The organism is Reticulibacter mediterranei, from assembly GCF_016587455.1.
On sequence record NZ_BNJK01000001.1, the window covers coordinates 3,283,291 to 3,340,961 of the forward strand.

General features: G+C 52.9%; 56 protein-coding genes. 18 read left to right on the top strand and 38 right to left on the bottom strand.

Annotated features, from left to right (window positions below):
* The first annotated feature begins 266 nt into the window (after positions 1-266).
* Together K3T83_RS13930 and K3T83_RS13935 are read left to right on the top strand one after the other, a co-directional pair.
* Positions 267-560, top strand: coding sequence for a hypothetical protein (locus tag K3T83_RS13930; protein WP_220203573.1), 294 nt, complete (start codon positions 267-269; stop codon positions 558-560).
* A gap of 119 nt (positions 561-679) precedes the next feature.
* Positions 680-1,012, top strand: a complete 333-nt coding sequence (locus K3T83_RS13935) for a cupin domain-containing protein (protein WP_220203574.1) — start codon at positions 680-682, stop codon at positions 1,010-1,012.
* 27 nt (positions 1,013-1,039) lie between these two features.
* Here the strand turns inward: K3T83_RS13935 and K3T83_RS13940 are convergent, their stop codons facing one another.
* Positions 1,040-1,501: an NUDIX domain-containing protein gene (locus tag K3T83_RS13940; protein ID WP_220203575.1), complete on the bottom strand. Its 462-nt coding sequence runs from the start codon at positions 1,499-1,501 to the stop codon at positions 1,040-1,042.
* Between the two features lie 259 nt (positions 1,502-1,760).
* Between K3T83_RS13940 and K3T83_RS13945 the strand changes: the two genes are divergently transcribed.
* The 5 genes from K3T83_RS13945 to K3T83_RS13965 all read left to right on the top strand — a co-directional run bounded on the left by K3T83_RS13945 (position 1,761) and on the right by K3T83_RS13965 (position 7,498).
* Entirely contained in the window at positions 1,761-2,855 is a 1,095-nt protein-coding gene (locus tag K3T83_RS13945) for a polyprenyl synthetase family protein (RefSeq protein ID WP_220203576.1), read from the top strand.
* Positions 2,856-2,864: 9 nt separating this feature from the next.
* Positions 2,865-3,062 (top strand): hypothetical protein, encoded by a 198-nt coding sequence (locus K3T83_RS13950; RefSeq protein WP_220203577.1) that lies wholly within the window; start codon positions 2,865-2,867, stop codon positions 3,060-3,062.
* Positions 3,063-3,176: 114 nt separating this feature from the next.
* Positions 3,177-4,481 (top strand): mannosyltransferase family protein, encoded by a 1,305-nt coding sequence (locus K3T83_RS13955; RefSeq protein ID WP_220203578.1) that lies wholly within the window; start codon positions 3,177-3,179, stop codon positions 4,479-4,481.
* Between the two features lie 392 nt (positions 4,482-4,873).
* Complete coding sequence (rny, locus tag K3T83_RS13960) at positions 4,874-6,430, top strand: ribonuclease Y (protein ID WP_220203579.1); 1,557 nt, start codon at positions 4,874-4,876, stop codon at positions 6,428-6,430.
* Positions 6,431-6,613: 183 nt separating this feature from the next.
* Positions 6,614-7,498 carry a PHP domain-containing protein gene (locus K3T83_RS13965; protein WP_220203580.1) on the top strand — a complete coding sequence of 295 codons (885 nt, stop codon included), beginning with the start codon at positions 6,614-6,616 and terminating at the stop codon, positions 7,496-7,498.
* A 117-nt stretch (positions 7,499-7,615) separates the two neighbouring features.
* On the opposite strand, the gene K3T83_RS13970 is transcribed toward K3T83_RS13965, so the two are convergent.
* The 4 genes from K3T83_RS13970 to K3T83_RS13985 form a co-directional block, all read right to left on the bottom strand.
* The gene (locus K3T83_RS13970; protein ID WP_220203581.1) at positions 7,616-8,182 is read right to left on the bottom strand and encodes a protein-tyrosine phosphatase family protein; all 567 of its coding nucleotides are present in this window, start codon (positions 8,180-8,182) and stop codon (positions 7,616-7,618) included.
* A gap of 19 nt (positions 8,183-8,201) precedes the next feature.
* Positions 8,202-9,281, bottom strand: a complete 1,080-nt coding sequence (locus tag K3T83_RS13975; protein ID WP_220203582.1) for a lipid II:glycine glycyltransferase FemX — start codon at positions 9,279-9,281, stop codon at positions 8,202-8,204.
* Between the two features lie 43 nt (positions 9,282-9,324).
* Positions 9,325-10,434, bottom strand: a complete 1,110-nt coding sequence (locus K3T83_RS13980; protein ID WP_220203583.1) for a lipid II:glycine glycyltransferase FemX — start codon at positions 10,432-10,434, stop codon at positions 9,325-9,327.
* Positions 10,435-10,521: 87 nt separating this feature from the next.
* The gene (locus K3T83_RS13985) at positions 10,522-11,097 is read right to left on the bottom strand and encodes a GNAT family N-acetyltransferase (RefSeq protein ID WP_220203584.1); all 576 of its coding nucleotides are present in this window, start codon (positions 11,095-11,097) and stop codon (positions 10,522-10,524) included.
* 232 nt (positions 11,098-11,329) lie between these two features.
* Between K3T83_RS13985 and K3T83_RS13990 the strand changes: the two genes are divergently transcribed.
* The 3 genes from K3T83_RS13990 (at position 11,330) to K3T83_RS14000 (ending at position 14,281) form a co-directional block, all read left to right on the top strand.
* A complete protein-coding gene (locus K3T83_RS13990; RefSeq protein WP_220203585.1) occupies positions 11,330-12,352 on the top strand; it encodes a TIR domain-containing protein in 1,023 nt (340 codons plus the stop codon).
* Positions 12,353-12,394: 42 nt separating this feature from the next.
* Positions 12,395-13,033 (top strand): DUF4291 domain-containing protein, encoded by a 639-nt coding sequence (locus K3T83_RS13995; RefSeq protein WP_220203586.1) that lies wholly within the window; start codon positions 12,395-12,397, stop codon positions 13,031-13,033.
* A 132-nt stretch (positions 13,034-13,165) separates the two neighbouring features.
* Positions 13,166-14,281 carry a ferritin-like domain-containing protein gene (locus tag K3T83_RS14000; protein ID WP_220203587.1) on the top strand — a complete coding sequence of 372 codons (1,116 nt, stop codon included), beginning with the start codon at positions 13,166-13,168 and terminating at the stop codon, positions 14,279-14,281.
* Between the two features lie 111 nt (positions 14,282-14,392).
* On the opposite strand, the gene K3T83_RS14005 is transcribed toward K3T83_RS14000, so the two are convergent.
* From K3T83_RS14005 to K3T83_RS14055, 11 genes are all read right to left on the bottom strand, one after another.
* Entirely contained in the window at positions 14,393-15,142 is a 750-nt protein-coding gene (locus tag K3T83_RS14005; protein WP_220203588.1) for a lysophospholipid acyltransferase family protein, read from the bottom strand.
* Positions 15,114-15,827 (bottom strand): (d)CMP kinase, encoded by a 714-nt coding sequence (cmk, locus tag K3T83_RS14010; protein WP_220203589.1) that lies wholly within the window; start codon positions 15,825-15,827, stop codon positions 15,114-15,116. The genes K3T83_RS14005 and cmk overlap by 29 nt, the downstream gene beginning before the upstream one ends.
* Positions 15,828-15,958: 131 nt before the next feature.
* Positions 15,959-19,207 (bottom strand): type 2 lanthipeptide synthetase LanM family protein, encoded by a 3,249-nt coding sequence (locus K3T83_RS14015; protein WP_220203590.1) that lies wholly within the window; start codon positions 19,205-19,207, stop codon positions 15,959-15,961.
* A gap of 140 nt (positions 19,208-19,347) precedes the next feature.
* Positions 19,348-19,578: a mersacidin/lichenicidin family type 2 lantibiotic gene (locus K3T83_RS14020; RefSeq protein ID WP_220203591.1), complete on the bottom strand. Its 231-nt coding sequence runs from the start codon at positions 19,576-19,578 to the stop codon at positions 19,348-19,350.
* Positions 19,579-19,930: 352 nt separating this feature from the next.
* On the bottom strand, positions 19,931-20,167 hold the full coding sequence (locus K3T83_RS14025; protein ID WP_220203592.1) for a mersacidin/lichenicidin family type 2 lantibiotic: 237 nt from the start codon (positions 20,165-20,167) through the stop codon (positions 19,931-19,933).
* Positions 20,168-20,466: 299 nt separating this feature from the next.
* Positions 20,467-20,700: a mersacidin/lichenicidin family type 2 lantibiotic gene (locus K3T83_RS14030; protein ID WP_220203593.1), complete on the bottom strand. Its 234-nt coding sequence runs from the start codon at positions 20,698-20,700 to the stop codon at positions 20,467-20,469.
* A gap of 269 nt (positions 20,701-20,969) precedes the next feature.
* Positions 20,970-23,252 (bottom strand): peptidase domain-containing ABC transporter, encoded by a 2,283-nt coding sequence (locus K3T83_RS14035; RefSeq protein WP_220203594.1) that lies wholly within the window; start codon positions 23,250-23,252, stop codon positions 20,970-20,972.
* Positions 23,249-23,833: an HlyD family secretion protein gene (locus K3T83_RS14040; protein ID WP_220203595.1), complete on the bottom strand. Its 585-nt coding sequence runs from the start codon at positions 23,831-23,833 to the stop codon at positions 23,249-23,251. The genes K3T83_RS14035 and K3T83_RS14040 overlap by 4 nt, the downstream gene beginning before the upstream one ends.
* A gap of 281 nt (positions 23,834-24,114) precedes the next feature.
* Positions 24,115-24,864: a pseudouridine synthase gene (locus K3T83_RS14045; RefSeq protein ID WP_220203596.1), complete on the bottom strand. Its 750-nt coding sequence runs from the start codon at positions 24,862-24,864 to the stop codon at positions 24,115-24,117.
* The gene (locus tag K3T83_RS14050) at positions 24,861-26,060 is read right to left on the bottom strand and encodes a DUF2851 family protein (RefSeq protein ID WP_220203597.1); all 1,200 of its coding nucleotides are present in this window, start codon (positions 26,058-26,060) and stop codon (positions 24,861-24,863) included. Before K3T83_RS14050 ends, K3T83_RS14045 begins: the two co-directional genes overlap by 4 nt.
* Entirely contained in the window at positions 26,057-27,331 is a 1,275-nt protein-coding gene (locus K3T83_RS14055; RefSeq protein WP_220203598.1) for a coiled-coil domain-containing protein, read from the bottom strand. Before K3T83_RS14055 ends, K3T83_RS14050 begins: the two co-directional genes overlap by 4 nt.
* Before the next feature lie 294 nt (positions 27,332-27,625).
* Between K3T83_RS14055 and K3T83_RS14060 the strand changes: the two genes are divergently transcribed.
* Positions 27,626-30,835: an ATP-binding protein gene (locus K3T83_RS14060; RefSeq protein WP_220203599.1), complete on the top strand. Its 3,210-nt coding sequence runs from the start codon at positions 27,626-27,628 to the stop codon at positions 30,833-30,835.
* Between the two features lie 4 nt (positions 30,836-30,839).
* On the opposite strand, the gene K3T83_RS14065 is transcribed toward K3T83_RS14060, so the two are convergent.
* From K3T83_RS14065 to K3T83_RS14135, 15 genes are all read right to left on the bottom strand, one after another.
* Positions 30,840-31,853, bottom strand: a complete 1,014-nt coding sequence (locus K3T83_RS14065; RefSeq protein WP_220203600.1) for a DUF4097 family beta strand repeat-containing protein — start codon at positions 31,851-31,853, stop codon at positions 30,840-30,842.
* A gap of 126 nt (positions 31,854-31,979) precedes the next feature.
* Entirely contained in the window at positions 31,980-32,522 is a 543-nt protein-coding gene (locus K3T83_RS14070; RefSeq protein WP_220203601.1) for an FUSC family protein, read from the bottom strand.
* A gap of 210 nt (positions 32,523-32,732) precedes the next feature.
* Entirely contained in the window at positions 32,733-33,203 is a 471-nt protein-coding gene (locus K3T83_RS14075) for a DUF3054 domain-containing protein (RefSeq protein WP_220203602.1), read from the bottom strand.
* A 14-nt stretch (positions 33,204-33,217) separates the two neighbouring features.
* Entirely contained in the window at positions 33,218-33,373 is a 156-nt protein-coding gene (locus K3T83_RS14080; protein WP_220203603.1) for a hypothetical protein, read from the bottom strand.
* An 18-nt stretch (positions 33,374-33,391) separates the two neighbouring features.
* Complete coding sequence (locus K3T83_RS14085) at positions 33,392-34,141, bottom strand: cytochrome c biogenesis protein (RefSeq protein WP_220203604.1); 750 nt, start codon at positions 34,139-34,141, stop codon at positions 33,392-33,394.
* Positions 34,142-34,187: 46 nt separating this feature from the next.
* Positions 34,188-34,859, bottom strand: coding sequence for a heme exporter protein CcmB (locus tag K3T83_RS14090; RefSeq protein WP_220203605.1), 672 nt, complete (start codon positions 34,857-34,859; stop codon positions 34,188-34,190).
* Positions 34,860-34,861: 2 nt separating this feature from the next.
* Positions 34,862-35,641, bottom strand: a complete 780-nt coding sequence (gene ccmA / locus K3T83_RS14095) for a heme ABC exporter ATP-binding protein CcmA (RefSeq protein ID WP_236064894.1) — start codon at positions 35,639-35,641, stop codon at positions 34,862-34,864.
* Positions 35,638-36,873 (bottom strand): carboxypeptidase-like regulatory domain-containing protein, encoded by a 1,236-nt coding sequence (locus K3T83_RS14100; RefSeq protein WP_220203606.1) that lies wholly within the window; start codon positions 36,871-36,873, stop codon positions 35,638-35,640. Before K3T83_RS14100 ends, ccmA begins: the two co-directional genes overlap by 4 nt.
* The gene (locus tag K3T83_RS14105; protein ID WP_220203607.1) at positions 36,860-37,240 is read right to left on the bottom strand and encodes a hypothetical protein; all 381 of its coding nucleotides are present in this window, start codon (positions 37,238-37,240) and stop codon (positions 36,860-36,862) included. Before K3T83_RS14105 ends, K3T83_RS14100 begins: the two co-directional genes overlap by 14 nt.
* Positions 37,240-37,815 (bottom strand): cytochrome c-type biogenesis protein, encoded by a 576-nt coding sequence (locus K3T83_RS14110; RefSeq protein WP_220203608.1) that lies wholly within the window; start codon positions 37,813-37,815, stop codon positions 37,240-37,242. Before K3T83_RS14110 ends, K3T83_RS14105 begins: the two co-directional genes overlap by 1 nt.
* The gene (locus K3T83_RS14115; protein ID WP_220203609.1) at positions 37,815-39,845 is read right to left on the bottom strand and encodes a heme lyase CcmF/NrfE family subunit; all 2,031 of its coding nucleotides are present in this window, start codon (positions 39,843-39,845) and stop codon (positions 37,815-37,817) included. The genes K3T83_RS14110 and K3T83_RS14115 overlap by 1 nt, the downstream gene beginning before the upstream one ends.
* A gap of 11 nt (positions 39,846-39,856) precedes the next feature.
* Entirely contained in the window at positions 39,857-40,312 is a 456-nt protein-coding gene (locus K3T83_RS14120) for a cytochrome c maturation protein CcmE (protein ID WP_220203610.1), read from the bottom strand.
* A 25-nt stretch (positions 40,313-40,337) separates the two neighbouring features.
* On the bottom strand, positions 40,338-40,802 hold the full coding sequence (locus K3T83_RS14125; RefSeq protein WP_220203611.1) for a CopD family protein: 465 nt from the start codon (positions 40,800-40,802) through the stop codon (positions 40,338-40,340).
* Between the two features lie 18 nt (positions 40,803-40,820).
* On the bottom strand, positions 40,821-41,480 hold the full coding sequence (locus tag K3T83_RS14130; RefSeq protein WP_220203612.1) for a TlpA family protein disulfide reductase: 660 nt from the start codon (positions 41,478-41,480) through the stop codon (positions 40,821-40,823).
* 199 nt (positions 41,481-41,679) lie between these two features.
* Positions 41,680-41,982: a hypothetical protein gene (locus K3T83_RS14135; RefSeq protein WP_220203613.1), complete on the bottom strand. Its 303-nt coding sequence runs from the start codon at positions 41,980-41,982 to the stop codon at positions 41,680-41,682.
* Between the two features lie 373 nt (positions 41,983-42,355).
* Between K3T83_RS14135 and K3T83_RS14140 the strand changes: the two genes are divergently transcribed.
* Positions 42,356-42,712, top strand: coding sequence for a zinc-ribbon domain containing protein (locus K3T83_RS14140; RefSeq protein ID WP_220203614.1), 357 nt, complete (start codon positions 42,356-42,358; stop codon positions 42,710-42,712).
* Positions 42,713-42,717: 5 nt separating this feature from the next.
* The gene (gene rpsU / locus K3T83_RS14145) at positions 42,718-42,903 is read left to right on the top strand and encodes a 30S ribosomal protein S21 (protein ID WP_220203615.1); all 186 of its coding nucleotides are present in this window, start codon (positions 42,718-42,720) and stop codon (positions 42,901-42,903) included.
* Between the two features lie 68 nt (positions 42,904-42,971).
* Here the strand turns inward: rpsU and K3T83_RS14150 are convergent, their stop codons facing one another.
* Positions 42,972-43,559 carry a type 1 glutamine amidotransferase domain-containing protein gene (locus K3T83_RS14150; RefSeq protein WP_236064895.1) on the bottom strand — a complete coding sequence of 196 codons (588 nt, stop codon included), beginning with the start codon at positions 43,557-43,559 and terminating at the stop codon, positions 42,972-42,974.
* A 131-nt stretch (positions 43,560-43,690) separates the two neighbouring features.
* Positions 43,691-44,128 carry a DoxX family protein gene (locus K3T83_RS14155; RefSeq protein ID WP_220203616.1) on the bottom strand — a complete coding sequence of 146 codons (438 nt, stop codon included), beginning with the start codon at positions 44,126-44,128 and terminating at the stop codon, positions 43,691-43,693.
* A gap of 371 nt (positions 44,129-44,499) precedes the next feature.
* Here K3T83_RS14155 and K3T83_RS14160 point away from each other — a divergent pair, with 371 nt between their 5' ends.
* The 4 genes from K3T83_RS14160 to ribA all read left to right on the top strand — a co-directional run bounded on the left by K3T83_RS14160 (position 44,500) and on the right by ribA (position 50,645).
* Entirely contained in the window at positions 44,500-45,336 is an 837-nt protein-coding gene (locus K3T83_RS14160; RefSeq protein ID WP_220203617.1) for an alpha/beta hydrolase family protein, read from the top strand.
* A 489-nt stretch (positions 45,337-45,825) separates the two neighbouring features.
* Complete coding sequence (gene cofH, locus K3T83_RS14165; RefSeq protein WP_220208226.1) at positions 45,826-48,246, top strand: 5-amino-6-(D-ribitylamino)uracil--L-tyrosine 4-hydroxyphenyl transferase CofH; 2,421 nt, start codon at positions 45,826-45,828, stop codon at positions 48,244-48,246.
* 17 nt (positions 48,247-48,263) lie between these two features.
* Complete coding sequence (gene ribD, locus K3T83_RS14170) at positions 48,264-49,412, top strand: bifunctional diaminohydroxyphosphoribosylaminopyrimidine deaminase/5-amino-6-(5-phosphoribosylamino)uracil reductase RibD (protein ID WP_220203618.1); 1,149 nt, start codon at positions 48,264-48,266, stop codon at positions 49,410-49,412.
* 9 nt (positions 49,413-49,421) lie between these two features.
* Positions 49,422-50,645, top strand: coding sequence for a GTP cyclohydrolase II (ribA, locus tag K3T83_RS56240; RefSeq protein ID WP_236064897.1), 1,224 nt, complete (start codon positions 49,422-49,424; stop codon positions 50,643-50,645).
* 78 nt (positions 50,646-50,723) lie between these two features.
* Here ribA and K3T83_RS14180 read toward each other — a convergent pair whose 3' ends face one another.
* Positions 50,724-51,296: a cupin domain-containing protein gene (locus K3T83_RS14180; RefSeq protein ID WP_220203619.1), complete on the bottom strand. Its 573-nt coding sequence runs from the start codon at positions 51,294-51,296 to the stop codon at positions 50,724-50,726.
* Between the two features lie 186 nt (positions 51,297-51,482).
* On the opposite strand from K3T83_RS14180, the gene K3T83_RS14185 reads away from it, so the two are divergent.
* Positions 51,483-52,058, top strand: a complete 576-nt coding sequence (locus K3T83_RS14185) for a TetR/AcrR family transcriptional regulator (RefSeq protein ID WP_220203620.1) — start codon at positions 51,483-51,485, stop codon at positions 52,056-52,058.
* Positions 52,059-52,088: 30 nt separating this feature from the next.
* Here K3T83_RS14185 and K3T83_RS14190 read toward each other — a convergent pair whose 3' ends face one another.
* From K3T83_RS14190 to K3T83_RS14205, 4 genes are all read right to left on the bottom strand, one after another.
* Positions 52,089-53,378, bottom strand: a complete 1,290-nt coding sequence (locus K3T83_RS14190; RefSeq protein ID WP_220203621.1) for an MFS transporter — start codon at positions 53,376-53,378, stop codon at positions 52,089-52,091.
* A gap of 83 nt (positions 53,379-53,461) precedes the next feature.
* On the bottom strand, positions 53,462-54,652 hold the full coding sequence (locus K3T83_RS14195; RefSeq protein ID WP_220203622.1) for an RNA polymerase sigma factor: 1,191 nt from the start codon (positions 54,650-54,652) through the stop codon (positions 53,462-53,464).
* Between the two features lie 120 nt (positions 54,653-54,772).
* Complete coding sequence (locus K3T83_RS14200) at positions 54,773-55,426, bottom strand: DNA-binding transcriptional response regulator (RefSeq protein WP_220203623.1); 654 nt, start codon at positions 55,424-55,426, stop codon at positions 54,773-54,775.
* Between the two features lie 210 nt (positions 55,427-55,636).
* A complete protein-coding gene (locus K3T83_RS14205; RefSeq protein ID WP_220203624.1) occupies positions 55,637-57,577 on the bottom strand; it encodes an ATP-binding response regulator in 1,941 nt (646 codons plus the stop codon).
* Between the last annotated feature and the right edge of the window lie 94 nt (positions 57,578-57,671).

Consider the following 57,671-nt stretch of genomic DNA (forward strand, 5'->3'; position numbering starts at 1 on the left):
AAAGAGAGAAAAAGCTCACCAGTAGCTTCTTTCCATAGAGACGTACCAATAAACGAAGAACTGGGGGGTAGATAGGGAAAGTTTGCAACGAGACGCAAAAAAGCGAAAAAGTATCCAGGAGAAAACGCGCGCAAACGGATCGTCCTTCACACGCCCTTCTGTAGGAAACAAGCTATCGAACTGATATGAAGCCTGACTGTCACGGTTTGTGATTGCAGAGCGTGTTCCTCAAAGAAACATGTGATCATGCGGAAAGAGGAAAAGAGATGGCAGAACATTCACGCAACACAGACCAGACGGCCCCCGAGGATGTTACCTCTACTGATCCCGGCACCATGACAGTGCCGCCAGTTGAGGGACGTACCGATATCGACTTAGAGGATGCACAGTTAAGGCCAGAAGATATCAAAGCCGGGTCAACAACCGCCATTACCCCACCAGAGCTAGCCTCCAAACCGCCAGCAGAAGGACGTAACGATATCGCCTCCGATCTTGAGGAAGAGCAGCGCAATGCCTATTCTGCTCGGCAACAAAAAGGGAAAGGCAAACAGGCTAAATAACCTGTTTGACTGGAGAGCCATTTGCCGCTCGATTCAGTAGTAATGGCTCTTTGCAGGCATCATTTTCTGGCATATGCTCTTGCATAGCAGCATACTCAAAAACGGAAGGAGAATCTTCTATGCAAGCCTTTGAACTGAGCCAGCTTCTAGATGCACACAGACAGGGAGATAAACTCTACTTAGAATTTTTGCGCGTCCCGGCCCTGAGCATGGGATTGTATCGCTTAACGGCTGGTGGCATTGATCCACAGCAGCCACACACTGAAGATGAAGTCTATTACGTCGCCAGCGGAAAAGGGATGATTCGCGTGGGAACGGAAGAGCGCGAAGTGACGGCGGGATCGATTGTCTTCGTCGCGGCTGGCGTGGAACACCGCTTTCATTCGATTACCGAAGATATGAGCATTCTCGTCTTCTTCGCACCTGCCGAATATACACAAGCAAAGGCATAAATGGGGTGCCCTTGAAGGACACCTCTTCTATGCTGTATCCTCCCCATGTATCGCCGATTCATAGACCTCCGGCAATTTGGGGACCGTCTGATAGTTGCGCAATTCAGATGGATCGATCCAGCGCATGTCGACGGCCTCCCAATCGGTCTGGATGCGTTCAGGTGCCAGAACAAAAAAGAGAAAAGGGTGAATATAAAAGTGGCGGCCCAACTCTTCATCGACGTGTTCCACTACCTGACCGCGTCTGACCATACGCACCTGATCCGCTTGCAACCCGGTCTCTTCACGAATCTCGGTATATGCCTGCTCGTCTGGCGTCACACCTGGCTCGACAAAGCCGCTGATCCCGGCCCAATGCGCATGATAGCTGCCGACACGCTGACTGCGCTGTACGATCAGGATGCGCGAATCGTTGGGATCGTTGCGTTGTAGAAAACAGGTAACGACATGGGTTGGACGAAGATTATGCTGTTCTTTTTGCTCACTCATTGCTGATTACCCCTGCAAATAACTTGCTAGTTGTCGTATAGAGTTATGATACGTTATGTTATAGATAGTCTACCAATAGCGGCTCATCACTCTATCCACGTCCAACAGGTCTCGATAGGTACATTGAAAAACTTTTAGGTATCAGTACTAAATCCCTACCGATGAACAACTATGGGTTATAATAACCCGGATGCGGTCCCTAAAAAGATCAAAGATCTCTAAACGGGAAAGGGAACAACTATGGGAGTAAAAAAACACTATGTCAACCCTATCAGTACAGTCTGTTTTTCAGCGTCATAGAGAGCCAGTCTACCAGGCGTTACGCTCGGCGATCGATGCTATAGAGACACAGGCAAGCACAGCACACAGCGAACTACAGGCATTTTATGGGCAGATGAAATATCATCTAGGTTGGGTCGATGAGCATTTTCATCCAGCGATAGCCAACACAGGCAAATACTTGCGGCCAACGCTCCTCCTGCTCGCCAGCGAAGCGGTTGGAGCGGGCGAGAATGACGATGCCTTGTTGCGCCGCGCCCTGCCAGTGGCGGCAGCAATCGAGCTAACACACAGCTTTACGCTTATTCACGACGATATCGAAGATGGCGACGAAGAGCGACGCCATAGACCTACGCTCTGGAAGCTCTGGGGCGTTCCCCAGGCTGTGAATACGGGAGATGGCCTGTTTTCGCTGGCTCGTCTGACCCTATGGAAAGCGCTGGATGAGGGAGTATCAAGCAGCGTCGTGGCGCGTCTCGGCATGCTCTATGATCGCACCTGCCTGGCAATTACGGAGGGGCAACACCTCGATCTGAGCTTTGAAGAACACCTGGATATCCCCACACAAACCTATTTACAGGTGATCGAGCGCAAAACAGCCGCCTTGATTAGCTGTTCGGCAGAGATGGGAGCAATTCTGGCAACCACCGATCAGGAAAGCATTCAGAGCTTGAGCCAGTTTGGACGCGCGCTAGGCCTCGCCTTCCAGGTGCGCGACGATATGCTGGGCGTGTGGGCCACTGAGGAAGAATTGGGGAAGACGCCGGCGGGCGATATCTATCGTCGCAAGAAGAGCCTCCCGATCATTCATGCCCTCGCGCACGCCAATTTCGCAGACCAGCATCGTCTGTATGAAATTTATCGACAGAAGGCGGAACTGACGAATGAGCAGGTAGAGCAGGTGCTAGCAATTCTTGATGCGACGGGCACGAAAGAGTTCTGCAATTCTTTCCTGACACAACAATGCAACGCCGCGCTTGACGCCCTGGCAAACATTGCCACAAAGGACCGCCCCCACAGCCAGCGCGCCCTTGCCGACTTAACACTGCTGGTGCGCTTTGTCAATCAGGCATAATATTCATTTATGAGTCATCCCGGACGTTTTCTCTGTGGCTCTCGCATACCTCAGCGCCTTCGGCCCTTCGTGCTGACTGAGGAGTGGATGGTGGTTGGTGTGGGCTGCACCCACACCAACCACCATCCACTCCTCAGTCAGCGAGCCGCCGGGCGACGAGCAGTGCGGGCAGAGGGCACAGCAAAAAACGTCCGGGATGACTCATAAATAAAATAGGATGAGAGAGATTGAACCGGTACTATTCGGCGTCACTTCTGATAATCCCAAGCGTCTATAATAAGATAGATGCAAGACAACAAAACAAACTCAGGAGTAACCGTTATGTGGACACCACCAGAGCCAGCGGCTATAGATACAACTCTATCATCAACGGGCGGCATGAGGCTGCATTCCGCCACTGGCGAGCATTCCTGGCGTGAATTGCTTGCTGCCTGGTGGAAGGCGACGCTGGCTGTCCTCCCTGTCTTTTTGCTCACCCGCTTCGTCTTCTTGCTTTTGACCTATTTCGGCGGTATTCTTTTCGTCCTGCCAAATTATTCTGCTAACTCGCTCTCATTGCATGATATTCTCTTCAACTGGAACCGCTGGGACGCCATCCGTTTCGCCACCATCGCCTCTCAAGGGTATATCAAGCTCGATTACGCCGCCTTCTTCCCTCTCTTCCCAACATTGGAGCGCCTGTTGAGCGATCTCACGCATCGCGACCCGATGCTCAGTGGCCTGTTTATCTCCAACCTCGCGTTTTTCGGCGCACTGATCGTTCTCTATCGCCTCACCGAAACCGAGTTTGACCGCGACACCGCCAACCGCACAACGCTCTATCTCGCGGTCTTCCCAACAGCTCTCTTCTTCTTTGCAGCTTATAACGAATCGCTCTTTTTGCTCTTTCTCCTGCTCAGCTTTTATGCGATGCGTCGGGGCAACTGGTGGATTGCTGGACTCTTTGGCGGCTTAGCAACGTTGACGCGCTCGACTGGCCTGTTGCTCTTCGTTGTCTTTTTCTTTGAATATATTCGCTACCAGCGTTTTCGGATGAAAGAGGCCAGAATGGGTCGCAAACAGGGACGCGTGATTGGACAAATTCTCGGTCTCCCGGCCTGCCTGCTGATCCCGGTTGGTCTGGGGGTCTATGCCTATGGACTCTCTCAGCGCTTCAACGATCCGCTGGCCTTCTCGCATGCTCAGGTATTCTGGCGCGAAAATATCCAGCCGCCCTGGACGGCTCCACTGCTCGCGCTCAAATTTATCGTCAAAGCGCCGCTCTTTAGCTTTTTCACGCCACACAACATCATCGACCTCACCGCCTTCGTGCTCTTCCTGGTGTTGATGCTCCTTGCCCTGTTCGGACCTGTCCGTTTCTCAAGCCAGCAATGGAGCTTCGTGCTGTTTGGCTTGATGGCACTGCTCTTTGCAGTCATCTTTCCGGGCATTCCCGGCTCCAATCCAGCGCTGCCCTATGATCCACTTCCTTCAATGCAACGCTTCGTGCTGGAAATCTTCGCCGGCTTTATCGTACTGGCACGTCTGGGACGTAATAACTGGTTCCATCAGACCTACCTGCTGCTCTCCCTGCCGATGCTCGCTTTCTTCACGTTGCAATTCCTTACCGGACATTGGACAATCTAAACAACATACTCCACGCAAGCCCGGCCTGTTCAGTTTTTCCGGGCTTGCAAAACCTGCCTCATATGTCACACTGACAATATGCCATCTCTTTGCATATAATATAACTAACTGACGTAGAGCGATATACTGTAACGGGAGTCAACCTCGCCTACCGTATACCACTTTTTTGTCGAGCCTGTAATAGACTTGGGTGCTCACTTCTCGCCATCAGACATAGGAGAAACGTGTCCCGGTTTCGTTCTTGACGTATTGTTCACACTCTTATATAGTATGCTTGGCGTATAATATACCCTTGAGTACATCTTTGCATAAGATAACAATACACAAGAACACGAAGAAATTTTTAAGCCTTTATGGGCCTGTTCACCTTTATTGCTGGGAGGTAGGCCAACGTGTCGTCATCTGTCCTGCTAATTTTTGCCCTTCTCCTTCTCATACCAGGAGCTATTGTCGCCCTGGTTGCTGGATACTTCATCGGGAGGGCCAGAAATAAAGAGCGCTTCGAGATAAGCTTACGACAGCTCAAAGAGGTCAGCGAGCAACGGCTGCTTGCTGTACAGGATGAGCAGCGCGAAGCTTTGCGCGAAGCACGCGAAGAGACCGCACGCATCCGCTCCGCCATTGAGAAAGAGAACGCGGAACGGCGTGTGGAATTGCAGCGCCAGGAGCGCCGCATTCAACAAAAAGAGGAAACTCTTGAACGTAAAATGGAGGCTCTGGAACAGCGCGAGCGTAAGCTGAATGCCAAAGAGCGTACAGTTGATCAGTTGCGCGAAGAAACGGAGGAGGTCAAGCGTTCTCAACTCGCCGAACTTGAGCGTATCGCTCAGATGACCGAGGAACAGGCGCAAGAATTGCTCCTCGCACGCATCGAAAACTTTGTACGCGCCGAAGCAGCACAGCGTATTCGCCGTATAGAAGAGCAGGCGCGCGAAGAAGCCGATACCCGCGCCCGCGAGATCATCACGCTGGCGATTCAGCGTTGCGCATCAGACCAGGTAGCCGAGGCGGTGGTCTCGGTTGTGCCTCTGCCCAACGATGAGATGAAAGGTCGCATCATCGGGCGCGAGGGGCGCAATATTCGTGCGCTGGAGGCCGCAACGGGTATTGATCTCATTATCGATGATACCCCGGAAGCAGTCATTCTTTCAGGCTTTGACCCGGTACGGCGCGAAGTCGCACGAATTGCATTGACAAAGTTAATCCTGGATGGTCGTATTCATCCGGCTCGCATTGAAGATGTTGTTGCCAAAGCGCGGCAAGAGGTCGATGCCATTATCCGCGAGGCTGGCGAGAACGCGGCGCTGGAGGCCAACGTACACGGCCTGCCACCGGAGTTGCTCAAGATTCTTGGTCGCTTGCACTTCCGTACCAGCTACGGACAAAACGTGCTGGCCCACTCGGTCGAAGTATCTATTCTAGCTGCAACGATGGCCCATGAGTTGGGGGCCGATGTCAATATCTGTAAAACGGCGGCACTGCTGCACGATATGGGGAAAGCTATCGATCAGGAGGTCGAGGGTCCACACGCTATTATCGGCGGCGAAATCGCTCGGCGCTTCGGCAGATCACCACGCATCATCCACGCGATGGTAGCTCATCACGCCAGCGATACTGAGCCTCAGACGTTGGAGGCCGCGATTGTACAGGCCGCCGATGCCATCTCCGCCGCACGTCCGGGTGCGCGACGCGAGACCATCGATCTTTACATCAAACGTCTGGAGGCACTGGAACAGATCGCCAATTCGTTTACCGGCGTCGAGAAATCGTTCGCGATCCAGGCTGGACGCGAGGTACGTATCATCGTCAGGCCCGAAGAGGTGGATGAATATACTGCCGTTCGCCTGGCAAGCGATATCGCACATAAAATTGAGGAGAGCCTCGATTATCCCGGCCAGATCAAGGTCTGTGTCGTTCGCGAGACGCGCTCAGTTGATTATGCCCGATAATACCAGCCAAAGGCGGAAAGGTGTTTCGTAGTTTCCCGATTTATCGGGAGGGACCGCACCCATTCTGGTGAAAGTGGCCCCTCCCGATAAATCGGGAAACTACGAAACACTTTTTTGCGTGTTATTATGTCTAGTGAGACAAACGAATTTGCACTAGAACTTGTACTGAAGGAACGTTGAATTATGTCAAACGAAGTTGACTTGCATACACATTCCACTGCATCCGATGGCATTTATTCGCCAACAGAGCTACTCCAAAAAGCAAAAGGAGTCGGACTGCACGTGCTGGCCCTGACCGATCACGATAGCACGAATGGTCTGGAAGAGGCCGCATCTGCTGCTCACGCACTAGATATCGACTTTATCCCTGGTATCGAACTCAATACTGACGTAGGCGGCGGCGAGGTCCACGTGCTGGGATATTTTCTTGAATATATGCGCCCCGAGTTTCAGGCAATATTGAAAGTGTTGCGCGATGCTCGCGTGCTGCGAGGACAGCGCATGGTCGAACTGCTGAACAAAGAGGGAGTTCACATCTCCTGGGAGCGCGTGCGCGAGATCGCACAGGGAGCGGTGGGACGCCCCCATGTTGCTAAAGCGCTGCTTGAGGCAGGCTATGTGAAAAGCATTCCCGAAGCGTTCGACAAATATATCGGTAAGGGCTGTCCGGCCTATGTGCCGCGCTACAAGCTCAGCCCGGAAGATGCCGTACGCCTGATCGCCAGTGCCAACGGCTTGCCTGTCATCGCCCATCCTGTCGAGCTTCCAGGGCTGGAAGAACTACGCAACTGGCTCCCTGGTCTGGTCAAAGCGGGTCTTGTGGGCCTCGAAACCTACTACGGTCCCTACACCGAACAGGAGGAACAACAACTACGCGCCCTGGCCGACGAATACAGCCTCATCCCGACCGGCGGAACCGATTTTCACGGCCCCGGCATCCATCCAACGCCGCTGGGTGGTCGCTACGTGCCCTACGAAGCAGTCGAGCAGCTCAAAGCCGCAGCCGCAAAGCGTCGCAGTCACACGCCACCAGTCTTTGAACTGCCTCCACCCGTTGAAGAGAAATAGAGGGGTTGATGTTCCCTCATGTCGTAGTCGAGCGATGTATCGCGGGAGCTTGTCGCACACTCCCGCGATACATCGCTCGACTACGACATTTTGAGATTATCTGGTTAATATTCGCATTTATGATTGTGCAGCAAATACTTCTCTACAACGATCAAGCAGTCCATCAAGCCGTTTGTCTCCCGATTCGCGGGCGTTGCGGCCCTGTCGTTTGACAGCGGCAAGCGCCTCTTCGTTCGACATGCCCCGATAGCTCACGAGCCAGGCGGCAAGCACGTGGCCCGTTCGTCCCACGCCGCCTGAGCAGTGAACGACGGTTTTCTGCTGTTGTTGTTCCGCTTGAACTAAAAACGGCACGATCTGCTCGATGAGTTGAGGCTCTTCCGCTAGATGAAAATCTTCTACTGGCACCCAGAGGACTTTCTGCTTCCCGAACACATGATAATACGTTCCAAGCAAATCGTCGTAGCCAGCCAGTTGACGGGGCGGCAATAAGCATACTACACGCATAATGCTCTGAGCTTGCATAAAGGCGATCCAGCGTTGGAGTAGCACAGATGAGACGCGCGAGAAGGGATAGCCGGGACGACGCGCCCCAAACACGAAACGATCCTGCTCAGAGGCAGCGCTGAAGCCGCGTTCTGGATTATTGATTCGCCCGGCGAGTTTCGTGAGGATTGTGTTCATCCCTGGCTCTCTCTCGTCTCTAGCGTGCTCTCTCTCCCACCGTTTGAGCGGCAACTCTGAGCTTCTGCTGCCGTTCGTCGCGCCAGCGTTTCACATCCAGCAGGCGGCGATATGCTGTGTAGATCAGAGGTTGATAAACGAGATCATGCGTCTCAAGGGAGCGCAGAGGATAGCCGCCGAAGCCGCGTTTGAACAGATAGACGCCCCATAGCTCCTGGCCCTCTTCCAGAATCTCGGGAATACCCCGGAAATTGTAGTACCAGCAACCCTTCGATTTCGCCCACTGCATGCCGGTCCACTGTAAGAGGTGATTGGGCATGCGTTCGCGATGTTCATTCGACGAGGCACCGTACATATACCAGCTCCAACGGCCCAGCCACAGAACAATCGTTCCGGCAATGATCTTTCCCTCGTACTCGGCCAGGAAGAGCGCGGCGTGATCGTTCTTGCTGAAGCTGCGCAAGACCTCGCGATAAAACACTTTGGGATGAATGCCGAAGCTATCTCGTTCACTTGTGGTCTCATAAATGCGATAAAATGCGTCAAAATCCGCATCGCTCTCGCCGCGCCTGATCGTGATGCCCTTGCGTCCCGCCAGACGGATATTGTAGCGCCACTTCTCCTTCATGCCGCTCAACAACGGCTTCTCGTCCGGGCGAATATCCAGCACCCACTCATGGCGAATATGGCTGAAATAGGGATTAGTTCGAAAGCCCTGCCGTTTCAGTTCCGTCAACCATGCCTCGTTGCCATCCTCCACACTCGGCTCAATCTTGAGCATGAACGCGTGATATTTGCGTGCCTGGGCTTTGACAAAGTTGAGAAGAACGGTGAGAGCAGGCGAGGCTGGATCATCGATAACGGGACCGCGTGGAGCATAGAAATATGGCTGTCTGAGCAACGGCGCGGAGATCACCAGAATAAGCATTGCCGCGCATAAATTTCCTGCATCGTCCACCACGCCCACATATAACGATGTGTCTCCCAAATAGGGCAGCAACTCACCCCATTCGTACGATTGCGTAATATTGCAGCATGGCGATGATGCCACAAAATCATTCCATTGCTGACGATCTGTGATGATCCGAGCTTCCATCATTCATCCTTAATCATAGACTAACTGCATCACTGCATCATATAACTCACGACGATGCTTTCCCGCGCGCAGCCCGCTCCAACTCGACCTTTTTGCGCTCCTCATGCCGTCTTGCACGCCGGATCTCGACCAGTTTGCGCCAGGCTGCGTAGATCAGGGGGCGATAAACATAATCCTGCGTTGGCATATTCATGCGTGAGAAGCCATCAAAGCCCTTTTTATATTCATAGACGCCCCACATCTCCTCGCCCGGCTCCAACACTTCGGGAATAGTGCGAAAATCAAAGTAGCTACAATTCTTCGCTTTGGCCCACAAAATACAACGATATTGCAACAGATAGGTTGGTTTTAGATTGCGTTTATGATTGGCAGAGGCTCCGAACATATCCCAGCACCAGTCACCGAAGCGAATGAGCATCTTGGCCGCAATCGCCTCTCCCTCGTGTTCCGCTAAGTAGAGGACCGCATCACCCTTGCTGGCAAACGAACGGAAAATTTCTTTGTTATAATCCTTGCTATGAATAAAGAAGTCATCGCGCTCACTGGTCAGTTTGAGCAGTTCATAATAAGTATCGAAATCGGCATCACTGGTCGCCTCACGGATCACCACGCCCTTACGCTCAGCGGAGCGCACGTTCTGCCGCCACGTCATCTTGAAGTTGGCAAGCAGTTTCGCGGCATCCGGGCGAATATCCAGCACCCAGCTGCGCCGTCCATGTATCGAGATGAGGTTCTCGCGAAAGCCAATCTTACGATACGCAGAGATCCAGCGATTCTCTTCAGGATCATCGTCGGCAATATTGGGTTCCACACGCAACACCACCGCATGTTCGCGCCGTGCGATTGTGTGGGCATAGCGGATCAGCGCCGGTAAAGCGAGTGAATCGGGACTCTCCACCGTTGGGCCACGCGAGCTATAGAGCCAGCGTAACGTCACGCCCGGCACCTTAATCGGGAGCGGCACATCAGCGATGGAGAGCATCATCACGCCAACCAGACGCCCCTCATCTAGAGCGCCCAATCGATAGATACGTGTTCCCAGATATTTATTTAACTCGCCCCATTCAAAAGACTGCAACAAGTGGCCTCGCGGCTGACGCAGCAGAAAATCGTTCCACTGCTCCCTATCAATCACTTCCTGGACAGATATTGACATGGCAACGTATCCCCGGCAGGCGGCCAGTGCATCGCGTTCAAGCAGCCTGCATAACAACCTTACATACTTTCACTTATATAGTTTCAGCTACATATTTTCCACAAACTCGCGCCTGAGCAGACTATAGACTCGGACATCGTGGTACTTGCCGAAGCGGGGAATGGCCTCGCGCAACGTTCCCTCATACTTAAAGCCAGCTTTCTCATCGGCGCGCCAGCCGCCGATATTCTCTTCCATATCCTGCGTTTGAATGCGGTTCAGATTCAACTCCATGAATCCGTAGCGCACCATCAGCTTCGTCGCCTCGGTGCCGTAACCCTTGCCCCAGACTGAGCGGTCGCCGATCGTGACATAGAACTCGGCGCTCTGGTTGAGGTGATTGATATCTTTCAGCCCGACCGTGCCGATCAAGCGGTTGTCGCTTTTGAGGGCCACGCCAAATAAAATATGTGTAAAGCTTTTATAGAGATTATCGAGGCGCTCTTTCCCGCGTGCATCGCTGGAGGGAAAGACGGAGAACCAGCGTCGAATCTCCTCATCGTTGCGCCATGTGGCATAGAGGTGATAATCCTGACCAGGCTCTAGAGGCCGAAGGTAGATACGGTCCCCGACAATAAACGGAGCATGGAAATTCTCTGTATTTTCTGTTGTATTTTCAGTCATGTATACTACACCTTCCACTAGTATTTTGACAGACCCGAAGGCAGTATAACATAGGCATAAAGTGGAGGCAATTCAGGCATATACCCGATAGGTCTTTTGTTAGTAAAACATCAAATAACAATAAAAATATCGCATGCCTGTTGATAGAAAATAAAAAAATAGCTATACTTGCGGTTAAATTAAACGGAACATCGCTTTTTTGCTAACTTTTCATGGTAAGAGAGTATTGACTATGGAAACAGATATTGAATTTTCTATTCAAGTGGGCGATATAGTCACCTTTAACACTGATGTCGTCGCACTTAAATACGCTCAAGCAAGCTATGGAGTAGACTTGCACGTTTCTTCGCTGCTAAGAAACGCAGGAATACAAATAAAAGATATAAAGCCCCAGGCCGGAGATTATAGTTATATATCTACACATGCCAGCTTACAATCTCCTCATGTATTATTTGTTGGAGTAAGTGAATTAGGAGACTTTGATTATCTACAAATTCGTAAATTCTCAGCACGAACTTTAAATATTCTAGCACAGCAAGCGCCACAAACGCGCCATATCGCAATGACGATCCATGGTGTAGGATATGGGCTGGATGAGGTTGGAGCGAGCCTGTCACAACTCGCCGGATATATCGACGCAATCCAGACGGGAGACTTCCCATCAAACCTCAAGCGCATCACTATAGTAGATATTGATCCTGATCGAGTGCAAAGGCTTCGTATCGCATTTGAGCAGGCTCTTGCTAATACAATGAGTGTGGTACAGGTTGCAGGAATGTGGGCATATCAACTGGTAACGCCCAAATTTCTCACTCCATCAGAATCTAACAGGGCAATAACAAACGTAAGTAGAGATCTTGAAACAAAGCCTCATGCATTTGTTGCCATGCCTTTCCATAAAGAGATGAGCGATGTCTTCTACTATGGCATACAACAACCAGTACACAACGCCGGTTTCCTCTGTGAACGCGTCGATGAAGAGGTATTTATAGGTGATGTGCTAGAACAAATCAAGAAGAAAATTGACACAGCAAAAGTCGTAATAGCCGAGCTTAGCGGGGCCAATCCTAATGTCTACCTGGAATTAGGATACGCCTGGGGCAAAGGCCGTCCCACAGTATTATTAATACAAGATGAACAAGAGTTACGCTTCGATGTTCGGAGTCAGAGATGTTTAAAATACAAAAGTATAAGGCATCTTGAGGAAACATTAAATCGAGAGCTAAAAGAACTTCAACTGCGAAATTTCATATAAAACATGGTTTCACCATGTACACTACCATGAAGTAGGGTAAACATGCGCCTCATAACTGAAACATATCTTGCCCAGGCTGCTCGTTGGCCCGCGACCGGGCGGCACATCCTGGCTCAATATGACGACAACTCCATCATTGTCTACCAGGCTTACAGGCCTGCTATCGGCCATTTCGCGGCCTGCAATGGCTATTTCGGTGGAGAGTTCTCCTTTTCTCGCATGAGCTGGATCAAACCCAATTTTCTCTGGATGCAGTATCGCAGTGGATGGGGCGGCAAGCCTGGACAGGAGGTGACGCTGGCAATTCGACTACAACGTGCGGCCTTTGATCGGATACTGGCGGGAGCGATTCATTCCACCTATAAAGAGGCAATCTATGGCAGCGAGGCCACCTGGAAGCAGCGGGTGGCACAATCGGATGTACGTTTACAATGGGATCCCGATCATCATCCATCCGGTGCCAGACTGGAACGCCGCGCCATCCAGCTTAGCTTGCGCGGCGAGACGCTGGCACGCTATGCCCGCGAATGGATTCTTGAGATCGAGGATATCACCGATTTTGTGCGTGAGCAATACGAAGCAGTGCGCGCGGAAGCTTATGAGCGATTGATTACTCCTCAAGAGAGGGTCTATCCTCAACCAGCCCATACAGGACATGTACAAATCGCATCTGAAGAATAAATAAAGTGGAGTGAGGACCTCACAGAAATATAAATGATATATTGATATTACTTCATTTATAGCGGCTTCATTTATAATAATAATGAGACGACATGATATGTCATCTCATTATTTAATTTAAAGGAGACGCTTATGGAGAAGACTATAAAACAGTTGAAAAATACAACTGGTCGCCGCTCTTTTCTACGCACAGGACTTGCGGCAGGAGGAGCAGGAGCTATCGGTGCCGGGCTGTTAACCAATGGATTACCAGCCTTTGCAACTGAAAAAAATAACGGAGTCACGAAGGGAGATGTGGCTATTCTCAGATTCCTGGCTGCGGTCGAAATTCTCGAAAGCGATCTATGGCAACAATACAATGAGCTTGGAGGAATCCAGGATAGCGAAGTGCCAGGAGGAAGCGGGAATAAACCCTACACAGCAGCGCTGGCAACGCTAGATGAGGACATGGATCAGTATATTCACGATAATACTGAGGACGAGATCAGCCACTTCACCTTCCTCAACGCCTATCTGGTTTCAAAAGGGGCAGATCCGGTCAATTTGGATAAGTTTCGCACATTGCAGGGCAGCCAGGCGACCGGCGCTCAGAAGAACAAGCGGAGGCTCACCAATCTGATGCAACTCACCGTAGATACCAGTTGGTGGACACGCTATCGCAGCCGAACCAAAAACCCGGACATCGATCATCCCTCGTTTCCTCAAGCGATCCCTGATTTGAGTAAAGGAAAATTTCCGGCCATTCCCAGAAATGATCACGACCTCAAACCACAAGACCACATTCAAGCAATTGCTAACACGGCAGCATTCCACTTTGGGTTTATCGAGCAAGGTGGCACTAGCCTATACCCGTCTCTGGCCCAAAGAGTCACAAATTCCGAAGTGTTACGCATCTTGCTCAGTATTGGCCCAACCGAAACGCAACATTTTCAGACCTGGCAAGACAAGGCAGGCAACGCGCCTCCTCTCACTGACCCTACGAATGGGCTGAGGTTTCCGAACCTTAATGCTCCTCCCTTTGGTGGAGAGGATTTCCAGACCAACCTGATTATGCCTGAGCCAACCATCTTCCTCAACCGCAAGTTCCCGGTTTGTTCGATCATTCGACCGACCGAGACAGAAGGAGCAGCAATGGGTGCGGTCAACGCACTCACTGCCGATGGGCTTTTCATCGGCCAATCAAAAGAATTCTTTGCGACCTTGAAAGATCTAGCAACTCAGGCAGATAACGCCCAACGCAGCTCTTAAACGCTTCAGTTGGCGCGCAGAAGTGAAAAAGTCATGTGCGCCAACCTGGTAATGCGGAACGTTCTCCTTATTAATCGAGCCTCTATGAAGAGATCATAGAGGCTCAAGTGATTATGACTGCGACCCCTGCTCCTGAGCCTGCGCATCGCCATAGACACCGCGATATTGAGGAGGGAGCATGGCGGCGATGCGGTGCATCACCTCTTCGGTGGCGTTATCAATGTCTTCACGTGTGATTCGGTTGCCTTTGGGCTTGAGCACTACTGGTTCACCATACGAAATAGTAACCTCAGCGCCGAACTTTCTGAGGACATTTTCGCTGCCCCAGATCGCGACAGGCAGCACAGGCACCCCCGCACGCAGCGCAATCAACCCCAGCCCAGCCTGCGCCTTTTTCATAGTGCGAGTTTTACTGCGCGTCCCCTCGGCAAAAATTGCAAAGACCTTGCCGTTTTTTAATTGTGTCTCAGCAGCGCGCAACGACTGCCGATCAGCCTCACCACGTTTGACCGGAAAGGCTCCCAGGAAGCGCACCAGCCAGCCTACTTTGCTGTAAAACGCCTCTTCCTTCGCCATATAGATCACTTTGCCTGGTACATAGAGCGGAACGAGCGGAATATCGGTCCAGGAAAGGTGATTTGCAGCAATAATATATGGCCCCTTACGGGGTATATTGTAGCGTTTGCGCAAACGCACACGAGCAACCAGAGAGAACGCAATTATCAGGAAACCGCGCAATGCTTCATATAAAATACGTGGAGTAGAATATGGCTCATAGAGATTTTTCTCCGGCTTCTTCCCCTGCGACGCAACAGGCGGCTTGCCCCCGGAACTACTGGCTGAGTTTACTTCCTGCTTCATGCTTCTTCTCCTCGACGTACTGGCAAACGATATCCAGCACTTGCGAAATACTACGGTTATCGGTCTCGACCACAATCGCATCGCGCGCCGGTCGCATATTATCACGATCAATCTCATCCCGTCGCTGGATATCGCTCGTCACGTCAGTAAGAGTAGACAGGGCGGGATTGTGTTCTCCCATCCGCTCCTTCATCTCGGCGTAGCGACGGCGCGCACGCTCTTGTAAGCTGGCGGTAAGATAGATTTTTAATTCGGCATCTGGCAACACAACAGCCCCGATATCGCGTCCCACCATCACCACACTGATCTGTTGCGCCATCGCGCGCTGCTGAGCGATGAGTACGGAGCGCACCTCTGGATGCGATGAAACGATCGAAACAGCGCGCGTAACGGCGACGTTGCGGATATCCCAGGTGATATCGCGATGACGGACGGTGACGGTGTATTGTCGCCCATCAGCGACTTGCGGACGACTGATAACGATATCAGCCTGTTGTGCAAGTCGTCCCAGAGTGGGGCCATCATGCAAATCGGCCCCTTCACGCAATGCGAGCCAGGCAACAGCACGATACATAGCCCCGGTATCGCAATACAGATAGCCCAGTTGCCGGGCTAGTTGTTCTCCAACAGTACTTTTGCCTGAGCCAGCCGGTCCATCGATAGCAATACGTTTTGGCCCTTGCATGAGTCCTCCACTTCCCGATGAATATGATACTGACACGGATTATATCATATCCAACTTTGCCTGAGCCGCTGGCGACGGTGAGCGTGGCAACGAGCGCCGCTTCTCAGCGGCGCTCGTTGCCATATATGCTGCTATAGAGGAGGGTCGAGAAGCAAGATCGAGGGGATCTGTTCAGGGGCGGCAAGCCGCAACAAAGCATAGCCAATGCCAGTAATACCAACCATCAAGCCGGGTGTCTCGACTCCCTGTGGAATGCCCGTAACCCAACCCCGCTCTTCGATATTGGTCAACAACATCGAGGCGAGTTGTCGCACATGCCCCTCATACTCGCTCTGTTGTGGCAGGCGTTGCGTGGCTGTAAGTAATACGTCCAGGTTGCCCAGGTCGCCATGACAGAGCGAGTGGTTCAAGCCAAAGCCATATGCGAGCGTGGTATGTAGAGCCGACTCAATCTCCGAAGACAAGGCTCTATCGCTGACAAGGTTGAGCGATGCCAGCCGCGCCAGACCAATACCCGGGGCACCATGACACCAGGCCACCATATACGAAGGTTGCCCATCGCTGCCCACCTGTGAAGAACGCAGATCAGGCCAGTTATGATGAGTCGGTGAAAACAGGCTGCGCTCATATGCCATCGCATCCCTTGCCGCCTGCCGAAACTGCTCTTCACTGCTAAAGGCCGTCAGGCGCAGCAGATTCAAGGCGATGCCAGCATTCCCATGCGCAAATCCCGTCAGAGGCGTCTGCTCACCTCTGATGCTCCAACCAAGTCCGGCAGCCATTGGCCGAGCAGATGCCAGCAGATGCTCGCCACACTGAATAGCGACCGCGAGCGTTTGTTGGGATGGCGACACGGAGTAGAGGCTGAGCAGGGCCGCGATACAGCCAGCTGCACCACCAATCACATCAAACACCTGATCCTGACCAATCACACCTGGCAACAGGCGTACCAGTTCTTCAGCCTCGCGATACAGGGCCGGTTCGCGCCACAGCGTTCCCAGGTGCGAGAGCAGATAGATAGAGGCTCCCAGTCCATTAAAACCGCCGATGCCGCCACGATCAGAGCGCTTGATCTGCTGCTGGATCTGATAGCGAGCACTATGCAGCGCCAGCCTTGCCAGTTCAGTATGTTGTGCCTCTCCCGTCAATTTGCCCAGATAGGCCAGGAAAAGGGCAATGCCAGCGGTGCCACTGTAGAGATCGGAGTCCGTTGGCAACAGGTGCCATTCGCGTCCATTGATCGGCGTCACACCAAGCCAGCCCACCATCTCATCGCTGCGTAATGCTAATTTGCTCAAGCGATCTCCAACGGCCAGGGCTGCTTGCAAAAGACGCTCAGGGGTGGCGGATGCTTGCGCCGGGCGCAGATGCAGAGAGGCGCTAATGCCTTTTTCACCGGCTAGCGACATACTGGTAAACGAAGCTTTGATCACCCAGATTTGCCGCTCCAGATCATCGCCATCAAAGCGCTGAAGATGCGCGGGCACACTCTCCAGGGCCGATTTCTCAAAAAACTCGGCAATACGTTCACCATGAGACGTAAACAGATCGCGCGAGTCCGGGCGGGTCACAAACACGGGCACATCGCCGGCCAGAATATCGTCGCGTTCGGCGGCGATGATCCTCGATAGATATGACCGCTGCTCAACGCCAGCCCAGAGACGATCAACCAGACGATCACGATCCAGAGCATCACGCAAGAGATTCGGATGGAAACTGTCAGTAATCAACAGGCTGTACATCTGCGTCGTTCGCAGCACACAACGTATCTCGTCCTGCGCGAAGCGGGGCAACATATATGTCTGTAGCTCGTCGCGATGTGCGGAAAGGAGCTGGTATGCCTCGGTAAAGCCTGCAATAATGCTCTCGCAGTACGCCAGTGTGTCCACCTCTTGATCTCGCAAGCACGGGCGATGATCGCCCAGAGCCAGTTCCAACCGCTCACGATGCATATGCATTTGATCGGTCCCGATCTCGGTCCACTGCGCCACCGGCTTTGGCGTCAATTGCCCAGTTTGCCCACCCAGACCGCTTACATCAACGCCCTCGCCCTCATCAGAGGACCAGAGACGCTGGGGCAACAGGCCAATCCGCAACACCGAGCGATCCATCGTTTCCATCCCCGGATACTCTTGCCTGACCTGCTCATCCAACGTGGGGCGCGGCTGAAACAATGCCTCAAGATCGATCAGAACAGGGTGTTCGCCAACTGCGATAAGATTCTCGGCATGAAAATCTCCCGCCTCCAGCGCGTAGAGCAGGGCCAGATACCCCCCCTGACGCTGGTAAAAGCGCTCCACCTCGTCTGCCGAGGAACAGGGCGCGGACTGAACATACTCGACCCAGCCATGTGTCTGCCGATCAAGGATCGTCAACGTGCGAAATGTAGGCTGATAGCCCAGCGAGTTTAACCACGAGAGCAGCTCTTGAAAATGCAGATCAATAGCGATTGAGCGCGGCTTATAGGCCAGACGGAACCCCGATTTCCAGGTCAGGATCGTCACGCTGCGCCCACCGCGATGGGTATCACCTTTGCCTGCCTGCACCTCGATCAGCGGACCCAGATCCTCATCAGGCGAGAACGTCGCGCGTATGGCTTCCCAATCGGCACATAGTCGCTCCAACAATTCCAGAGAACTGGTGGTCCAGCGCTCGATGGCCTCGACCAGCAAGCGGGCCAGCACAGCATACTCTTCCAACAGGGGCAACACGCCACCGGGCTGCGCCAGTTGATCGATGAAATCTTGAAAGCGCTCTCCTGTCGTCTCACCCTGCAAACGTCCCTGCATACGCGCCACGTTCAACTCAAGCGCCATCGTTCGCAACATGCGCGGCAAGAGCAATCCCGACACCTGGGCAAACAGCAGGGGCATGATAGTGTTGGCATCAAAAGGGAGAGGGGCATACATCCGTGCAAGGTGCTCTATCCCTTGCCGGAGGCGCGCCTGACCATCATAGAGCAAAGGCTTTATAGCCGTAAGGAAGGCGACTACGCGCTTCTCGGTGGTTTCGGGCAGTGGTAAAGGGTCATCACTGTACGTTGTCGCAAAGATGCGTTGCAGTTCCGCCAGCCAAATGGGGGTCGTCTCACAACGCGCCTGAACCGCCTCGATTGGCTCGTCAAGCAATGTCAAAAGATCATCTTCGGCCAAGAGATCCATTGCAAGGCGTTGTGCAAAATAAGTGGCGTCTTTATTAAAGGGTAGCTGTTCTTTCCAGCGTTGTAAGCGTTGCCTCGCGATTTCATGATGATGATAGTGCTTCTCCATGCCCTGGCGCAACGAGACCAGGCGTTCGGTGAGAGTGGTCGCTCGATACCAGGCAGCGCTGTGCCAATTATGTACGCTCTCGCTGCCATGCGTTGAAACAGTGTCTTTCATACTACAAATATTCCCTTTAACATAGACAAAAAGCACAACGAACTTTTCTAGAAGAGTGTGCAACATAACGCGAGGGTGAGAGCGCATCGCACCCTCACCCTCTTTTATTCAGAACAGGTTATCCTGCTGAAATGCAATTACTACGCGTTGCCGCAGTTGCCGCTGATGGTGAAGCAGTAGATGAGTACCGACTGCACACAGAGCAGAGCATTGGTATTGACGAAACCGCCAGCACCATGAACGCTTTCCAGCTCAGCGTCGCTCAGTTCGAAAGCGCCAGCGGGATTGGCGGGAAGCATAGCCTGCTCCTCGCTGCTGAGGCTGTTGCGATACTCTTCGTCTTTCCATGCGCGTACGATGTCGATCTTCATGTGTTTTGTTCCTTTCTCTCTTCTCATTTTCATGAGGATTATCTGGTGCACCGTTGTCAGCGGTAGAAAAGGAACCATTATGTTTGATGCACAAACACATTGGTCTCTCCGCTAGCTGGCCTCGCAAAATTGCTCAACCCGATCACCTGGATATAATTATACTCGCAAATCATAAATCGACAAATTTAATTTTATATATAAAACTTATTAGTTAACTGCTTATCTCATAAAGGAGAAATTCATAAAAGCAGGAGTAGTTACGAAGCGGGATAGAGAGAAAATGAAACGTGAAGGCCAGGATATCAGAGACACCCTGGCCCGTCCAATAACGAGATCACAATCCGGAACCTATTTAAGCGTTGCCGCAGTTGCCGTTGATGGTCTGACAGAAGATGAGTACCGACTGCACGCAGGCGAGGGCGTTGGTGTTGACAAAATCACAGCCTTTTGCGCCATGAACGCTCTCCAGGTCTGCGTCGCTCAGTTCGAGCGCACCAGCGGGATTGGCAGGAAGCATAGCCAGTTCTTCGCTGCTGAGGCTGTTGCGATACTCTTCGTCTTTCCATGCGCGGATGATATCGATCTTCATGTGGAATGTTCCTTTCTCTCAATGCATTGTAGTTATTTTGCTCAAATGCTCCGCTTTTCTCTACAAGGTATGTGTGACAAACTCAAAACCTCACAGCGGAACGGCTCGCCAATGGTACACATCAGCGGCTATTTCCAATTATACTCGCAAATTCTATATTAACAAATACAAATATTAATATAGAAGGAGAAGTTGGGCGAGTCTATAAAGAAAGGGTCAGGATACGTTGCCATATCCTGACCCTGTATGGAAATAGCGAATAGCTACATACAATAGCTGCTAGCTAATTTTCCAGATGATTAGGCGTTGCCGCAGTTGCCGCTGATGGTGAAGCAGTAGATGAGTACCGACTGCAAGCAGAGCAGAGCATTGGTGTTGACGAAACCACCGCCAGCGCCATGAACGCTCTCCAGGTCTGCGTCGCTCAGTTCGAGCGCACCAGCGGGATTGGCAGGAAGCATAGCCAGTTCTTCGCTGCTGAGGCTGTTGCGATACTCTTCGTCTTTCCATGCGCGGATGATATCGATCTTCATGTGAAATGTTCCTTTCTCTCTTCTTAAATTCTTACAAAACTTGTCTCAGCATCCATACCCGTAAAATAACATACACAGTTGCAGTGTATTCATCGCCTCTATAGCCAATAAATCATCCACAACCATTGTAGTGCTGACCATCTGTTATTCTTGCGGCAGGATACCTATATTCTATTATACTCGCAGCACCATATATAAAAATTTATATCCAACAACACACCTTTCCTCTATACATTGTAGATTGCTAACAATTCATGGTCTGCAACGAATCATATTACCTGCTGCCAGTTAATACGGTGCAGCCCCGTTTTACGGTCCTTTTTTTCCAACTGCTGCTGAACCAGCGCAGTATAGTAACCATTGAGCTTCAACAGTTCCTCATGAGTGCCACGCTCTACGATTGTACCTTCATCCAGAACAAGAATAACATCGGCGTTGCGTACGGTACTGAGCCGATGCGCAATAATGATTTGTGTGCAGGAGAACGCCTGTAGATTCTGGGCAACTGTCTGTTCTGTGATGACATCCAGGCTGCTCGTAGCCTCGTCTAACAGCAAAATGGAAGGATTATGGGCCAACGCGCGGGCCAGAGCCAGACGTTGACGCTGACCACCCGATAAAGCACTTCCCCCCTCAGCAACATAGGTCTCATAGCCCATTGGCATATTCATGATATCATTGTGGATCGCGGCGGCCTGGGCAGCTCTGATAGCGTCTTCCCGATTCATCTGTGGATCGTTGAAGGTGATATTGTGCAAAGCGGTACCGCTAAAAATGGCGGCATCCTGCAACACCACACCAAACTGACGACGAACCTCCTGATAGTGCAGGCTGGCAAGGGGAATACCATCGTAATAAATGCTGCCTTCGGTCGGAATATAGAGGCCAAGCAGCAGCTTTCCCAGCGTGCTTTTGCCCGATCCAGTTTTCCCAACGATTGCCACCTTCTGCCCTGGCTCAATCGTCAAATTAATCGAGTGCAACACCTTTGGTACGTCCGGTCCATACTGGAAGCCGACATTTTCCAGATAGATGTGCCCGGCCAGTTTGGGTGGCAACAGCACTTTCTGCACATCCTGCTCGGGTTCAGAGGTGATGATATCGGCCAGACGTTCAAGATGAGCATGGACAAGCTGCAACTGCTGGCCACCGCTAACCAGCGAGGCCAGCGGAGCCAGAAACGACGTCGCCAGCACATTTAAAGCCACCATTGAGCCTGCGGAGAGCGATCCTTGAAGCACCTGTACGGCACCAATCCATAACAGAGCCAGGGGAGCAAACGAGCGCAAAAGCATCATCACGGTGCTGATAACCGCAGAGAGATAGCCATGTCGCACGGAGAAATTGAGCTGATCGAAAAACAGATTCGACCAGCGATCATGGGCGCGATCTTCCGCACCGGCCGCCTTAATGGTCGCTATGCCGGTCAACGCCTCAGACATATACCCCTGCGATTTTCCCTGCGAGGCCAGTTCGCGATTTGCCAGCTCGCACACTGGACGATAGGTGATAAGCAACACAAAAACCTGCAACGAGCCAACCGCCAGAGTCAACAGGCCAAAGGGCAACGACTGCCAGAGCAGAATCACCAGGTAAGTAACCACCATCGTACTATCAAGAAACGTGGATATCATCTGGTTGCTGAGCATATCACGAATCACCGTGTTGCTACCCATGCGTGCCAGCAGATCACCATTAGAGCGTTGTTGAAAAAAGCCGTAGGGCAGAGAGAGCAGGTGCTCAAAGAAGCCCAACATAATGTGAATATCGATGCGAGCACGTAAATAGACCAGGAGCCATTCGCGCAACAGCGTTGTAATGCCCTGCGAGAGCAGGATCATTATCAGTCCCAACCCCAGCACATCCATAACGCCCATAAGCCTCAACGGGACGATTTGATCGAGGACCAGTTTGTTCATCAACGGCAGGGCCAGACCAAAGATCTGCAACACCATAGAGGCACCCAATACCTGAACAACCGCGCCGGGAGCCTGGCGGATCGCCTGCAAAATTAATGTGCGTAGTGATACAGGTGAAGGAATAGATTGACGAGCGAAGTTTACCCCCGGCTCCATCGTAATCACAATGCCAGTGAATCCGTTATCAAACTCCTCACTTGCGAACTTTTTGCGTCCTCCCGCCGGATCAACCACGATCACGGAATTTGGCGTCCAGCGCTCGACCACCAGAAAATGGTTAAATTCCCAGTGGACAATCGCTGGAAGCATCACATGGTTGAATTCACTGCGCGGTAACGAGATGGCCCTCACTCTCATACCAAAGGTACGCGCTGCCTTGACGATGCCCAGCGCAGAGGAACCATCGCGCCCTCCACCAAAGCGCGCTCGCAACTCAGAGACAGAAGTCTTGCGGCCATGATACGAAAGCACCATCGCCAGACAGGTGAGGCCACACTCAACCTCGGTCATCTGCAACAGCGGCGACACGCGCTTTCCCACTATCCCCTGTAACAGAGATCCCAGCGTTGAGCCAGAGAATAACCCTGAGCTCTTGCTCTGCACGGCCTGTATATTTTGTTCGGTTTCCTTCATGTGTTCTCCTCCCCCCAAAAACTACCAATTCCAGGTAACAGCGAGATAATGCGGCGTGATCCCACCTGTACATTAGCCGTCAATGTGCTGCCAGCATATAGAGAAGGAGAGACGGCATCCAGCTTGATAATCACCACCACTGAGGGCTGTGTAATCGAGAGAGCTGATGTACTACTTAACCCGTAATGACTCAGGGCGCTATCAGGGCTAACGGCTGCATCAACGGCAAGGACGGTTCCTTTCAAGGAGTTGTCAGAAGACGACGTAAAACTCACAGCAACACGCTGCCCAACATGGAGATACTTCGCCTGATCGATCGCAAAAAAAGCGGCGGCCACTGCTCCTTGCTGAGCATAGTGCGACATATATCTGGGGCTGAGTACCGCTCCTTGCCCCGTCGCGTAGGTTGGTATCTGCTCATACCAGGCCAGCAGACCCACCACCAGGAGCAACCCCAGCAGCCCCCACAGGAAGAGTGCAATGGGCAGAGAAATGAAGCGCGGTAATGTATCTTTCTCCCTGCTTTGCATATAATGCTTTACGGCGTTCTGACGAAAAATGGGATGGTTTGGTATCAGCATGACAGTTACATCCACCATAGATAGAAGTTACACAAAGCCACTACAGGCAGTATAAGAATCAATGCAACTGGCAGGCGGAGTTTATTGGGGAGGGCAAGATAATATACGTTCCGTCGTAGTCGAGCGATTTATCACGGGGCTTGCCATGTGATCCCCCGCGATAATGAAATGTAACAACCAAAAATGGCAGGAGCGATGGCTTGTCATCGTCCGGCTTCCCAGGCGCATCGGGAGGGTCACAGGGCGAGGACAAGCCGTCGCCCCTACCATACACGAAGCGTTTATCGAGCAAGGAGAGCCTGTACCTCGGCTTCGGTGAGATAACGCCATTCGCCGGGGGGAAGATGTTTGAGAGTGAGCGGACCAACTCCTACACGGCTAAGGCTCAGTACAGGATGACCGACAGCTGTAAGCATGCGCCGTATCTGACGTTTCCGTCCCTCGTGAATGGTCAAGGCGAGCCAGCTATCAGTCCCACTCTGGCGCAAGACGCGAACCCGTGCAGGTGCGCTCCGATGCTGGCTCCCATCGTCTTCCGTAAAGACGACGCCCCGACGCAACGCATCCAGACTGGCTGCGCTGGGATGACCGCGCACAAGCGCCTCATAATGTTTCTCCTGAACGTAGCGAGGGTGCGAGAGGTGCAGCGCGAAATCGCCGTTGTTGGTCAGCAACAACAGGCCGCTCGTATCGATATCCAGGCGGCCAACTGGATAGACGCGCAGCGCTCGCAGATCGGCCGGAAGCAGATCGAGAACGGTTGGACGCCCCTGCGGATCGTGAGCGGTCGTGACATAACCTACCGGTTTATGCAACAGCACGTAGACCTGTTTCGTGGTCCCCTGAATTGGCTTGCCATCTACGCACACGCGATCATGCAGCGGATCAATGCGCGTTCCCTGGGTTGTGACGGGAACGCCGTTGACCTGGACGCGCCCCTCGGCAATCAATGCCTCGGCATGACGGCGTGATGCTACACCCGCATGGGCTAGAAAGCGAGCCAGGCGCTCTTCCTGTCTATCTTCGTTCATATATCTTTCTTACTCATCATACAGCGCGCACACTGCTTTTCGCGGCAACTCTGTTGATAGATATAATGCAATCCCTGTTGCTGACAACTGCCGGTGGGGTGCCGCTCCAATCGCAGTTGGCGGCACATCATCCGTATAATGGTATTCGATGGCAGGCCAGGATGGGCTATATAGAGCTTCTCTGCCTCGCTATACAACACGCTATCATTCTCCAACAAAGCAACCGCAGCTGCAAACGGCAGGATCACATTAACAATCAGTATATCAGCGCGTGCAAGGCTTAATCCCGCGCCAACAAACAGCGTACGTAGCGCCTGCAACTGCCCTGTTCGTGCAGAGGAAACAGCAAGCAATGGTTGAATGGTGCGCCATGCTCCACATGAGCGCCACATTTCCAGCAAATAGGATAAGCTACGCAGCCGCCTGGCATCCAGCGGCGATGGTTGAGAAGAGCGTCCCAGCGGCTCCGGGATGGGCGTATCAGCGCCAAGCAAATGCAGGCCAGCGGCACGAAAAAAATCGCGATCCCGCCCATAGCCTGATCCTTCGGCAAGAGCAGGGATCAGGCAACAATCATACTTATCAAAAGCGTTGGAGATGAGATCCGGCCGGGGCGTACGCAACTGCTCGACAAAGGCAGAAGTTTTCAGCTCAAAGCGCAACAAACCAGCGTGACGAAGTATGCTGGCTCGTTCTTCATCGCTCAAACGGGGCAATAAACGCTGGCAAGGCCAGAGGGCGCCCGAGTGAGCAGTTATGGTCATGGACGATGTGGTCAGATCAGCCAGCGAAAAGAGCGGGATCTGCTGGCCATCCTGCCTGCTTGTAAACGTGGAAGCGTCGCAGAACAGCACCACATGCAAGATCACATTATTGTAGCGCAAATCATACTGATGTCCATGAGCTTCCCAATCGCCAGCACGCACATGAAATTCTACGTCGCCCACGCGTCGTCGGGCGTCTGGCTCCCAAACATCCGCCACGCTCCAGGGATATGGCATCAGCACCGCATCACGCACATCCGGTCCACAGGCTCCTCCCTGTCTGCCAGCAAAAAGCAGCCGATAGAAGGAACCATCTTGCAGTGGCAACAAACAACCAGGAGGCAGCGCCCACCAGCGACGAGCCACTTCCTGCTCAGGAACGGAGAAAGGGGAAGGTCGTTCGCGAACGTATCCAGCGCGCGCGCCGCTCACACCCGCCCCTCAGGACGTATTGCGGGGCGTTCCTGCGTCTCCTGCTCGTTTTCATCATCCTCGACGCTCTGCTGGCTCGCCAGCGCTGTTTGTTGTTCGTCCTGCTCAGCGATGGCCTGCACCTCCTGAGCCTCGATATCATCGACGTAGCGATCAGCAGCGGAGACAGACATCCCCTCAGCTATTTCAGCGTCGGCATTGGCATTGCGAGCGGCATTGATAGCGCTCTCTTCGGCATCTTCAGCATCGGCCAATTCAGCATGTGCATACGTCGATTTCTTTTCTGCTGCTTGCAATGCTGCCTCAGCAGCTTCACCATTGAGCGAGCCGTTGCGAATGGCGGCACGGATCAGCGTCAACTCCTGATCAGCCTGACGAGCAATGATGCGCGCTTTACGCACGCGAACGCTACTCGCCTCTGCCAGCATCTCGGCTTCGGCAGCCGCACGCGCAGCAGCTTCAGCCCGGCTCCTCGTCACATCCACCTCCAATTGTTCCTCTTCCTCCGCGATCTCCTGTGCGCTCCATACCTTTTCCTGCCAGGGAGCCTCCTCTTCTTGTTCTTGAGCCAGCGTGTGCATCTCGCCGGTTTCACGCTCCGCCTCATTCGCCGTTCGCCGTGCCTCTTCCGCCTGCATACTGGCTTGTTCCTCTTCCACCTCAAGCCGGGCCATCTCCTGCTCCAGATGGCGTCCACCCACCATTCCCTCTTCCAACCGCTGTACAGCTTTATGGACACGCTCGGCAGCAGCACGTGCTTCCTCCTCCACCGCCTCCGCTGTCGCACGAGCCTGTAACGCACGCTCGGCGCTCTCAGCTGATGGCTGTGCGGGACTCTCCGTAGAGATAGCGGGGTTGGCAATTGCTATTTCTGGAAGCGGTGGCTCTTCCAATGGGATCAACACATTGACAGTACTTTGAGCAGCAAGAGGCGGAATAATGATCAGGGAACCATCGCCTGCCATCTCCTCGACTGAAGGCACTGAGGCAGGCTGCTCTTTCTGCGAGGCAGCTGAAGGTTCGCTTCTAGCTTCCTGATTTCCCTGTTGAATTCGTGCCAGTTTCTCTTCAAGGCGCTGAACGCGCGCCACATGTTTCTGCAAGCGAGCTTCGGCACGTTCCAGACGGGCCTGGGCCTGCTCCTGCTTCTCTTTCGCAACCTTTAAACGCTCTTGCAAGCGCTCCCCTTGCTTGCGCAACTGTTTATCATCTTGCCGTTTCCCCTCACCCTTCCGCTTCTTCGGCTGAGAAGTCGTTTCTTGCATCTTCATAACCTTTACCTTCGTTGAGTCTGTGTAGAATATTCAGCGTCTCTGTCATCGTTGTAGGTAACACAGCTATTTTCAATAACGGCAATGCCTGGAGTTTTCGCATCCCTTTATATATATACATTACTGATGCAGTAAGGCGGAAAGTTTCCAGGAAACACCCCCCTCATTTCGTCATGGATCGATTTGTGAAACCCAACCTATTCCAACCGTCGCCTTTTTATGTTAGAATTTGATGGTTAGAACGTCAGTACCGATCCTGTCCGGCACATTGATATTCCTCAGAAGGAAGTGCACATGTCTGAAGAGAGAAAACTTGTCACCATCCTCTTCGCCGATGTTATTGGCTCAACGGCGCTCGGCGATATACTTGATCCTGAAGATGTGCGCACCCTGATGGGACGCTATTATACGCATGCCCGCCACATTCTCCCGCTGTACGGAGGAACGCTGGAAAAATTTATTGGCGATGCGGTGATGGCCGTTTTCGGTCTCCCGCAGGCTCATGGTGATGATGCAGAACGGGCGCTGGCGGCAGCACTCGCGCTACGTGAAGAGGTCACAAACGACCCGATTCTGGGGCCATCTTTCGCGCTCCGTATCGGCGTGAACACGGGCGAGGTTATCGCCACCAACGAACCCGAACACGGCGAGTTTCTGGTCACGGGCGATGCAGTGAATATAGCCGCTCGTCTGCAACAACAGGCCAATCCGGGCGAGATTCTCGTGGGAGAACGCAGTATGAAAGCAGCCCGGCGCGCCTTCCACTTCGATGAAGTTCGCTCTATCGAGGTAAAGGGCAAGCGTTCTCCTCTGTTGAGCTTCCCGCTCAGATGCCCTCGTCAAAAACGACAGATAGAGCATCCTCCTTTCGTCGGGCGGCGGCAGGATATCCTTCAACTCATGTTACTTAAAGAGCGCACGCTGGAGGAGCAACGACCCCAGTTGCTCTCCATCATTGCCCCGGCTGGCACCGGGAAATCGCGCCTGCTAGCCGAGTTCCTGCGCCGTCTGCCAGCCGAAGACGACTTTCAGATTGCCGCGATCCGTTGCATCCCCTACGGGCAGACATTCGCCTACTGGCCCCTGCGTGGTCTGCTGACAGAACTGCTTGGCGAAAATATCAGTCGCCAGGGCGTCATTAATACTTTTTTACAGGGAGGATACGAGCCAGCCGACGCAAACTATCTGGCAGATTGCGTGCTGGTTGCCCTCGGCATCGAGAAACAGGGCACGCGCGAGATCGACCGTGAATGCATCTTTATCGCGTGGAGGCTGATGATCGAGGTGATGGCAAAACAGGCACCGCGCGTCATCATTTTTGAGGATCTGCACTGGGCCAGCGATAGCCTGCTCGATCTGGTTGAGCATATCCTGCATGTGCGCATTCAGGCTCCCCTCTTGCTCATTGCGCTCAGCCGCCCGGAACTGCTGGATCGACGCCCACAGTGGGGGGGTGGACATACCAACTTCACCGCGCTGACTTTGCAGCCCTTAACCACCTTGCAAACGCGCGATCTCATCGGTCGCCTGCTACATAATATTGCTGAGACGACTCGTGACCAGATCGTTGAGCGTTCTGGTGGCAATCCCTTCTTTGTACTGGAACTGATACGCGGCCTTGCGGAGCGCGGATTGACTGAAGGTGCAATCACACTTGATGCGATGCCCGACACGATTCATGGCCTCATTCTTGCCCGGCTCGATCTGCTCTCTCCTAAAGAACGCGAGATTTTGCAGGTCGCCGCCGTCGCAACGCGCCCGTTCCGTTCTCTGCTGCTGGAAGCGGTCCTCTCCGACTACACCACACGCGAGATTGATGATGCCATTGAGGGTTTGCAGGCTCATGATTTGCTTGTTCCGGGAGACGGCGGCTCGCTCTCGATTCGACATGTGCTGATCCGCGATGTCGCTTATGGCACGCTCTCACGCGCCGAACGCATCCGCTGGCACAACAGGATTGCTACCAGCCTGGAAACACTGGCCGCTCATCGCCTGGATGAATACACCGAACTGCTCGCCTACCACCATCTTGAAGCGATTCGCCTGGCCCGCCAATCTGCTGTCCCCTTAGAGTCCGCGATTCATCCGGAGAGGGCGCTGCATTTCTTGAAACGTGCTGGAGCGCTCGCCAGTCGTGCTGGAGCGTTCGTGGAGGCGCGCAACCATTTGCAGAGTGCCATCGAGATAGCGCCTGAAGCGCAATGGAGAGAACTCTATGAATTGCTTGGCGACTATACCGGCTGGGGCGATGTTGCTCGCGAAAGCTACACAACAGCATTGGAGCGCTGGCGTGGATCTTCCGAGGGCATATCCGATCCACTGATTGGCGCTCGTCTGCTCCGCAAACTCCTGGTGAACTATACACGCGGTCATACCGGCCAGCAGCCTACCTCCGAAGAACTACAACACATCGCGATGGAGGCGCAAACGTTGGCTGAAGCAGCCGCCGATGAGGACGAGATTCGGCGTATTCATGTCGCTAGCTTTTTCCATAGATACCATTATAGCGATGAGCCGCTTCTCAATCTTGCAGAGGAGCAAAAAAATGCGCTGGCCGCCATCGAATATTTCCAGAGGAAAGGCGATTGGGTCTCTTACAGCGAAGCCTGCGATGGCTACGCCTCACTCTCTCTGCATGCTGGAGCCTATCAGGATGCCCTGGAGATGTCGCTGCGACGCCTCTCCATCCCCGATCTACCCGCTCTGGAAAGTGGCGACGCTATCCAGATGATCGCGCGTATCTATAGCTATCTCGGTGACTACGATAAATGCATCAGCACTATTCATGAAGCATTGGCGCAGATTCATCCGGGGCAACCCTTATCACATTTTGGCGCTGGCATCTCACACGCTATTGTGTCCGCTTATATGACTGGACGCTGGTCCGAAGCGATGGCGCTCTATCCCGCTTTACAAGAATTCCAGATCCAGGGCGATTTCAACCTGAGCCTGGCAAAATGCACCGTTGGGCACTACGCGCTTTTACAAATAGCGCTGGCACGCGAGGATTACGCCTCGATTGATGCACAGGTAGCAGCGCTGAAGCGAATTCATCCCGATGACGTTTCGCTTCCACGTCTCCTGCTAGCCGCTTTCTTGAACGACGAAATACCTCGGGTGGAAGCCCTCCCCTATTATAAGCAATGCGAGGTGCAGTTAGCGGCCCTGGCCTTATATAACGAGCACGAGGTACTTATTCCACGCACAGCAATAAAACACCTCTATCGCCCGGGCTGGAATTATGAGGCTACCCGTTACCATCTGGCAATTATGGAGGCGCTGGCTGCTGATGATAATGAAAAGTTGGCTCAGGCCATCGACGATGCAGAAGCACATCAACTGATTGTTCATGCCGCGCGTATGAGGATTGTGCTGGCCCGACGCACGAAAAATAAAGCCCATTTAGATAAAGCGAGGCCAGTATTGGAGCGTCTGGGAGATAGTCGTTCCCTCTGTCTTCTGAGAGAGGTTGCGGCGGCACTGGCAAGACATGCCGCCGCATAAAACATCAGTCGCCCCGCGACTTTACGCTAATATCACCACTATTTGTGGTGATTTTTACTTGAGGGCCTCCTGCATTGCTGCCCTGACTCCGCCCAAACTCATTTTCGATATTGCCAGAGTTGGTCGAAGGAACCAGATGGAAGGTAGAAAATCCTGAGAGCTTCAACTCGACATCGCCGCTATTCGTTTGAAACTCATAATCTCCTTGAGTATCGATATCCCCTTCAAGCTCGATCTTACCGCTACTAGATCTCAAACTACTATTGCCGCGTAAGAGGGTCTGCTCCAGCTTTACATCTCCACTATTCGTGCTGATATTAAACACGCCGCTGAGATTACTGCCTTTGATATCTCCGCTAGTGGTAGCCAGCGTCACCTGCCCGTTAACGCCTTCAACGTCGATATCGCCGGAGGTGGTATGTAGCTCAAGGTTCGTGGCGGTGGGAACGGTGATATCGAGATCTATCTGCTGGTCAAACATACCAGAGCGACTGGCAGGGCTGACGGTAATGGTGTTGCCTTGCTGCTCGGTCGTCACCATCTGCCGCTCATCGTTATCCCGAAACATACCAAAGCCGTGCTCCCTGGCCGAGACAACCACGTTATTAACATTACCTGCATGAACATGGACATCGCCGTTGCCATTATTCAATACAAGCGTTGGAATACTACTGATGGTAAATACTTGCGCGGGAATGGTCCTCTCAGTACCCCGAAAATTGGTGGAGGACATACCAGCCAATCCAACCAGCAGTGCAATGATGATCAGAGCAATTACGAGCGGCTTCATGCCTCGTCGCTTCCTGCTCTTCTGGCGAGGCTGGATCTTTTCGCCTTCGGCCTGCCACGCTTCACCGTATGTCTGCCCATTGTAGCCTTCGGAGTACTCTTTATGCCCCTCTTCATTGCCTTCAGCGGGAGGCATCTCGCGCCGCTGTGCCTGTTCGCGCGGATCGCTATTGATAGGTCGAGCCGGTGTTGGCTCAGACTTTTCAAACATGGATTCCTGATTTTGCATGATTTATACTCAACTACTCTTTCGTTGCCGTAACATCAGTCAGCATAACAGATATCCCTTTTTCCTTACACGCCGGCCTCACGAAACAACCCCTATACATATACGTTATCATGCAACAAAAGTTCCCTATGATTGTTGCGGCGGCAACTCCTGGGGATATTGCGCCTGGGGCTGCTCATATTCCTGCACATGCGGCTGCTCTGGATAGGGATGTACTTTACCGCCCTCCTGATAGCCTTCTTGTGGTTGCTTGTATCCCTCTTGATAGGGCTGATAATATGGCTGCTCAGGCTGTTGTTGCGGCTGAGAAGGCTGCGATGGTTGATAATAGACCGGTTGCTGGGGAGCATCTGTTTTCACCTGACCGCTCATCATCGGGCGAAACAGCGTGCCCGCGATGGCCGAAACGCCCAGAATGATCAGGATGCCTGGCCACCAGAAGTTAAATGCAGCACAGCCAGCTAATCCTATCATCCAGATAAAGCCCATGACGCCACCATACGTCGCACGCGGATTACTCGCCGAAAGAGAGCCAAACAGGGATGCAAAGGCCAGCCCAACAAACAGCAGTGGCAAAAAGAAATGGCCGGTCATGAATGCCAGCGCCAGACAGATCAGGAAAACCCCTCCGGCAATCCCCCCAAAGAAATTCCGTGAACCTCTATACATATGATGCTCCTTCACACAGAAATATCGCAATAAGTACAATATTTAAGGACACTTACACAAGAATAAGCGAATCAAATTGAGATGTCAATTGGGGGTTTTGATCTGAAGAGGAATTTGGGAGTGTCACCCCGTAGCGACAATCCCTTGTGGTTGTCGCGGGCTATACACGTAAATTTGTATATTTGCCGCGACAACCGCAAAGGATTGTCGCTACAACCCTCGTTTGCGTTGCACAGAGCGAACAATCCAGGCGAAGGGCAGACGCCAGATCAGCAGGAAAACGGCATTGGAGAGAAACGAGACGATAGCAAACGTCAGCGGCGGGACCGCATAGTCAACGAATATGCCCCGGAAGATGAAGCCTGCAATCCAGCCAGCCACCCAGGAAAGGAGCGTAGAGCGCAACATCTTGCCAGGCTGATTCTCCAGACCGCGACGAAAGGCTCCGGTAAAAGGCGCGACCAGGAACCAGCCAGCGGCAAAAGGCAGAGCGGTCTGCACGATCTGAAGCAGCGAATCCAGGCCAGCTGCTTCCCCATGACTGCGACGACCAATCGCGGCAAAGACCAGAAAGACGATCAGGTCGCCAATAATGAGGCTGATGATGCGCGTTCTATTCGACATGCCCTTATCAGTCGTGGTGGCGGGAGTCTCAGTCATTTGCTCTTTTACATCCTCCATAATAATGCTCCTTCCTATGCGTCTGATTGGCTCTGCTGGTGTTCACGTACAAGCTCCTCGACGGCGGCCAGTTCGGTGCGCACTCCACGAATACGGAACATCACGACCGCGAGATAGGCAAACAGCCCGACCCAGGCAATGGCATAGAAAGCAATGAGATAGGTAGACATAGCACCTGTCCTTTTCGATTATTCAACGATGGCACGCAGACGTTGAGCCAGCGTTTGTAAGCGCTGCAACTGATAGACCTGAACCATCAAGAAAGCATACAGTAGCGTAAAAGTGACCAGCGCCACCATCAACGTCAGCACGGCAGAGGGCGGCAAAGCAGCTTCGGGGACGCCGACCATCGCGGTTGGATGCTGTCCACGCCACCATTGTACTGAGAGGTAGATAATGGGAACATCGACCACGCCCACCAGTGCCAGCACCGCGCCCACGCGCGCGCTATCGGTCGTGCGACCCATGTAGTTGCGCGTCATCAGGTAGCCAACATACATAAACCAGAGGATCAGGGTCGCGGTCAGCTTGGGGTCCCAGGTCCACCACGTTCCCCAGATCGGCTTGCCCCAGATTGCGCCGCTGATGAGGGCCAGCGTAATGAAAACCGTCCCGATCTCAGCCGCCGCGCGCGCAATCCAGTCCCAGCGCTCATCATCACGCCGCACCAGCCCGATTACACTGGCAACGGCCAGCACCACAAAGGCCAGCATGCCTATCCACGATATCGGAACGTGGAAATAGAAAATGCGCTGGGTTGGCCCCTGAAGAGCGTCGGTTGGCGCATAGAGAAAAATCATCCAGATAGAGACCATCATACCAATAAACGAGAGCGCTCCAAGTATCAGGGAAACGAGCGGCCAGGGAGCATGCGATGGCTGCTGTGCATCGACAGCCTTGCGTCGCTCCACGCCCGTTGTTGAATTTGCCAGAGCCATATACTCCACTCCTCATCAAACGGCCTATCAGCACCGTTCAGGCGAATTATTCCTCGATGACATACTGAAAAGCGAGCATAGAAATGCTCAAGAAGATAATATCAAACACAATTATTAAGCTTAACCAGGGCGGCTCGTTTATAGTTGGAGCCATGATATCCTGTGTGAGCCGAATAGCCGCGATCACAACCGGCACAATCAATGGGAACACCAAGATCGGTAGCAAGAGTTCATGCGCCCGCGTCGCCGCCGCCATCGCCGAAAACAGCGTACCAATCGCGGCAATCCCCAGCGTGCCCAACAATACAATCGGGATCAGCGCCCCACCAAATAACGGCAGATTAAACAGAATCGCAAAGACCGGTAACGCCACCAGTTCGACCACGCCGATAAACAGCAGATTGCCCAGCAGCTTCGCCAGATAGATCGCTTTGCGATCAACCGGACTCAACAAGAGCCGATCCAGTGAACCTTGCTCGCGCTCGGCAGCCATCGTCCGGCCCAGACCAAGCATGCTGGCGAAGATAAAAGCGACCCAGAGCGCTCCCGGAGCCACCGCAACCGTATTGTTCGCCCGCAAATCGAATGTGAAATTGAAGATCACCAGCACCAGCAGGGCAAACAGTCCCATTCCCATCAACGTTTGCTTGCTGCGTAGCTCGCAGCGAATATCTTTCCAGAGAATCGCCCAGACTTGTTCAAAAAAGATGCGTACCATCGTTACCGCACCGCCTCGCCGTATGCCTCTTGCAACTCTTGTATGGTCAAAGCAGCGCTGTCCTGTCGGTAAGCAATACGGCCATGACGCAACATCACTATACTATCGCTCAGTGCTAATGCCTGTTCAAGCTGATGCGTGGTAAAGATAACGCTGCCTCCCCGCGTACGATGCTCAGAGAGCAGATCATTGATGATGCGCTGTCCCTCCTGATCCAGCCCGGTATCTGGTTCGTCAAGCAAGAGTAGATGCGGATCATGCACCAGCGCTCGCGCCCAGGCCAGCCGTTGCACCTGTCCACGCGAGAGCGAACCTACCCGTTCCCTGGCTCGCTTCTCCAATCCCAGACGCTCCACCAGTTCTTGCACCCGCTCTTGCGCTCGCGCCACCGCATACATGCGAGCAAAGAACAGTAAATTTTCTACGACCGTCAGTTCTTCATAAAGATAGGGCTGGTGGGCCACCAGGCCAACGTGCTGCCGCACATGCTGCGCATCACGCAACAGATCAATACCCGTCACATGAATAGTGCCAGCGCTCGGTCTGCTTAATCCGGCCAGAATGCGCAGGATGGTTGTCTTACCGGCTCCATTCGCGCCCAATAGCGCCATTTGCTGACCCTGCTGCAAAGCAAAATCGATCCCGCGCAGAATAGGTTTCAGCCCATAGCTCTTTTTCAGCCCTCGCACCTCAACCGCAAGTATCTGCGTCGTCGCTACCAGAGACATATCATCTACAGGCATAGCTGGTCTGGCCTCCTCCACACTGGATCGTCCGCTCATCGTTTCGCCATCTCCTGCTCGCTCATCAGCGTGCGCAACTGCGCTTTGGCCCTCGCTCGCCGCTCATGATACACCGCTTTTTTCAGTTTTCCGGCCTCGAATGCTTTATCGAGCTCTAATAGCTCCTCCAACAAAACCTGCTGCTGCTCTTTACGCGATCCTCCCGCCTTCACCTTATCAGTCATGGTTTCATGATCCGACTTTTTCGCGCGCTGGCGACTGGAACGGAAAACGTACCAGACGACGAAGAGAACGGCCAGCAGCAACACGCCGCCCACAATCAACCAGATATTCGAGCTATTGACCTGCGCTGGCGTGCTGGTAGCGGTCGATGTTGGTAGCCCCTCAAGACTCACCTGCACATCCTGATTTTTGAGCAGTTTCGTTGCCCTCAACAATTGATAGGGATGATTATCACTACTGACCGTTCCCTGCGACGTTAGCCCCTGTGCGGATGCGTGTAATTGCGGTGGCACCATCATTGCCAATTCAACGGTTGGATACATGGCGACGTAGCGAAAATCGTAGGTCGAGGAGCTATAGGGAACCTCAAAGGTCAGCGCGAACTCGTTGGTGCCGGGCAAAAGCGCGGCGTCGCTGGCAAAACCACTATCAGCCTGTATCGAACGATAGCCATCGAAGCCTTTTTGCAGGCTGACGTTGCGCGCTCCGGCTGGCAGCGAGAAGAAGAGCGCTTTGGGACGCCCCTTGCTGGCATCGAGTGAGCCGACAAAGGCATGATTATCGAGGTTTTGAAAGGCAAACGCTTCCGAGACGGTGAACGATCCCTTCTGGCTATCCGGCGTATGCATGAGTACGGTCGCACGGACAATCGCCAGCTTCGAGCTATCGGAGGTGGCCTCATACACGGTGAGGTTCACCTGCTGCTCAGGCTTGCTGTCGAGCGTGATAACATCGGAACCGTATTGTGCCCCCTGATAGTTAATATAGAGGGCATAGCTGATCGTCTTATCGGTCGCCAGGTTATTGAAAGAATAGGCACCGTGCGCATCCGTCGTCACAGAGGCAAGATCCTTGCTCGTCGTGCCCTGTGCCATTTGAAGCGTCACGCTCTGATTGGCAACAGGCGCATTTTTCTGCGTACCATTCAACAAACGACCAGAGATATGCCCATCGTTCTTACCAGCTGCATGAGCCGGGGCGGGAAGTAGGCACAAAAGCAGCCCAAAGAGAAGAGCTGTCACCCAGATCGGAAATCTATTCACGCGCATCGTTCGCCTGCTCTTTCCCCGCGTCGTTCTGCTGGTTCTTCATCGTGCGCAACTGCTCCTCGATCAATTCGTCCAACTCCTGCTCGCGCTCATAACGGGCTTTCAATGCAACCAGGGCACGCTTCATGTAGCGCTCGCGCAAGGCGCGATAATCTGGCTCCTCAATATTGCCAAGCTGGAAATCAAGCTCAACCTCTTGTAAAGCGGAGCGTGCAGCCTGTTCGCGCTCCAATGGTTGGGCCGTCTCTTCAACGCTAGCAATGTTCGCAGCCATCGCTGGTATGGCTGCGGGGGCGTGACGCAGCAGTGGATACAAGACAAACGCCAGCGCCAGCAGTCCAAGCGCAATCGCAATCACAATAGCCATCAACGACCCTCCAATCCTGGGCGCGCAAAGAGTGGATCTTCTTCAGCCAGTTCACGCTCTAATTGCATCCGATATGCCGCGAATTCGTCCTCGTCAAGAACAGATGATGTAGTATCCTCTTCAGCACCATTTGTCGGCTCCGTTGCGGAGAAAGCAGGAGCTGCCTGACTGCTCCAATCGCGCAGCGTCAACCAGACCAGCACAATACCACCCAATAACAGGGTGATAGGCACCAGCCAGATCAAGAGATAGAAGCCCTGCCAGGGAGGAGTGTTGATAATCTTGTCGCCATAGCTGCGCTCAAAATACTGCACAACCTCCTGCTCCGATTTCCCCTCCTGCAATTGCTGCCGAATCACCATGCGCATCTGCTGTGCCAGCGACGAAGGCGAGTCGGCCACCGATTCATTCTGGCAGATGGGGCATTTCAGTTGCGACGCCACCTCCTGCACGCGCTGATCGAGCGTCTTTTGCGTCGATGTGCGAATAAACATCGCGGACCAGATCGCCACGATCGCCAGCAGCACAGCCAGCACCAGATATTGCGCGCGCCGTCTCGTCGTCTTCGGCTTCATCACTTGTCTCCTCCATCACCCGTGCCAGCAATTGCAAGCTGCTCTGTTGCCTTCGCCGTAGCAGCAGAACGTGCCACCGCAACGCTCGCCCGCTTTTTCACCGGCCACCAGCAGATCACGCCACCAAGCAACATCAACACGCCGCCATACCAGAGCAGCGGCATGAGAGGATTCACAAACACACGCAACGTGGCCTGCGAGGGGCCATCCCAGTTATCCAGCAAGACATAGAGGTCGTTGAGGCCATAGGTCAGGATCGAGATCTGACTGGCTGGCTGATTGTCAAAGTTGCGATAGAAGGTACGGCCAGGATAGGTATAGGTCAGCAATTGACCATCGCGCCACACCTGCACCTGAGCAATGACAACCTCGCTCCCAGGCTGATGCATATCGATATTGCCGCGATAGACGATGCGATAGCCATTTATGCTGATCTCCTGGCCGTCCTTGAGAACCGCATCCTTCTGGATCTGGAAGAAGTGTGAGCCGATGATACCAGCTGCCAGCAAGACCAGCCCCAGATGCACTAGATAACCGCCGTAGCGCTGCCGATAGCGATTGAAGAGCATATAGAGCGCGACCGGATACGCCTCGCCGTGATTGTGACGCACACGCACACCACGCCATAGCTCGTAGAGGATAGCTCCGGCAGTGAACGCACAGGCTGAAAAGCCGATATTCGCCGCCACATTGGTCACACCGACCAGCGGCAAAATCACAGCACAAAGAGCAGCCATCACGACGGGCACGCAGACATTGCGCCATAACGCGGCAGACGAAGTGCGACGCCAGGCCAGCAACGGGCCAATGCCCATCGCCACAATCAAAATAGCGAAGAGGGGACCGACGACCTGATTATAGAATGGTGCCCCAACGGTCATCGTCTGATTGCGAATAGCCTGCGAGATAACCGGGAACAGCGTTCCCCACAACACGGCGAAGGTAATGCCAAGCAACAGAAGATTATTGAGCAGAAACACCCCTTCGCGTGAGACCACCGAATCAAACTCTTGCTCGGCCTGGAGCCTGGGCAGGCGGAAAATGAAGAGCGCGGTCGAAAAGGCGATCACCACGATCAGGAACGCCAGATAGAACGGGCCAATCGAGGAATAGGCAAACGAATGGACCGAATTGATAATGCCACTCCGCACAAGAAACGTGCCAAAGATCGAGAGGGCAAACGAGGCAATCACCAGAAACAGGTTCCAGACCTTGAGCATGCCCCGGCGCTCCTGAACCATTGTTGAGTGCAGAAAAGCCGTTGAGGTAAGCCAGGGGAGCAGGGCCGCATTCTCAACAGGGTCCCAACCCCAGTAGCCGCCCCAACCAAGCACGTGATAGGCCCACCAGCCGCCAAGCAGCAGCCCCATCGTCTGAAACGTCCAGGCCGCCAGCGACCAGCGGCGCAGCGAGCGCAACCAATCGCTATTGAGCTTGCCTGTAATCATCGCCGCCACAGCAAAGGCAAAGGGCATCGAAAAGCTCATGTAGCCCAACAACTGGACAGGTGGGTGAATCAACATGCCAGGGTCCATCAACAGCGGATTTAAGCCAACGCCGTTTGCGGGTGGATGTGGCAGGCGCACAAAGGGATTGGAAAGGCTGGTCAGCATTACCAGAAAGAAGAGTTCGATGCCCATCAGCGTTGCCAGCACATATGGCACCAGGGCAGCAGGTGCGCGCCGGGACGTGAAGACAAAGACGGCGGAAAAGATGGAGAGCATCAGCGCCCAGTAGAGCAACGATCCCTCCTGACCGCCATAAAAGGCCGCTGTGATGAAGTACCAGGGCATTGTGCTGCTGGAATGCTGAGCAACGTAGCTCACACCGAAATCGTGGGTGAGAAACGAGACGATCAGGGCCGCCGCCGCCAGCAGCAGAAATCCGGTCACAACCAGCGTGCTGCGTAGAGCGCTAACAACCAGTAACGGCTTATCGCGTGTCGCACCAAACACGGAGGCAACGATAGTATAGAGGGCAAATCCTGCTGCCAGGATCAGCGCAATTGTCCCTAGATCTGAAAAATACACGGCTCTCCTCGCTATGGCGTTGGTGTCATGGACTGAAATTTCGATGGACACTTGGCAAGCAACGTTTGAGCCTGGAAGGATGAACCCTGTTGGTTGTAATGGCCCTCAACGACGACCTGCACACCAGGACGGAAGATATCAGGGATCACGCCGCTATAAGTAACATGCATCTCCTGTCCTCCATCGGTCATCGCAAATTGCAGCGTCCCCTGCTGATCGTTGCGCACCACAGACCCCTCTTTGACCACACCGGCCACGCGCACGGTCTGGGCCGAACAGGTGGTACACTGCCTCAATTCATTGATCGTCATATAGTAAGCGGCGTTGGCCTGCGTATTGGTGTAGACCAGATAAACCATCGCGCCCAGCAGCGCAATACCAACCAGAATAAAGCTCAGTGGAATGCGTTTTCGCTGCGGCGCTTTCTCTTTTATATCATTTTCAGTAATTGTGAGAGCAGGCGGCACAGATAAGTCCTCCTCGTTTCCGTCCTCAATGCGGCGCAAGCGCGGCCTCAAAGAGGCTATTGAGCAGTGCGCCCAGTAAAAATACGAGTATGCCCAGAGCCAGCATAAGCTGTGGCGCGACCTTTGAGATGCGCGTATTGCGCTTTGCCAGCCGACGAATATTGCTTTGAGCCAGATACATCGCCAGAATAAACATAAACAGAGCGGCGATAATTTTCAATCCCAATACTATCACGTAAGGCAAGCCAAGCGTTGTTTGACTCAACCGATCAACCGTTAGATACGCTCCGGTTAGCAGCAGCACGCCGACACAGATGTTCACCATGCGCTTGAAGAGCGCCGCCACCTGTGCCGACACTGCGGGAGCCGGACCACCCAGGCGCAGCGCTGGTAGCACCACCACCAGATACATCATGCTCCCACCAACCCAGGTCGCTCCTGCCAGTACGTGAGCAGCACGCATCAGCAGGCGAATCTCTACGAAGAACATGGCGACCTCACAGACTCATCAGTTCAGGTCCAGCTTTTTTAGCTCCTGATCCAGAACTTTCTCATCCAGGATGGCGATGCTCTTCGCCACCACGACCCCGTTGCGGTCGATAAATACGGTCTCAGGAAAGCCCGCCACGCCATAGCTGATGCCAGTTGAACCGTCAAGCGTATCCTGAACATTGGGGTAACTGATGCCATATTTATGCATGAACGCCTGAGCGTCGCTGGTCTTCTCCTGACCATCAATACCCAGCAGCACTACGCCCTGCGACTGCAAGCGCGTCTCCCAAGTTTTTTGCAAGAAAGGAGCCTCTGCATTACAGGGATCACACCAGGATGCCCAGAAATTGAGGACAACCGGCTTGCCCTTGAAATCGGAAAGGCTGACATTCCCACCTCCACCCAGCTTTGCCAGCTTAAAGTCAGGGGCGGGCTTCCCAATGAGCGGGCTATTTACATCACCATACGCGTTGCTACTGCTCTGTTCCGATGAGGCATTCTGAGCTGGCGTCAACAACTGCGTCCAGAGCAGGGCGAGCAGGGCAACATTGAGAATGCTCACCACCACAAAGATAGTAATACTCCGCTTGCGCGAGCGCGTTTTTACGATGGTGGGGTCTGCTACCGGCTCCTGTGGCTGCGGCAATTCGTCGGAGGCAACACCTTTTACTTCCATAATTTACTACTCTCTTGTCCTGCTTTTGAGAAATACTATCTGAATGATTATGGTGCTTGGGCCTGATAGCGGGCTTGCAGTCAAGCAGACACACCTTACAATGACCTGAATACATACCAAAAACAAAGAGACAGGCACAACCTGCGTTGCACCTGTCTCTTTACAGGAGATTGTCAAGCGGCCTAGTGCTTTCCTCTACTTACTTATGGGCGGCTTTGTGGGTCTTCTTCTCATCAGCGGTTTCGCGGCTCACAAACTTAAAGAAACGGCTCTCCTCGCCGCTGGAGGTCTTGTTCTGATACAAAAAGGCCAGCTTCTTCTCATCGAATTTTTTGAAGAACTCGTCCCAGGTGATCTCTTCGAGCGTACCCTCACCTTTATAGCCAGGGAAATCGATGCGCAACAGGCCGACATCGTCCTTGCTAGCAGTGCTTTTCACCGTTGCCGGTTTGCCGTCGCGCGCCTCTGCCCATTTGCGAATCTCATCATGGTTAGTTGTCATTTTTGACTCACCTACCATAAAACACCTCCGTTATAAATTGTAGGGCTTTTACCCTGATGATATATACTTCTGAGAGGAAAAGCTTGTATGCCAATGTCCTCATACTTCTTCACGTTCCACACCCCGATAGAAGTTTCAACTTATCTCTGCCTGTGATGAGAATGAAGAGGCATAACATAAAATAATCTCATCGTTACAGCATTTCCCCGGATTTTGAGAAAATTGAGAAAAAAACTATCGCACTTTTGAGGAAGATATGCTATACTGTGTCAATGCTGTATAGTGCGTTGTTGCTCAGAATAGAGAATCTATTGCTAGCCGTGCAATACAGAAGAGTTTAAGTGGGTTTGATACCCAGGAATCGAGAAGACACATGCCATATACTGACCAGACACTGTATTGCCGTGACTGCAATGAAGAGTTCATTTTTACCGTCGGCGAACAGGAATTTTATGCTAGCCGTGGATTGATGAACTCCCCCACCCGTTGTCCCTCATGCCGCGCCGCTCATAAAGCCACTCGCTCAGGCGGTGATCGCTCCCGATCATACAGCAACGATGGAGGATACGCCCGCGAACCTCGCCAGATGTATAGCGCTACCTGCGCAAGCTGCGGAAAAGAGGCTCAGGTTCCCTTCCAGCCACGCGAAGATCGTCCCGTCTATTGTAGCGATTGCTACCAACCACAGGGATCAGGACGCCGCTCGTCTGATCGCAGATCGCGCTGGTAATCCTAGTGAGTGATGTACTGTTAATCCCCGGAGATTCGTTTGAGCGCGGATTGAAACAATTTAATCGTAAAATTCAAAATGCTGGTATTCTAGCGGAAGCACGCCGTCGTCGCCATTACGAGAGTCCACAGGCTCGCCGTAAACGCAAGGCAGAGGCCCAGCGTCGCCGACGCCAGCGTTCCTCTCGCTAATTCAGCAACAGACAGAACATAATAAAAGAGATCTGGAGAACATTTCCTCCAGATCTCTTTTATTATGTTCAGGCCGTAATCGTTCCCTGTCGCTGCTGTGCCTTCTGATTCTTATACTCGGCGAAGAGCGAGACCATCGCCGAATTGAAAGCTGGCAGATCCTTCGGGCTGCGACTGGTCACAAGGTTATGATCTCGTACCATCTCCTTGTCTACCCAGTTGCCACCGGCATTGCGGATATCATCCTGAATTGTATGATAGCTCGTCAGTGTGCGTCCCTTAGCGCAACCAGAGGAGACCAGCAGCCAGGGCGCATGACAGATTACGGCCATCGGCCTCTCCGTCTGGTCGAAACGTTTAACAAACTCCTGTGCTTTAGGGTTCATACGCAAGAAATCTGCATTCAGCGCACCACCTGGTAACATCAAACCATCGAAATCATTGGGGTTGGCCTGATCGAGCGTCATATCGACCGGGAAGCTATCCGCTTTGGTGTCGTGATTCATCCCCGTGACCTGTCCCGCTTTCGGAGAAATGACTGTAACGGTTGCTCCCGCCTGCTCTAATGCCTTCTTCGGCTCGGTAAATTCTGCTTGCTCAAAGTCGTCTGAAACAATAATGGCAATACGTGTACCTTCTAGTTTGTGCTGCATCATAGCACTCCTTTCTCTATCATTTTTCTCCTCTTACCTGTATCATCAATTCACGCACCCGGGGAATGCCACTCTACGACCTTTCAGTACACGTATTACCGACCAGTTTCGTTACTCACACATGCAAGGCTTCATCACAACGCCGCCCAGAGTGCCAAGCCAATAAAGAGCAGTTGCATCGGTAATCGTAACCAGAGCGGTGTCGGCGGCTGACCATTCAAGGGAATATGCTCGACAGCGGCCTTGATGTTGGCTGGAAAGATGGCGATAAACATCACCACAAGACAAAAGCCTGCTGCGCTTCTGGTCAAAGGAATCATTAATCCAATAGCGCCCAATACTTCACATACGCCAGTAAAGTCCACGATCTGACGCGGATACGGAAACCAACGCGGCACCATTTTGATAAGATCATCGCGCCTCGCATTCAGACGAGCGCTGGCCCCCAACAACAGCATAATTGCCAATGCATAGCTTGCACTATCCTGCCAGTTTGCCAGAAAGGGTACACCAAGCAGCCCCAATCCACGAAACAATAGAAACGCAACGACCAACACAATCAGCATAAACATGGATTATTCCTCCCTGAATTTTTGCTTATTTACTTAACATCGTTAATTAAAGGTCAAATTATTAGAGCCTCATTATCTGGCCCAATAAAATAACGCTGTTAATTAACAATACGACGTTTATATAAATTTGTCAAGTGATTTTTCTTCAAGTTCTGGTAACGGGCCACCCGCGAAAATGAGGTGTAAACTAATGAACCCAGAAATGCACTCACCCTGTTGTAGTCGAGCGATTACCGATCCTGATTGTAAAAAATCATCATTGACAAAGCTACCAACAGCCTCGTACAATTACAAGCTATCCGGGAAAGGCACAGTAAGAGCGCTACAAGCCAGCTTTCCTAATACCAAAACAAAACAAAGAGGTGTCCTGTATGCCTGTTGACGTACTTAGTCATGATATTTCTCCTCGCGATAAACGATATCCCGCAACCCTGCTTGCGCTGACCTTTGAGAGTCATGGAGAGCATTTGCTGGGTCGCATGTTAGTGGCTCAGGGAGCCGGGCCGCATCCAACAATTGTGCTGTTACATGGTTTTCCTGGCAACGAACAAAATGGGGATCTGGCGCATATTTTTCGGCGGGCGGGCTGGAATGTACTATTTTTCCATTATCGCGGAGCATGGGGTAGTCCAGGCTCGTTTTCGTTTACCCACTCCTGCGAAGATGTGGCAAGTGCGCTTCGCTGGTTGAGAACCTCTCAGATACAGGAGCGCTATCGGGTGGATGCGCAAAAAATAGTACTCATCGGCCACAGTATGGGAGGCTTTGCGGCACAGTTGACTGCTGCCACTGATCCCTCTGTGTACGGCGTGGCTTCGCTGGCGGGCTTTCAGTTCGGGCAGTTTGCACGTCTTTTACGCGACGACGCAGCACTCCTGACAGCTACTATTGAGCATTGGCGTGGTGAACTGGCAGCTTTGCGTGGCACAACTGCCGAACAGCTTGTCCAGGAGGTTCTCGACCAGAGCGAAGCCTGGAAGATGGAGCGCTATATAGATATCCTGGCTCAACGCCGCGTCTGCCTGATTGGAGCAAACTACGATACGGTCGCTCCGGTAGCCCTGCATCATACACCTCTGGTGACAGCGCTGGAAGAACGACCCGCGCCTGGACTGTACTCTGCCATTCTGCCCACAGATCATGCGTTCTCAGATGTGCGCGTGTCCCTGGCAAAGCATCTACTATCCTGGCTCGATTCCATCCTCTAAATACTCTCCACTACCCACAAATGCGTTGCTGAAGGCAAGATGATAAATTTTTCTCTTCAAAGGCGGTAGTGTGTTTCGTAGTACTCTGTCAAACTTCATGCGTTGATGCGTCCAGAACATCCTCCGAGGTGGGACCATGTATAGCAGGGGCGATGGCTTGTCCTCGCCCCGCCTCCCCAGGCGCATCGGTAGGTCACAGGGCAAGGACAAGCCATCGCCCCTGCTATACATGGTCGTCATTCCAATGTATTGATTGAAGACAGACCACTACGAAACACATTGCCGGGCTTGTTTGTCAAAACTCATTATCAGGTTCCCATTCTTCCAGGCCTTGACAAAACAGTTTTCCCAATACTACACTTAGTGAAGTAACTTTCCTATTAGAAAGTAATGGCTTACAGAGGGAGAAGATCAGTTCTCTCTGCATGCTGATCCCTCATTTATTTTAACCGAAAGGATACTGGTTTGAATACACACGAACAGGCCGGAATGCTGGCGGCAGCGCTTCAAGGGCAGATGCTCTCAGACGATGAAGCTCGCTCTCTTGCCGGGTTCACTGATCTATCCCTGCTGCTTGAGACCGCCTCACAGCTCCGGGACACGGTTCACCACAATCGCATCAGTTATTCGCGCAAAGTGTTTATCCCGCTGACCCAGCTCTGCCGCGATGTCTGCCATTACTGCACATTTGCTCATCCACCCAGGCGCGGACAGCGAGCATATCTCTCACCTGATGAAATTCTGGCAATCGCGCGTGCAGGTGCAGAAGCCGGATGTCATGAAGCCCTGTTTACATTAGGTGATAAACCCGAGTTGCGCTACAAAGTTGCGCGTCAAGAATTGGCCGAGATGGGATATGCCAGCACGATTGCATATCTAGCGGCAATGGCCGAACTGGTCTTTAAAGAAACTGGTTTGCTCCCACATGCCAATCCCGGCGTGATGACGGCTGAAGATATCACGTTACTCCGTCGCGTCACCGTTTCACAAGGAATCATGCTCGAAAGCGCCTCTGAGCGGCTCAGCGAGCGGGGAGGACCGCACTACGGTTCGCCCGATAAACGGCCTGCTGTACGCCTGGAAACGATTCGGCTGGCGGGAGAGCTTCAGGTTCCCTTTACTTCGGGCATTCTGATCGGCATCGGCGAAACGCGCGCCGAGCGGATAGAGTCGCTGCTGGCACTGCGCAGCCTCCATCAGAGCTACGGCCATATTCAGGAGATCATTATCCAGAACTTCCGCGCCAAGCCTGATACGCGCATGGCTCACGCTCCCGAACCCGATCTGGACGAGTTGCTCTGGACGCTGGCTGTGGCGCGCGTTCTCTTCGGACCTACTATGAACATCCAGGCTCCCCCTAATCTTAGTCCCGGCACCTATCGCCAATTGATCAAGGCTGGCCTTAACGATTGGGGAGGCGTCTCGCCAGTCACGCCTGATCATGTCAATCCCGAAGCGAAATGGCCCCATCTGCAAGAGTTGGAGCAGGAAACTGCCGCTGCTGGCAAATTCCTGCTAGAACGCCTGGCAATCTATCCTGACTACGTTCTCAACGCCTCGCGCTGGCTCGACCAATCGCTGATAGCTGCCACCTTGCAAGCGAGCGATACTGACGGCTTTGCTCGCACCGAACAATGGTCTCCAGGTGCCGAACAGCCAATCCCCGCCAGCTACATCCAGACGTTTGCTCAGGCATTAAATCCTGATACAACCCGAGTACAGCCGGACATCAGCTCTCTGATTGCAAAAGCAACGGCAGGCGAAGATCTGACGGAACAGGAGATTGTACGGCTCTTCCAGGCACGCGGCGACGACTTTACAGCGATCTGCCAAGCTGCGAACGATCTGCGTAAGCGCGTGAATGGCGATGTCGTGACCTATGTTGTCAACCGCAACATCAACTACACCAACATCTGCTATTTCCGCTGCCAGTTCTGCGCCTTCTCCAAAGGCAAGCTTAGTGAAAATCTGCGTGGCGCTCCCTACGATCTGGGACTCGACGAGGTGGTGAGGCGAGCGCAAGAGGCGTGGGAGCGAGGAGCAACCGAGGTCTGCATGCAGGGCGGCATCCATCCCGAATATACTGGCGAGACCTACCTGCGCATGTGCCGCGCTATCAAAGCCGTCCTTCCCGACATGCATATTCACGCCTTCTCGCCGCTGGAAGTCTGGCAGGGAGCGCAAACACTGGGCCTGAGCGTACACGATTTTCTGGTACAATTGAAAGAGGCCGGACTGGGCACGCTTCCCGGCACCGCTGCCGAGATTCTGGATGACGAGGTGCGCGCCACGCTCTGTCCCGATAAGATCAAAACCGATGAATGGCTGCATGTGATGGAGGAGGCACACAAAGTCGGCTTCCGCACAACGGCCACAATTATGTACGGACACCAGGAACAACCCAAATATTGGGCACGACACCTGTTGCGATTGAAGCAGTTGCAGGCACGCACTGGCGGCTTTACCGAATTTGTGCCGCTGCCATTTGTGCATATGGAGGCTCCGGTGTACTGGAAAGGTCGCGCGCGCAAGGGACCGACGTTCCGCGAAGCCATTCTCATGCATGCGGTCGCGCGGCTCGTGCTATATCCATTGATTACCAGCATCCAGGTGTCATGGGTGAAGATGGGCAGAGAGGGCGTCAAGATCTGTCTGCAAGCGGGTGCAAACGACATGGGGGGGACACTCATGAACGAGAGTATTACCCGCGCTGCTGGTGGCGAGTTTGGTCAGGAGTTGCCGCCTGAGCAGATGGAGGAAGTCATTAGCTCGTTGGGACGCATCCCGCAGCAGCGCACGACGCTCTATCGTTCCGTCTCGGATGAGCGGCGGCAGGCATCATACAACGCGCCAGTCTTGCAGCCCATCGTTCTAACCCCAAGCAAACGATATGTGCGCAATCGAGCATAATAAGCAGGAAAAGCAGTATGGATGATAGAGAAGCAATGCGGCTGGCAATTGCCTGCGCGCATAGTGTTGAGGGGCGCACGAGTCCGCGTCCCTCAGTTGGTGCGGTCGTCGTACGCAATGGACGAGTGATAGGCAAAGGAGCAACCTCGCCTCCCTATGGACCACACGCTGAAGTCCATGCGTTACGCGAAGCAGGTGAAGCGGCACGTGGGGCCGATCTCTACGCGACGCTTGAACCATGCTGCATCACCATTCACACGCCCCCCTGTACAAAGGCGATCATCGAGGCGGGGGTGCGGCGCGTGGTCGTGGGATCAGTGGACCCGAATCCGCTGGTCTGCGAGCAAGGCTTTGCCCAACTACGCGCCGCTGGTATCGAGATTGTCACAGGTGTTGAGGCCGAAGAGACCGATGCAATCCTGCGACCATTCGCAACCTTTATCACGCAGGGGCGGCCCCACATCACGGCAAAATGGGCGATGACGCTGGACGGCAAGCTGGCATCTCACACAGGTGATGCTTACTGGATCAGCGGTTCTCAGGCGCGTGTCTGGGTGCATAACCTGCGCGATCGTGTCGATGCCATCATGGTTGGTGCTGGCACCGCTCATGCCGATAACCCACAATTGACGGTGCGCCTGACGCCGGAGCAGCGGGAATATGAACGAGCAGAGCGGTCGGGGCCATTGCGAGTTATTCTTGCAACAAATGGACAGCTTGCCCCCGCTCTCCATCTGTTGCAACCAGAACTGGCATCTGGCACATGCGTCATCGTTGGCACAACCTGTCCCGCCGAACAGATTGCACGCCTGCAAACGTATGGTGTTGAGGTCGTGCCGGTCTCGATTGATACACAGGGGCAGATCGACTTGCATGCCGCCCTGCAAGCGCTGGCCGGGAAAGGGATCATGCACGTGTTGTTGGAGGGTGGAGCGCACCTGTTTGGCAGCGCTTTTGATCGTGGACTGATCGATTCTGTAGCCGTCTTTATTGCCCCCAAACTTGTTGGAGGGGCAGAGGCACCAGCTCCCCTCAAAGGGACAGGATTGGCATCGATGCAAGATGCCGTGCGCCTGCATCATAGACGCACCCGAATCATCAATGAGGATGTTCTGGTCGAGGGCGAATTACAATGGAATACTGAGGAAAGCTCGCGCGGAGAATAAAACAAGACGATGAAAAGTATTGGGGAAACAACCCGGGAACATACTGGCGAAAGTACAGGCAGGGAAGCGGGACGACATCTGGCGGTTCCCGAAGCTGCCGCCGACCTGCGCGCCGGGCGCATACTGCTGCTCTACGATGACATCTATCCCAACACAGTCATGCTCTGTCTGCCAGCACAATTTGCCCGTCCAGACAACTTACAAACGTTGCTACAAATTGCTCAACAGCCGCTCTCTCTCGTGCTGTCAGGTGAGCGATTGGATGCATTGCGCTTGACGGAGACAACGCTTGCGGAACAATCTGGGTATGATGGGCAAACTGCCGATCATTATGCGGCCTGCATTCGTGCTTTGCTCCATCCAATGACGCATCGGGGCGATTTCACGCTGTCAGGAGACCTGCAAATCGTGCGCCCACGTCCAGGCGGCATCTTACAACATCGCGGCTTTGCGGAGGCCGCACTTGATTTGATGAGCATAGCAGGGCTGGAAGCGGGTGCCGTCCTCTCTCCAACCAGCATCTACACGATGGACCCTGACGCGTTCGAGGCGCTCAACCATCTGGCGTCCCAATGGCAGATCAATTTGCTCTCGATCACTACCTTACAGCGCTATCGTCGAGAGCACCGGGTCAGTCTGGTAACAGAAACAAGCCTGCCAACGCCAGAGGCAACGTTCCAACTGCTACATTTTCAGGAGATCGAGACGGGCGAGCCATATCTGGTCTTGACGCTGGGAGACATACGGGAGAGCCGACACAACCCACCGCTACTGCGTCTGCACTCATCCTGCACGACCGGCGATATCTTCGGCTCGCAGCGCTGCGATTGTCAGGCTCAAATGCATAGCGCGCTGCACCAGATTGCACAGGAGGGTCGCGGCATCTTCCTCTATCTGCCCCAGGAAGGGCGAGGTATCGGGCTGTCCGGCAAATTGCAGGCATACGTACTACAAGAGCAGGGCTACGATACATTGGACGCGAACGAGCAGTTGGGCTATCCTATCGATGCGCGCAACTATGAGATAGCCCTCGAAATCTTGCAGGTGATGGGCATCACGGCGGTTCGCCTGCTGACCAACAACCCGGATAAAATCCAGGCCTTACGTGCTGCTGGTATCTCAGTTGAAAGCGTTCCTCTTCAGACGACGCCAACACCCAGCAATCTACGCTACCTGCAAACCAAACAACAACGCTTCGGGCATATGCTCTTCTCGCTACAAGGAATTGAGTAATGCTTTTCGTAGTGGAGCGATTTATCGCGTATTAGGAGAATCGTTGCCAATACGCGATAAATCGCTCTACTACGAAGCTTATTCTTCCACAAGTTCTTTAACGCTTGTCTTTCGGGTATATGTTGCACGATATCCAAAGATACGTCCGACAGGTTCAAGAAGAGCAAAAACAACGTTCTGGATGATGAGAGGTGGTTTGACCAGACGAAATTCGTGACGATAGTGACGCATGATTACCGCTGCTTGTAGCAGATTTGGCATCCCAGATTTGTTGGTCTTGCCTTCCTGCATCAATCCCCACAAGATCTCAAAAAAGCTATCTGTGTGCAGCGCTGGACGCGTCTGCCAGAGCAGGTGCGTCTCACCTTCGCCATCATTCCACATGCAGTGAGGCGTTCCAGGGAGAACGCGAAAATGTTCCCCTGCGTGATATACTTTATCTTGCCCGTTTATACGTGTGTGAATGCTACCAGCTAAAACTTCAAAGTCTTCCTCCTGCTGAGGATGAAAATGTGCGGGAGGGGGTTCAGAAGCAGGAGTATAAAAAACCTCAACCTCTACTAACTCACCATTTGTATCTTTCGCTGTTTTATTAAATACGATACGCTGATTGTGAATAGGGTCAATCAATACATCGCCTGAATGAGCCATTTGTCTGTTCCTTTACTTTCTATCTTACTTCAAAAATGCGTCTCAATGCTTTATAATCAAAACTAACGATGTTCGTCTTCATGGAAAGCATACCATTGATTTTAAAGAAAGTCAAGGCTAACAGCGTTCATCATGGAGACGAAATAGGGCTTGACAAAAGGGATTGCAAAAACGTACACTGTTAGTATGGTATATCTACAAAAAATTAATCAGGAGACGCTGGTAGATAATGCTTATGAGCTACTGGAACGCGAAGGAATAGAGGCCATTTCAATGCGGCGGTTGGCTCAAATGCTGGATGTACGTGCCTCTTCGCTCTATCATCATTTTCCCGACAAATCTACGCTGCTAAAAGAAGTGGCGGAAAAAGGCCGGATGCGCCTTGCGGAAAAACTAAAGCAGGCATACAATCTTGCAAAACCAGATCTGATACGTCAAATTACCACAATGGGGATGATTTATCGGGAGTGGGGACTTCAGCATCCTCAACTTTACCGACTGCTTTTTGCAAATGCCCCACTGGATGAGAATGGTCCGTCTGCTGCCTCTACCGCAGCGTTCGCACCCATACTGGCTGCAACGGAAGAGTTGCTTGGAGAGTCTCAAGCGGCGATGGCAACACAAGCTCTCTGGGCCTTTGTTCATGGTTATGTCATGTTAGAGTTGACCGGACACACGCAACAGTGCATACCAGTTGAAGGCTTTCAATTCGGTCTGACCTGTTTTGTTGAGGGACTGGGAAACAGAGCTGTTCACTCGTGATAGCAACTGACATTGCTATCACGAGTTGTATCAGGCAATATCTTCAACAGCGTTCGCCTCTTTACGCTCAAAAGCAATTCCTCTACGCAAAGCCAGGAATATCAACAGGGCACCAAAGACGTAAGAACCGCCCTGGAGGTTCAGCAAAGGAACAGAGCCAAGTCGATCACCAAGCAGGCCCGCAAGCAGCATGCCAATGAGCGATGCCAGGCTACCAACTGCCTGTTGCGTACCAAAAACACGCCCTCGCAATTTATCCTCAGTCAAAACTTGAAAGAGCGTCTGTATATGCACGCTAAAAAATGCTGCCGGGATACCTACGGCCACAAAGAGAAACATCTCAAGCGGCATGGCAGGGTAAAAGATAGGTATATCGATAATCAAGAGATCAATCACGCCAAAGATACCCGCGCTGATCCAGAGCGTGCGCATAGGTGACTGGCGTTTGCCAAATTGAGCGACCAGCGCATTGCCAAGCAAGTTACCAATCATTTGAATCGAGAGCAGCATGCCATAAATGACCGAGTCGCCATGCAGTACGCGACTCACGAAGATGACCAGTAGCGAACCAAAAATGCCTTCACCAACTCTCGTTACAGCCAGGAAAATGAACAGCACACGTAGCGTCTGCTGACGAGCCACGAGGCGCATTCCCTCCAACCATTCATAACCAATGCGTAACCAGGTAGAAAAAACTGTCGTCACAGGCATACTCTGTTCAGGATCTTCTCTCGCAACGTTCGTCCTGGCACTGACAGGTAATCTCATACAGAGCAGCATCAAACAGACAAAGAAGAAAGAGATGGCATCAAACAGCACAACATAATGCAGGCCAACGGTTCCCAGCAGTATTCCTCCCAACGCGGCCCCTCCCAGGCGTGCAATATAGGTACTGGTGGACATGAGCGCGTTGGCTGGAACGAACTGCTGCTCGTCAACAAGTTGGGGGAGCAGGGCGTTCTCAGCTGGCAATACGAACTGGCTCACACAGGACTCAAAAAAGAGGACGATATAGAGGAGCCAGAGCGTGTCTTTACCGTGGATAAGCAGCATAGGAAGCAACCCCAGAGCGAGCAACAGATTACAAATCAGCATTGTCAAACGGCGGTCCCAGCGATCCACAAAGACACCGGCAACCGAGCTAAGAAGGATATTGGGTAGAAAAGCAATCACAAGTGTCATACTTGTCGCCAGAGCAGAGCCAGTCACCAGATAGATATACACTGGCAGGCCAATATGGAGCAGCCAATCGCCAGTTTGTGAGATCAGGCCACCGAACCAGAGCAGGACAAAGTTACGCCGTCGTAGCAGAGCAAGCATGCGAAATCTCCCTCGTTCATGAATAAGTCAGAGGTTGTGCCATTGTGTCAGGAAAATGTGGATCAGAGAGGAGAAGCTGGCAACTATCTCTCGTATATGCCCAGGACGCGCATTGTGGATCGCTGGATGAGAACATCGAGCCGCGCCGAATCAGCGGCGCTCTGGAAGCTACTCACCCATACAGGCACACCGCTATGATCGATTTCCCGAGCCGGGAGCCAGTGCATACGCGAGTGCTTGCGCCAGAACTGGCTTGCTTCGGGAACATTCAGCGTCATATGGGGGAGCGAGTTGTATTCTTGATAATCACAGTGCGTGCAGACCAGATAAATGCATGTGGAACGGTGGAAACGCAGCAAATGGTTTGCTGGGATATCTTCGGCCTGGACAATCCGTACCTGTAAGGGAGACCGGCACCATAAGCATTGCGCTTGCAACGTATCAACTGCCTGCCAGTAATGTTGACCTAACACTTGAATCTGCCGATTGAGAATGGCTTTCGGGTTTTGCAGCGCTCCCCAAACTTCGGGCCTGTTCAAAACTGCAATATGCCAGCAAGCGGGACATTTAAAGCCAACAATCGAGGATGAAGCAGTGTATTTTGTCAGGCGAGCATTGTTGCACATTGGACACCAGATATTGGTTTCCTGCTCCTGCTCATTTTTTATCTGGGGGATAATTGAGGTGGCCTCAGCCTGAAAATCGGTCGATAATAAGCGGCGTAGTGTTAGTTTGCCTCGATGCAGGCGCTGAGCCAGTGCCTCCTCGCTCAAACCAAGACGCTCAGCAATTTCAGCATAAGGGGATTCGTGAATATAACGCTCGATCAGTACCGCCCGCGTTACAGGTGGCAAAAGGGTAAGGGCGCGATCAAGCAGACGCGCTAGTTCATCCCGCTCAAGCTCCACCTCGATATCAAACGAACTACTTAACGTCTCTTCTATATCTCCCTGCTCCTCAGAGTCGGATACATACTGAGCAAAGGGTACGACGTTGGCAAGATCATGATGGTAGGCGCGGCCCCAGCGCAAACAGACGTTGCGGGCAATAGCGAAGAGCCATTGATGAAGATGGGTTTGTTGTTCATCAGCATTTTGAGATGAAGATGCAGAGAATTTATGCAAGTTGCGCCACGCTTCCAGCAGCGTCTCCTGGGCAAGATCTTCGGCAACAGAGGGATTACCCGTCAGGGAAGTACAGAAACGAACAAGGCTTACACGCTCTTGAGAGAGAACCTCTTGTGATATCGAAAGTGATGTTTGGGTAGACAACATAGCGCCAACTCCTGCTGTTTGCTTTTACAAAGATATCTAATTTTGTATGGGCAAATGCCGCTATGTGTATATCGCAAAAAGAGCGCAAAACTTGACGTATTTTTTGGGTAATTTCCTGCTTTACGCCCCTACATGTGCGGGCCTGGTCTCGCTCGCCTCTACAGACCGCTTTGATCCCAGCGTCCAGAGCAGCAGCGCAATGATTACTATAAGAAATCCGATTACGGCAACGGCAACCTGAACCAGCATGCCGATCATCGCAAGCAATAAGCCAGCAGCGGTCACGACGGGCCAGGGACTCGGCGCGGTATGAGAGGTATAAGAGGCAAGGAGCAGCGCCTCCGCACGGGCCTCTTCCTGCGCGAGGCTCTCAGCACGCACCTGAAGCAATCGTTCAATTGCCCGATGGAGCTTACGGGCATCAAATGGCTTGGGCAAACAGAGTACCTGCGTGGCGGTCGCTGTCACCACAGATGAGGAGGTGGTCGGTTCTAACGCGGCATCTTCCCAGGACAGTATGATGGTCGGCAGCAGAGAGAGCTGCGGATGCTGTTGAATCGCTTCCGGCAATGATTGACGGTGCCGCACGCTAGCGTCGATATCGATCACCAGCAGATCGAGTTGTTGCAGATCCACCGTCGGGATCGTGATGGCTGAACTGGCCTCGATGACATGCATGTCGCGGTTCTGCAAGCCGAGGGCGATCAAACGTCGTAACGAGGCGTCAGCTTCAATCACAAGAATAGCAGGCTTCTTCCCTGGCGACATGTCCATGAATGCTCCTTCAAATAGCAGGATAAATTGAACGATACGTCTATGCCTTTTAAGAAGCATATCCGACATACATTACAATATCTTTACGTCTTAGGGCGAATACCTTACAACGACCTGAATAGATTATACATCGTCAGGAGCTAATTCTCTAGGGGAAACACCTTATAGCGACAATGCCTTACACTTGTCGTGGCGTGGAATGGACAACAATTATATCTTTGCCAATTTGTAGCCCACATCTGGCACGGTCAGGATATATTTCGGGCGGCGCGAATCAGCCTCGATTTTGCGGCGCAAACGACTGATGTAGACCCAGATAAAATCGATGTCGCGGTTATACTCCGGTCCCCAGACCTTCTCCAGCAGCAATTCATGGGTTACGACCATGCCCGCGTTTTGCGCCAGCACGCTGAGCAGATTATACTCGGTGCGGCTCAATTGCACAGGTTTGTCATTGACGCTAACAAGATGCTGGGCGTGATCGATCATCAGATCGCCGGTAGAGAAAACGGCTGGTTTTGCGGGTTGAGCGCTGGCAACAGCGTTCTGGCGGCGCAACAGGACGCGCACACGAGCGAGCAGTTCTTTCATTCCGAACGGCTTCACAACCAGATCATCGCAGCCCAGATCGAGCATCTGCACGCGCTCATCTTCGTCGCACTCGCCACAGAGCATAATGACCGGGATTTGCGAGAACTCGCGCAAACGCTGAAGCAGTTCCACGCCGCTCATATCGGCAAGGCGCGTGGAGAGCAGGATAATATCAGGTTCTTCCAGATCAAGCTGGCGCAAGAACTGAATGCCATGCCCAACCGTTTGCACCCGGTAGCGCTGCTCCTCCAGATTGGCGCGGAGATAGCGGGTCATGCGTGCATCGCTCTCAGCAAGCAGGACGCGCATACGACGATCTGTTTTGAGCAGGCCCGTTGTCGAGGATGACTGTTGCAGAGTTGGCAGGCTGCTTGTTATACTTGGGGATGAGATGGCCTGAGCTGTTGAAGAGAGGCGCGGCACAAAGGGCAACGTAAAATAGAACGTCGCACCCTCGCCAATGCCGGGCGAATCGGCCCAAATTTTGCCGCCGTGCGCCTCTATGCTGGAACGAGCAGAGGCAAGGCCCAGACCACTTCCACTCGCCTGTTCACCATCCGCCTGCACGCGATAAAAGCGATCAAAGATGCGATCAAGATGCTCAGAGGCAAGGCCGATGCCTTCATCCGCAATACTCACCCGTAGCTCAATATCGTTGGCCTCGACTTGAACCGAGACGATCTTGCCAGATGGTGAATATGTTACGGCATTTTGTAACAGGTGGTTCAACGCCTGCTCGATGCGCACAGCATCGCACATAATGGAAGGCACCGATGGTGGCAGAGAAAGCACGAAGCGATGGCCCGGTGCCTGCTTTTGCCAGCGATGCATCAGTTGTGTAAGCAATTCCGGTAAGGCAACCTGGGTCAGACGCAAGGGCTGCGTGCCAGCATCAAGCCGCCAGACATCCAGCAGCGTATTGAGGACATCGTGCAGGCGGTCAGATTGTGTATCGATCATCTGCAACATTTCGTGCTGCATCGCCGCATCCCAACGTGCGGAACTGCCAAGCAACGTCGTCGCACAGCCCTTGATGATGGCGAGAGGCGTTTTTAGCTCGTGGGCAGCCAGGGCCAGCGTCTCACTGCGCGCCTCGACAGCCGAGCGTTCAAGCGTGATATCGTCAAGCAGAATGCCACGACCTAGCAGCAGGCCACGATCATCATGCACCGGGAAGCTACGAATACGCAGCCAGCGCACGGCGGCATCGGTCAGGGCCAGATCGGTTGAATACTCCTGATCGGGATGGAGCCAGACGCGATCCAGTTCAGTATGAGCCTGGTGCGTATCGGCTGCAATCGTCAGCAGATGTTTGCGAACATCAAATAGCTCTGATGTGGATAGTTCGTTTTTACTGATGCGCAACAGACGGAGAGAGCTGGGATTCGAGTAGATGACGCGCTGCTGATTGAGCAGCATAAAGCCGCTACTCATACTCTCGCAGATCTCAGTGAGTACATGATATTCACGTGTAAAAGCTGTTGGAACCATAGAAGATGTATCTGATGTTGAATGTTGAAATGTGGTATCTTCTGGCATCCACTCATCATAATTAGGCATAGATATGCTCTTTCGGGCAACGGAAAGTTGATCAAGAGATAGACAAAGACCGCCCTGAACCACTCAAACCTGCCAGGGTTTATCCGACTACTTC

Excerpts from the sequence above, each read along its gene's own strand:
- K3T83_RS13930 (WP_220203573.1), top strand. The coding sequence starts at position 267 with ATGGCAGAACATTCACGCAACACAGACCAGACGGCCCCCGAGGATGTT.
- K3T83_RS13935 (WP_220203574.1), top strand. The coding sequence starts at position 680 with ATGCAAGCCTTTGAACTGAGCCAGCTTCTAGATGCACACAGACAGGGA.
- K3T83_RS13940 (WP_220203575.1), bottom strand. The coding sequence starts at position 1,501 with ATGAGTGAGCAAAAAGAACAGCATAATCTTCGTCCAACCCATGTCGTT.
- K3T83_RS13945 (WP_220203576.1), top strand. The coding sequence starts at position 1,761 with ATGTCAACCCTATCAGTACAGTCTGTTTTTCAGCGTCATAGAGAGCCA.
- K3T83_RS13950 (WP_220203577.1), top strand. The coding sequence starts at position 2,865 with ATGAGTCATCCCGGACGTTTTCTCTGTGGCTCTCGCATACCTCAGCGC.
- K3T83_RS13955 (WP_220203578.1), top strand. The coding sequence starts at position 3,177 with ATGTGGACACCACCAGAGCCAGCGGCTATAGATACAACTCTATCATCA.
- K3T83_RS13965 (WP_220203580.1), top strand. The coding sequence starts at position 6,614 with ATGTCAAACGAAGTTGACTTGCATACACATTCCACTGCATCCGATGGC.
- K3T83_RS13970 (WP_220203581.1), bottom strand. The coding sequence starts at position 8,182 with ATGAACACAATCCTCACGAAACTCGCCGGGCGAATCAATAATCCAGAA.
- K3T83_RS13975 (WP_220203582.1), bottom strand. The coding sequence starts at position 9,281 with ATGATGGAAGCTCGGATCATCACAGATCGTCAGCAATGGAATGATTTT.
- K3T83_RS13980 (WP_220203583.1), bottom strand. The coding sequence starts at position 10,434 with ATGTCAATATCTGTCCAGGAAGTGATTGATAGGGAGCAGTGGAACGAT.
- K3T83_RS13985 (WP_220203584.1), bottom strand. The coding sequence starts at position 11,097 with ATGACTGAAAATACAACAGAAAATACAGAGAATTTCCATGCTCCGTTT.
- K3T83_RS13990 (WP_220203585.1), top strand. The coding sequence starts at position 11,330 with ATGGAAACAGATATTGAATTTTCTATTCAAGTGGGCGATATAGTCACC.
- K3T83_RS13995 (WP_220203586.1), top strand. The coding sequence starts at position 12,395 with ATGCGCCTCATAACTGAAACATATCTTGCCCAGGCTGCTCGTTGGCCC.
- K3T83_RS14000 (WP_220203587.1), top strand. The coding sequence starts at position 13,166 with ATGGAGAAGACTATAAAACAGTTGAAAAATACAACTGGTCGCCGCTCT.
- K3T83_RS14005 (WP_220203588.1), bottom strand. The coding sequence starts at position 15,142 with ATGAAGCAGGAAGTAAACTCAGCCAGTAGTTCCGGGGGCAAGCCGCCT.
- cmk (WP_220203589.1), bottom strand. The coding sequence starts at position 15,827 with ATGCAAGGGCCAAAACGTATTGCTATCGATGGACCGGCTGGCTCAGGC.
- K3T83_RS14015 (WP_220203590.1), bottom strand. The coding sequence starts at position 19,207 with ATGAAAGACACTGTTTCAACGCATGGCAGCGAGAGCGTACATAATTGG.
- K3T83_RS14020 (WP_220203591.1), bottom strand. The coding sequence starts at position 19,578 with ATGAAGATCGACATCGTACGCGCATGGAAAGACGAAGAGTATCGCAAC.
- K3T83_RS14025 (WP_220203592.1), bottom strand. The coding sequence starts at position 20,167 with ATGAAGATCGATATCATCCGCGCATGGAAAGACGAAGAGTATCGCAAC.
- K3T83_RS14030 (WP_220203593.1), bottom strand. The coding sequence starts at position 20,700 with ATGAAGATCGATATCATCCGCGCATGGAAAGACGAAGAGTATCGCAAC.
- K3T83_RS14035 (WP_220203594.1), bottom strand. The coding sequence starts at position 23,252 with ATGAAGGAAACCGAACAAAATATACAGGCCGTGCAGAGCAAGAGCTCA.
- K3T83_RS14040 (WP_220203595.1), bottom strand. The coding sequence starts at position 23,833 with ATGCTGATACCAAACCATCCCATTTTTCGTCAGAACGCCGTAAAGCAT.
- K3T83_RS14045 (WP_220203596.1), bottom strand. The coding sequence starts at position 24,864 with ATGAACGAAGATAGACAGGAAGAGCGCCTGGCTCGCTTTCTAGCCCAT.
- K3T83_RS14055 (WP_220203598.1), bottom strand. The coding sequence starts at position 27,331 with ATGAAGATGCAAGAAACGACTTCTCAGCCGAAGAAGCGGAAGGGTGAG.
- K3T83_RS14060 (WP_220203599.1), top strand. The coding sequence starts at position 27,626 with ATGTCTGAAGAGAGAAAACTTGTCACCATCCTCTTCGCCGATGTTATT.
- K3T83_RS14065 (WP_220203600.1), bottom strand. The coding sequence starts at position 31,853 with ATGCAAAATCAGGAATCCATGTTTGAAAAGTCTGAGCCAACACCGGCT.
- K3T83_RS14070 (WP_220203601.1), bottom strand. The coding sequence starts at position 32,522 with ATGTATAGAGGTTCACGGAATTTCTTTGGGGGGATTGCCGGAGGGGTT.
- K3T83_RS14075 (WP_220203602.1), bottom strand. The coding sequence starts at position 33,203 with ATGGAGGATGTAAAAGAGCAAATGACTGAGACTCCCGCCACCACGACT.
- K3T83_RS14080 (WP_220203603.1), bottom strand. The coding sequence starts at position 33,373 with ATGTCTACCTATCTCATTGCTTTCTATGCCATTGCCTGGGTCGGGCTG.
- K3T83_RS14085 (WP_220203604.1), bottom strand. The coding sequence starts at position 34,141 with ATGGCTCTGGCAAATTCAACAACGGGCGTGGAGCGACGCAAGGCTGTC.
- K3T83_RS14090 (WP_220203605.1), bottom strand. The coding sequence starts at position 34,859 with ATGGTACGCATCTTTTTTGAACAAGTCTGGGCGATTCTCTGGAAAGAT.
- ccmA (WP_236064894.1), bottom strand. The coding sequence starts at position 35,641 with ATGAGCGGACGATCCAGTGTGGAGGAGGCCAGACCAGCTATGCCTGTA.
- K3T83_RS14100 (WP_220203606.1), bottom strand. The coding sequence starts at position 36,873 with ATGCGCGTGAATAGATTTCCGATCTGGGTGACAGCTCTTCTCTTTGGG.
- K3T83_RS14105 (WP_220203607.1), bottom strand. The coding sequence starts at position 37,240 with ATGGCTATTGTGATTGCGATTGCGCTTGGACTGCTGGCGCTGGCGTTT.
- K3T83_RS14110 (WP_220203608.1), bottom strand. The coding sequence starts at position 37,815 with ATGAAGCCGAAGACGACGAGACGGCGCGCGCAATATCTGGTGCTGGCT.
- K3T83_RS14125 (WP_220203611.1), bottom strand. The coding sequence starts at position 40,802 with ATGTTCTTCGTAGAGATTCGCCTGCTGATGCGTGCTGCTCACGTACTG.
- K3T83_RS14130 (WP_220203612.1), bottom strand. The coding sequence starts at position 41,480 with ATGGAAGTAAAAGGTGTTGCCTCCGACGAATTGCCGCAGCCACAGGAG.
- K3T83_RS14135 (WP_220203613.1), bottom strand. The coding sequence starts at position 41,982 with ATGACAACTAACCATGATGAGATTCGCAAATGGGCAGAGGCGCGCGAC.
- K3T83_RS14140 (WP_220203614.1), top strand. The coding sequence starts at position 42,356 with ATGCCATATACTGACCAGACACTGTATTGCCGTGACTGCAATGAAGAG.
- K3T83_RS14150 (WP_236064895.1), bottom strand. The coding sequence starts at position 43,559 with ATGATGCAGCACAAACTAGAAGGTACACGTATTGCCATTATTGTTTCA.
- K3T83_RS14155 (WP_220203616.1), bottom strand. The coding sequence starts at position 44,128 with ATGTTTATGCTGATTGTGTTGGTCGTTGCGTTTCTATTGTTTCGTGGA.
- K3T83_RS14160 (WP_220203617.1), top strand. The coding sequence starts at position 44,500 with ATGCCTGTTGACGTACTTAGTCATGATATTTCTCCTCGCGATAAACGA.
- cofH (WP_220208226.1), top strand. The coding sequence starts at position 45,826 with ATGCTGGCGGCAGCGCTTCAAGGGCAGATGCTCTCAGACGATGAAGCT.
- ribD (WP_220203618.1), top strand. The coding sequence starts at position 48,264 with ATGGATGATAGAGAAGCAATGCGGCTGGCAATTGCCTGCGCGCATAGT.
- ribA (WP_236064897.1), top strand. The coding sequence starts at position 49,422 with ATGAAAAGTATTGGGGAAACAACCCGGGAACATACTGGCGAAAGTACA.
- K3T83_RS14180 (WP_220203619.1), bottom strand. The coding sequence starts at position 51,296 with ATGGCTCATTCAGGCGATGTATTGATTGACCCTATTCACAATCAGCGT.
- K3T83_RS14185 (WP_220203620.1), top strand. The coding sequence starts at position 51,483 with ATGGTATATCTACAAAAAATTAATCAGGAGACGCTGGTAGATAATGCT.
- K3T83_RS14190 (WP_220203621.1), bottom strand. The coding sequence starts at position 53,378 with ATGCTTGCTCTGCTACGACGGCGTAACTTTGTCCTGCTCTGGTTCGGT.
- K3T83_RS14195 (WP_220203622.1), bottom strand. The coding sequence starts at position 54,652 with ATGTTGTCTACCCAAACATCACTTTCGATATCACAAGAGGTTCTCTCT.
- K3T83_RS14200 (WP_220203623.1), bottom strand. The coding sequence starts at position 55,426 with ATGGACATGTCGCCAGGGAAGAAGCCTGCTATTCTTGTGATTGAAGCT.
- K3T83_RS14205 (WP_220203624.1), bottom strand. The coding sequence starts at position 57,577 with ATGCCTAATTATGATGAGTGGATGCCAGAAGATACCACATTTCAACAT.